The following is a 42,607-nucleotide window of genomic DNA, read 5'->3' as shown; positions in this document are numbered from 1 at the left end:
GCCAACAACATCCTCTGGCCCAAGCGCCACTTCCAGAAGCTCGTCGGCCTCTATCGCAGGCGCTACGCCCACTACGGCCACGGCAGGGCCGAGCAGGCGATCGTCGGGCTCGGCGGCCACGTCTTCATGCGGCCCCGCTCCCAGGACGCCGTACGGGAGTTCCGCCCCTACTTCGACCACTCCCCCCTGATGGGCGGCGGACCGTCACTGGAGCAGTACATGGAGGAGACCCCGCTGAGCGTCGGCAGCCCCCAGCAGGTCATCGACAAGACCCTCACCTTCCGTGAGAGCTTCGGCGACTACCAGCGGCAGCTGTTCAACGTCGACAGTGTCGGCATCCCCCTGAAGACCGTGCTGGAGCAGCTCGACATCCTCGGCGAGGAGGTCCTGCCGACCCTGAGGAGGGAGTTCGCCAGGGACCGGCCGACCGACGTGCCCGACGCCCCCACGCACGCCTCACTTCTCGCCGCCCGTGAGGCGGAGGGCACGGCCCCGCCCGCGAGGGCCTGAGACCGGACGACCGACGCGGGAGTCCGCCCCCCGTTCCGGGCCCGGCAGTCCGCCGCGGCCGCACCCAGGCACCAGGAGAGGAACCACGATGACCACCACGGAGAACCACCCGGACGCCTTCGTGTGCGCCGAGGGGGGCCTCCCCGGCCCCCGGGCCTCTTACGCGGGCGGAGCTCCGGTGGAGATCATCACCGCCCGCTCCGTGCCCCTGGGCGGGCCCCGCTCGATCGACGTGCGTCGCACCCTCCCGCAGAAGCAGCGTTCACTGATCGGCGCGTGGTGCTTCGTCGACCACTTCGGACCCCACGACACGGCGGCCACCGGAGGGATGGACGTGGCTCCGCACCCCCACACGGGCCTCCAGACGGTCACGTGGCTGTTCGACGGCGTGATCGCCCACCACGACTCCGGAGGGAACGCCGCGATCGTCGTTCCCGGACAGATGAACCTGATGACGGCGGGAGCGGGCATCTGCCACTCGGAGACCTCCACCCCGGAGGCGGAACGGCTCCACGGAGTGCAGCTCTGGGTCGCCCTTCCGGACGAGGTCCGGCACAGCCCGGACCGTGGCTTCGAACGCCACACCCCCGAGCGCGTCGAGTTCGCCTCGGGATCGGCGCTCGTGTTCCTCGGTTCCCTGCTCGGATCACGGTCGCCGGTGCGCACGTACACGCCCTTGGTGGGGGCCGAGCTCCGACTCGACCCCGGCGGCGTCCTCGAACTGCCCGTCGATCCCCGCTTCGAGCACGGACTGCTGGTCGACACGGGAGAGGACGTCACGCTCGAATCCGTGCACGTGCCCAGGGACGCGATGGGCTACACGGGTGTGGGTGTCCGGACCCTGCGGGTGGCCAACGACGGCGACCGACCGGCCCGACTCGTGCTCCTGGGCGGTACCCCCTTCGGCGAGGAGGTCCTCATGTGGTGGAACTTCCTGGGCCGCTCGACCGAGGAGATCCGGCGCTACCGCGAGGAATGGCAGAACCACGGGGAGAGGTTCGGTCGCGTCGAGGGGTACGTGGGGCACGGCGGACCGGGCAGGAACCGCGAGGGAATGACGAGGATTCCGGCCCCCGACCTGCCGACGGTGCGGATGCGTCCCAGGAGGAATCCGCCGCCCCACCCCCAGCTCGACGGTCGGACGGCACCGCGTGAGTGACGCCCCAGGGCACGCGGGAACCCTCGGCCACACCACGATCGACCGGGACGAACCGCGTCCCGGCGGAGCAGCAGGAGAGGTATCCGACATGACCGAACAGCGAACGGACCGGACCGGCGCGCCCGTGTCCGTCGACCTCCGCCGGACGGGTGCCGTGGGCGCCTACACGGTGAGCGTGGACGACGGCACCCTCGCCGGACGCGCGGACTTCGTCGACACTCCACGGGCCACCGACGAGCGGGTCTTCTTCCACACCGAGGTGGACGCCGAGTTCGGCGGCCGGGGCCTGGCCGGACTGCTCGTCCGCGAGGCGTTGGCGGACAGCATCCGCAGGAACCTCACCGTCGTGCCCGTGTGCCCGCTCTTCGCCAGGCACCTGGAGAGGCACGGGGACGAGTACAGGGCCGAGGGCGGGAGGTTCCGCCGACCGAGACCCGCCGACCTCGCGCTCGTCGAGGAGACGGTCCGGAACGCGGGTGACGCGTGAACGCGGAGCGCCCCTACATCGACAAGGAGCACCCCAAGGTCTACGGGGCGATGCTCAGGGCCGCCGCGGCCTCCCGGGCCGCGTCCCACGAGGCCGGTCTGGGCGACGACCTCATCGAGTTGGTCAACATCCGGGTCTCCCAGATCAACGGGTGCGCGACCTGTCTGAGCATCCACCTCCCCAGGGCCCGCGAGGCCGGGATCGAGCAGAGCACTCTGGACGTGCTGCCCGCGTGGCGCGAGACGCGCCTGTTCACGGACGCGCAGAGGGCCGCGCTCGAACTGGCGGAGTCCCTCACCGTGATCGACCCCGCCGTCGACCGGCGGGCCGTCAACGCCCGCGCGGCCGCCCACCTGACCACAGCCCAGATCTCCGCCGTGGAGTGGACGGCGACCCTGATCAACGCGTTCAACCGGGTCTCGATCGCCAGCGGGCACCCCGTGCTGCGGTAGGTCGGAGCCCGCCCAACCTGCGGGGAGACGGTCCTCGCGCGTCGCCGCCGTGTCGGCGGTGGTCGGGCGGCGGATCCCTGATAGCTGATTCACCAACAGGCACGCGGCCACGTGCCCCGCGCAGCAACAGCACGGACCCACTTCCGGAAGGACACCCCTTGACCACCTCCGTCACCGAGCGGCCCGACTTCACCGGGCTGCGCGCGACCTACGTCAACTGCACCCTCAACCGTTCTCCGGAGCGCAGCCACACCCAGGGGGTGATCGACCGCAGCGTGGCGATCATGGAGGCGAACGGGGTCAGTGTGGACCAGTTCCGCGCCGTCGACCACGACATCGCCACCGGTGTCCGGCCGGACATGACCGAGCACGGGTGGGAGACCGACGCGTGGCCGGCGCTCCTGGAGCGGATCCTGGCCGCTGACATCCTGGTCATCGCCGGACCGATCTGGCTCGGCGACAACAGCTCCGTGACCCGCCGGGTGATCGAGCGGCTCTACGGCTACTCCGGAGTGCTCAACGACCAGGGTCAGTACGCCTACTACGGACGCGTCGGCGGCACCCTGCTCACCGGCAACGAGGACGGCCTCAAGCACTGTGCGATGAGCATCCTGTTCAGCCTGCAGCACATCGGCTTCACGATCCCGCCCCAGGCCGACGCGGGCTGGGTCGGTGAGGTCGGGCCCGGTCCGTCGTACCTGGACGAGGGCTCCGGCGGTCCGGAGAACGACTTCGCCAACCGCAACATCAGCTTCATGGCCCACAACCTGATGCACACGGCGTCGATGATCCGCCGGGCCGGGGGGTTCCCGGCCTACGGCAACCAGCGCGCGGCGTGGGACGCGGGCTGCCGACCGGAGAACGCCAACCCCGAACACCGCTGACCACCCGGAACGACTCTGGCCCGGTCGGGTGACCGGGCCAGAGGAAGCATGAGAGCCGACGAGGGGACTTGAACCCCTAACCTATCGCTTACAAGGCGATTGCTCTGCCAATTGAGCTACGTCGGCCGACCGCCGGAGCGCCTGGCCCCGGTACGTCCCAGCAGAATGGTACCGGGTCCGGCGCCGCGTGGCCTACTCGGCACCGTGCCGGACTAGCCGGCGTCGGCTCCGCGGCGACGGGCCACCTCGTAGAGGGAGACCCCGGCGGCCACGGAGGCGTTCAGGGACTCGGCGCCGCTGATCGGGATGCTCGCGACCACGTCGCAGACCTCGCGGACCAGGCGGGAGAGGCCCTTGCCCTCGGAACCCACGACGATCACCAGCGGGCCGGTCGCCAGCTCCAGGTCGGGCAGCTGGGTGTCGCCACCCGCGTCCAGACCGGCGACGAACAGCCCCGCCTTCTTGTAGATCTCCAGCGTGCGGGTCAGGTTGGTGGCCTGGGCCACCGGCAGCTTGGCCAGGGTTCCGGCGGAGGTCTTCCACGCGGACATCGTCACGCTGGCGGTACGGCGCTCCGGGATGAGCAGGCCGTGCGCGCCGAAGGCAGCGGCCGAACGCGCGATGGCGCCCAGGTTGTGCGGGTCCGTGACCCCGTCCAGGGCGACGATCAGCGGCGGGGTGTCCGACGCCAGCGCCCTGTCGAGCAGCCCCTCGGCCGCCCAGTACTGATACGGGCGGACCTGGAGGACGATGCCCTGGTGGGTGGCGCCCGGCAGGCCGTTGCTCTCACAGCGACGGTCGAGGTCGGTGCGGTTGACCTCCACCACGTCCACGCCCTGGGCGCCCGCGAGCTTGGCTGCCTCGTTGACGCGGTCGTCCGGGTCCAGGCTGTTGGCCAGGAACAGGCGGGTGGCGGGCATACCCGCGCGCAGGGCCTCCACCACGGGGTTACGGCCGATGAGGAGGTCGGAGTTGTCCGGCCGGTTGGGCGAGCGCTCCTTGCGGGGGCTGTCCGAGGCCGCCGGGCCGCCGGTCTGCGCGGCGCGCTTGTTGGCCTTGTGCCGCTGCTTGCCGTCGTACCAGTGCCGCTGCTCCGCGGGCAGGGTGCCGCTCTTGGCCTCCAGGGAACGCCGACCCTTGCCGCCGCTGCCCTTCGTGGGGCCCTTCTTACTCTTCTTCGCCGGCATGGTCGCCGCCTCCCGTTACGTGTCGCGAGCATGCCGGAAGGACTCTTCCGGCCGATGGGGTAGCCGCGGCGCCGAGGGGCGGCGGCAAACTCCCAGCCTAGTGCCGACCCGGCACCACACGCGTCGGTACCGGGGCCGGTCCCGCACGGCCCCGGTCACGGCGGAGCTCAGCCCTTGCGCAGGTCCCAGCGCGGGCCCTGCGGGGTGTCCTCCACCACCACACCGGCGTCGGCCAGCTGGTCGCGGATGGCGTCGGCGGCCGCGTAGTCCTTGCGCCCGCGCGCGGCCTGGCGCTGTTCGAGGGCGACGGCCACCAAAGCGTCCACGACCTCGGTCAGCCCCTGGTCCCCGCCGCCGCACCACTGCTCGCTCAGCGGGTCCAGGCCCAGCACGGAGAGCATGGTCCGCAGTTCGGCGGCGAGCTCCTGGGCCCGTTCCTTGTCACCGGCGGCGAGCGCGGTGTTGCCCTCGCGCACGTGGCCGTGGACGATCGCCAACCCCTGGGAGACGCCCAGGTCGTCGTTGAGCGCCTCGGTGAACGCGGGCGGGACGTCGGCGGCCGGGGTGATCGCGCCCAGCACCTCGACGGCACGGGTGAGGAAGCCCTCGATCCGCTGGTAGGCGGCGGCGGCCTCCTGGAGCGCGGCGTCGGAGTACTCGATGGTGGACCGGTAGTGGGCCTGGCCGAGGTAGTACCGCAGCTCGACCGGGCGCACCTTGCGCACCACCTGCGGGATGAGCAGCGAGTTCCCGATGGACTTGCTCATCTTCTCGCCGCCGATGGCCAGCATGCCGTTGTGCAGCCAGTACTGGGCGAAGCCGTCGCCCGCGGCGCGCGACTGCGCCTGCTCGTTCTCGTGGTGCGGGAAGATCAGGTCGATCCCGCCGCCGTGGATGTCGAAGCTGGGGCCCATGTACTTGGTGGCCATCGCGGAGCACTCCAGGTGCCAGCCCGGACGGCCGCGCCCCCAGGGGGTCTCCCAGCTGGGCTCGCCCGGCTTGGCGCCCTTCCACAGGGCGAAGTCGCGCGGGTCCCGCTTGTCCCGGTCCGGGTCGGAGTCGGCGGACTCCACGACCTGGTCGAGGCGCTGGTTGGAGAGCTCCCCGTACGCGGGGTGCGAGCGCACGTCGAAGTAGACGTCACCCGAACCGTCGTCGGCGGCGTAGGCGTGCCCGGCGTCGATCAGGCGGCGCATCAGCTCGATCATCTCCGGCACGTGGCCGGTCGCGCGCGGCTCGACGGTGGGCGGCAGGCAGCCCAGGGTGTCGTAGGCCCAGGTGAAGGCGCGCTGGTTGCGCTCGCTCACCTGCCACCACGGGACGCCCTCCTCGGCGGCGACCCGGATGATCTTGTCGTCGATGTCCGTGACGTTGCGGCAGAACGTCACCGCGTACCCGAGGTGGGTCAGCCAGCGGCGCAGGATGTCGAAGTTGACACCGGACCTGATGTGGCCGATGTGCGGGGGTGCCTGCACGGTGGCACCACACAGGTACAGGGAGGCACACCCCTCACGGATGGGGGTGAAGTCTCGGACCTGTCGGGCACTGGTGTCGTAGAAGCGCAGACTCACGTTGTCAAGACTATCCGTTCTCCCCTGACCGGGGCATCACAAACCAGTAAGCACCACGGCTTTGGTACGGGGTTCGCCCCGAGACCCGGTCCGGATCTCTCCGGACAGCCCGGAGAACTCATATGGGGCGAGCCGTATCGGCCTCGGCCGGATGTGAGATGACCCGGTGTTCCGACCCCTCTCCGGAGGGGGATCGCCCGGCACGCTCCGCCGACCGGGGCGGGTCGGCGGAGCCCACCCGTCGGCACCGGCGTCGAGAAGCAGCCGGAATCGGCCGGAATCTCGTGTTCGTGGCACCGCCTGGACTACGCTTCGGTGACGATGGCCCCTTTCAACAACGCCCCCGAGACAGGGACACGGAACGGTCGGACCGCGAATCGCGGCGCGGGAGCCGGTGCTCTCGTCGGTGGCGCCGTGTTCGTCAGTGTCATCGCCCTGTGCGCCCTAGTCATCGCCTACAACGGCATCTACCGGTTCGCCCTGATCGTGCATCACGAGGGCGGCTTCCTCCCGCACGTCTTCCCGCTGACCTTCGCCCTGCTGGTCCTCATGGCCTTCTGGGTGAGCTACGTGCTGCGCGCGGCGCCGCCGAGTGAGCGTCTCTGGGTGGACGTCGTCCTCATCCCCCTGCTGATCCTCGCCGCGGCCGTGCCGATGGTGCTGCACAGCATGGACATGGTGGACCGCATCGCGGCGAACCACGAGGGGATCGTCCAGGTGGTGGTGGCGGTGGCACCGCTGGCCGCCCTGCTGGTGGCGTTCCTGCTGTGGATCACCGTGCGCGCGCACGTCCGCAGGCGCAACAGCCGGGGTCGTCCACGCGCCAACCCGGCCGACGACCGCGCCACAGTGCTGCGCCCGCGTCCGGGGCCCGAAGACGCCCCGCCCCGCGACGAACGCGGGACGGAGACGCTCAAGACCCGGCTGCTGCGCCTGGGCTCGGACGACGAGGACGAGGACCCGGCGAACGGGCCCGAGGACGCGTCCCGGACGGCGCCGCTGCCCGCCCGCGTCTCCACTCTGCGCCGCGACCGTGAGGAGCGGGAGGAGAAGGAGCTCCTCGAACGCGAGGACCGGGAGCGCGAGGACCGGGAGCGCGCTGAACAGGAGGAGCGCGAGCGGGAGGAGCGGGAGCGCGCGGCCCGAGCCGAGCCGGAGCGGGCCGAAGTCGAGGAATGCGAACGGGAGAGCGGAGCGACCGTCGAGGTCGGCTCCGTGGGTCTCTCCGAGGAGGGGGGCGTCCGTTCCGACGCCGACGACGCGGACTCCCCGACGGAACCGATCACCACTGTGGAGGCCGGGCACGAGGATCCCGGCGAGGCCTCCGTGCCCACGCTGCCGCTTCCTCGCCGTGCCCGTGACGGCGACAACCCGATCAGGCGCGCGGCCGCCGAGCCGCCGGTGGTGCCCGCCCCGACCCTCTCCCCCGAGTCCGAGTCCGAGTCCGACGCCAAGGCCGAGTCCGGTCACGACGTCGGGCACGGGGCCGCGAACTCCGCTGACCTGGTCACGGACTCCGACCGCCTCGCTGACGAGGGGTTCGAGCACGACTCCCCGGTGGCCGACCCCAGCACGGACGAGGCGGAGGCACCGGTTCCCGCTCCGGTCGTCCCGGAGCCCGAACGGACACCGCAGCCCGAGCAGCGGCCGGACCCCGAACCGGCCGTCGCTGGGCCCGGCACCGGGGAGGGAACCGGTTCCGAGGCCGGGGGAGCCCGGGAGGACCGTCGGGGAGACGGTCCCGTGGAGCTGTGGCCCGAGGGCGAGACCGGGTCCGGCGCCCTGCCCGAGATCGAGGATCTGCCCACCGTGGCGGAAGAGACGGCGGGAGCGGAGTCCGGGACCGTGGACGACCACGGAGGGCCGCCCCTCTGGGAACCGCCTTCCGAGCACACGGCCCCCTCTCCCCTGGCCGACTACGTGCCCCCGGTGTGGACCCCTCCCGAGGACGACACCCCGGCCGAGGCCGCTCCCCTGGTGGGACGGGCGACCGGTGGGGCCGAGGGGCCGACCCCGGCACTGGACCACGACACCGGCCCCGAGGTGCGGGCCGCCTTCCGGATGGGTTCGGTGCCGCCCGGCGCCGCCCGGCCCGAGCCGGAGCCGCTGCCCGAGCCCGAGCCGCTGCCGGACCACGAACCGGAGCCAGAGGCAGAGCCGGAGCACGACCCCGAGCCCGAGCCCGAGCCGGTGGCTCGGCCGGAGCCCGAGCGCGAACCCCTGACGGAGCGCGCGCCCCGCACCGGTCCTCGCTCGCTCAGGTCCCTGGAGAAGCGGCCGATGGTCCTCAAACCGAAGCGCCCGCCCCTGCCGGACTTCGCCTCGGGTCCGCCCTCACGCCGCGTGCGGAGTGAGCCGCTGCCCCCCGAGGACCACTGAGCCGGACGGTCCGAAGCGAGGCCGCGAACACGGAACGTCGGCCCCGGAGCCCCTGGCTCCGGGGCCGACGTGTGTCCGGGGGCGTGGGAGCGGAGCAAAGGAGCCGGGGCCCGCATGGGTCGGAGCAGGTGAGCCTCAGGGCGCTGAGCCGAGCCGCATGGGTGCGGGGCAAGAGAGTTGGGGACCGCCGGTACGGAGCAAGCAAGCCTGCGGGCACGGCACACGGGCCACACCGGTAGGGAGCGAGCGAGCCCGTGGGCACGGCACGGGCCGCAGGGCAAACGAGCCGGGTCGCGTCGGTGCGGAGCAGGCGAGCCTGAGGGCACCGCACCGGGCCGCGTGGGTGCGGGCAGCATGAGGCGGGCGGGAGCGGAGGATCCCCCAGAATCGACGCTACGCGTGCCGCAGGGGGTTCGCCAGGGCCGGTCCGCGCACCTGTGGACGACCACCGACCGCGCCCCGTGGACAACACCGGAATCGCGCGCAAGGGACTGGGGAGGGCGGGTTTCGGCCCCCTGACCAGGCACTGCGTCACGGACCGGATACCGCCTCCCACGTCGCCGGAGCGAGGGCCCCGCCCACCCCGAGTGGCCGACGGTCAGCGCCCCTGCGCAGGGAACACCGTCAGGCGGTGCGCCACGCCCGACCTCCCCCACGCCACTGGGCGTGGGGGAGGTCGGGTGTCCCGTGGCCACTGCTCAACGCAGGGAGGGCGGTCCCGCGCCCGCGGGACCGCCCTCCGTGCGTGTGTCAGTCCCGGGGAGCGCAGAGGGCCGTGGCGACGGCCGCGATGCCCTCACCCCGGCCGGTGAGGCCCAGACCGTCGGTGGTGGTGGCCGACAGGCTCACCGGCGCACCCACGACCTCGGAGAGGGTCTTCTCCGCCTCGTCGCGCCTGGGAGCGAACTTGGGTCGGTTGCTGATGATCTGGACGGCCACGTTGCCGATCTCGAATCCGGCCGCGTGCACGCGAGCGACGGTCTCGGTGAGCAGGGCCGCGCCCGAGGCGCCCTTCCACCGGGGATCGGCGGTGCCGTAGTTGGAACCGAGATCCCCGAGTCCGCAGGCGGACAGCAGCGCGTCGCACGCCGCGTGGGCGGCGACATCACCGTCGGAATGGCCGCTGACACCCTCTTCACCCGGCCATTCCAAACCGGCGAGAAAAAGTGTTCGTCCAGGAGAAAACGGGTGGACGTCGGTACCGACGCCCACCCGAGGCATTTTCGTCATGAATTACGTGATTCCGCGAGTATCAGTTCGTCAGAACCTCGTCGAGGAGGGCTTCCGCCTTGTCCTCGTTGGTCTTTTCCGCGAGTGCGAGTTCGCTCACGAGAATCTGCCGGGCCTTGGCCAGCATCCTCTTCTCGCCCGCGGACAGGCCACGTTCCTTGTCCCGGCGCCACAGGTCCCGAACGACCTCGGCGACCTTGTTGACGTCGCCGGACGCCAACTTCTCCAGGTTCGCCTTGTAGCGCCTGGACCAGTTGGTGGGCTCTTCGGTGTGAGGTGCGCGCAGCACCTCGAAGACCTTGTCCAGGCCCTCCTGCCCCACCACGTCACGAACGCCGACATCCTCGGCGTTCGCGGCCGGCACACGCACCGTCAGATCGCCTTTGTCAACCCTCAGAACGAGGTAGGTTCTGTCCTCGCCCTTAATGGTGCGAGTCTCGATCGCTTCAATACGAGCAGCCCCATGATGGGGGTAGACAACAGTGTCGCCGACCTTGAAAGCCATGTGACAGGTACCCCTTCCGCTACCACAAGGATACCACGAATCTGTGACTTAACGTACCTATTAGGTTTGCGAACACGCAGGTCAGGCCACACATTTTAGGTCTTGACAAAGTGTACCCGAGGAGTCCCGGCCGCCCGGTCGGAGCGCCTCGGAGAGCCCTCCACCCCTGCTGGCCAGCCGAAGCGCGGCTTGACGCGGACGCGGATCGGGGTAGGGTTCGCCCCCGCCCGACCACCCTCCGCGAGCGTCCACAGCGACAAAGGTCACGATTTCGGATCGGGTTGGCCCACCCGTGACCCGTCCGGATCTCCGAGCCCGGCCAACCCGACCGCACCGCACGTCATGGTTCCGTCATCAGGCCTCGGGCTCGTAGTCCTCACGCTTCTCGCCCGTCACCATGTAGACCAGGTTGTCCGCCACGTGCACCGCGTGGTCACCGAAGCGTTCGTAGAACCGGCCGACCAGCGTCACGTCCATGGTGGCCTCCACCCCGTACTCCCAGCCCGGAGCGAGGATGCGCTGCAGCAGCTTGCGCCGCAGCCGGTCCATCTTGTCGTCGTCCTTGTCCAGCTCCAGAGCGGTGTCGGGGTCCCGCTCCATGATCACCTCACCGGCCTTGATCACCAGGAGCTCCGCCTGGTGCCCCATCTCCAGGACGATGGAGCGGACCGGCTTGGGGATAGCGGAGTCCGGGTGGCGGCGCCGGGCGATCTTCGCGAGGTGAACGGCGTGGTCACCCATCCGTTCGAGGTCCCCGCGCATCGACAGGGCGGTGATGATCGTCCGCAGGTCGGAGGCGACCGGCTGCTGTCGCGCCATCAGGCTGAAGGCGGTGTCCTCGATCTCCTGGTCGAGGCGGTTGAGCTCCTCGTCACCCGAGATCACCTCCTGGGCCGCGTTCAGGTCACTGTCCAGCAAGGCCGTGGTGGCCCGCGCGACGGCGTGCCTGGCGAGCCTCGTCATCTCGACAAGGCGTTCACTCAGGCTGTCTAGGTCCTCATGGTAGGTATCGCGCATGTCCTCAATGCTCCCAGTCTGTGTTTGAAGAATCGGCCAAGAGTTGGTGAACTGTGAAAGAACCTCGGTTGTGTCACATGCTCTGACCGGGTAAAGCCCCAGTCCGCACGTTTACGATCGAATCGTGCAAGGGGAACTTCTCGCCGCGGTCGTCGGCATCATCGGGCTCGTCGTGGGCGTCGCCATCGGCGTCGTCGCCGCCAGCCCTCTCTTCCGTACACGCACCACAGGAGAGGAAGCGCCGTCACCCCGCCACGACGGAAGCACCCTCCCGCAGGGGGTGGCGGAGGTGCTGTCGGCGCTCCCCTCCTCCGCCGTGGTGCTCGACTCCGGCGACCGGGTGCTGCGCGCCTCCTCCGCCGCCAGGGCCTTCGGCCTCGTCCGAGGCGAGGAACTGGTCATAGGCGAACTCCTCACGCTGGCCCGCAAGGTGCGGCGTGACGGGGTGATCCGGGAGACCGACATCGAGGTGGCCGTCCGCAAGTTCGGCCCCGACGCCACGTCCTTCGCCGTGCGGGTCGCCCCGCTGGGCGGCACCGGCCTGGTGCTGGTCCTGGCCGAGGACCAGACCGAACACCGCAGGGTGGAGGCGGTCCGGCGCGACTTCGTGGCCAACATCTCGCACGAGTTGAAGACCCCCGTGGGCGCGCTGTCCCTCCTGGCGGAGACCGTACAGGACGCCAGCGACGACCCCGAGGCGGTGCGCCGCTTCACCGGTCGCATGCAGACCGAGGCGTCCCGGCTCACGGCGGTCATCCAGGACCTGATCACCCTCTCCCGTATCCAGGGCGCCGAGCCCATCGCGGAGCCCGCCCCGGTGGATCTCGGGTCGATCGTCGAGGAGGCGATCGACACCGTGCGCATGCCCGCCGACGCCAAGGGAATCGAGCTGGTCGGCAGCGGTGCCGAGGGGCTCACGGTCCTGGGTGACGAGGCGATGCTGGGGACCGCCCTGCGCAACCTCATCGCCAACGCCGTCGCCTACAGTCCGAAGAACACGAGGGTCGCGGTGTCCGTCGGGACTTCGCGGAGCAGCGTGGACATCAGCGTCGCCGACCAGGGGATCGGCATCCCCCAGCAGGACCTGGAGCGAATCTTCGAGCGGTTCTACCGTGTGGACGCCGCTCGGAGCCGGGCCACCGGTGGTACCGGTCTCGGTCTGGCCATCGTCAAGCACATCATGACCCACCACCGTGGAGAAGTGACCGTGTGGAGCAAGGAGGGGTCGGGTTCGACGTTCACACTGCGTCTGCCCCGACCCGAGAGCCGGGAGCTCGACGCGACCCGGAACGACAACCACCAGGAGACGGCACAGTGACGCGCGTACTCGTAGTAGAGGACGAGGAGTCCTACAGCGACGCCCTGTCGTACATGCTGCGCAAGGAGGGCTTCGAGGTCGCGGTCGCGCCCACAGGGACCGTCGCTCTGGAGACCTTCGACCGGACCGGCGCCGACCTGGTCCTGCTGGACCTCATGCTTCCCGGGCTCTCCGGCACCGAGGTGTGCCGGACCCTGCGGCAGAAGTCCAACGTCCCCGTCATCATGCTCACCGCCAAGGACTCCGAGATCGACAAGGTCGTCGGTCTGGAGCTGGGCGCCGACGACTACGTGACCAAGCCGTTCTCCTCCCGTGAGCTGGTGGCGCGCATCCGCGCGGTGCTGCGCCGCCGGGGTGAGGACGAGATCGTCCTGCCCGCCGCGCTGGAGGCCGGTCCCGTCCGGATGGACGTGGAGCGGCACGTCGTGACGGTGCGCGGAGACAGCGTGCAGCTCCCGCTGAAGGAGTTCGAGCTGTTGGAGGTGCTGCTGCGCAACGCCGGGCGGGTGCTCACCCGGATGCAGCTCATCGACCGCGTGTGGGGCGCCGACTACGTCGGTGACACCAAGACCCTCGACGTGCACGTCAAACGTCTGCGCGCGAAGATCGAGGAGGACCCGAGCAGCCCGCGGTACATCGTCACGGTGCGCGGCCTCGGCTACAAGTTCGAGCCCGTCACCGTCGAGGTCGAGTAGGGCGCGGGAGACCCTCCGGGTCCCTCTCCCCTTCCCTCCCCGATCTCCTTCCCCGTGTCCCGGGTCGCGGTCGCGCCGCGTCCCGGGACCTCCGGGACGACCGGTCACTCTCCGGGCCGGGGCCACCGCGCTCTCCGGCGTGGCGTTCCACGGCGCGGGCCAGGACCTCGCAGGCGCGGCGGAGTTCCGTGCCGCCCGCCGTCCCGTAGCCGATGACCAGGCCGTGCACGCTCGGGTCGCCGTGGCACGTACTGCTGGTGTCCTCCACCAGGACGCCCTCCTCAGCCGCCGCCGCGATCACCGGCGCCACCGCCTCCTCGGGCAGCGGGAGCAGCACGTGCAGCCCGGCGGTGTCCCCGCCGATCCTGGGGCCGAGGTGTTCCACGAGCACGGCGCGGCGGCGGGCGTACTCCAGGCGCATCCGGCGCAGGTGCCGGTCCAGGTCCCCGCGTTCCAGCAGGAGGGCCGTGGCGGCCTGGACGGGGCCGCTGGTGCGGTCGGACAGCTCGGCCCGTACCCGCGCGAGGCGGTGCAGCAGGTCGGGTTCGGCCACGACCCAACCGATGCCGAGGTCGGGGTCGAGGGTCTTGGAGAGGGTGCCGAGCAGGACGACCCGCTCGGGGTCGAGCCCGTACAGGGCGGGCAGGGGCGCCACGTCGTACCGGAACTCGGCGTCGTAGTCGTCCTCGATCACCACGGCGCCGGTTCGTCGGGCCCAGGCCAGGAGGCGTTCGCGACGAGGCAGGGGGAGGCGTCCGCCCAGCGGGTACTGGTGGGCGGGGGTGGTGTAGACGAGCGCGAGGTCGTCGGACAGGTCGTCGGGGCGGATGCCGTCGTGGTCGACGGGGCAGGGAACGATCTCGGCTCCGCGTGCGGCCAGGATGGTCCGCGCCTTCCCGTAACCGGGCTCCTCCACCCCGGCGCGGAAGCGGGCCGTGGGGGCCGTCGCCGCGCCGGGCCAGCCCTCCCGGCTGGCGGTCAGGGCGCCGACCAGGTCGATCCCGTTGCCGGTCCCTCTGGTGACCAGGACGTTCTCGGGCCCCACCCGTACGCCCCGGGTGCGGCGCAGGTGTTCGGCCAGCAGGGCGCGCAGCCCGGGGTGTCCCCGGGGGTCGGGGTCGTCCGAGGGCGGGATCTCGGCGGCGTGCCGCCAGGCCCGGCGGAGCGCGGCGCGGTCGTGGTCGCGGACCCAGGCGGCGCCCGCGCGCAGGTCCACGACCCCGGCGCGGCGGACCTCGTCCCGTGAGGGGCGCCCCCGTACGGGTTCGGCGCCGTGTGCGGGTCGTGGTCGGGCGGGGGCCGACGGTCTCGGCAGGGGCCCGTGCTCGGCCACGAAGGTGCCGGAACCGTGGCGGCCGTCGAGCCAGCCCTCGGCGTAGAGCTGCTGGTAGGCGTCGGTGACCACCGTGCGGCTCACTCCGAGCTGCCCGGCCAGTGCCCGGCTGGAGGGCAGCCGTTCCCCGGCCCTGAGCGCCCCGGTGGCCATGGCCTCCCGCAGGGCGCCGGACAGCTGCGCGGTGAGCGGCGTGGGGTCGGCGCGGTCGAGGCGGACGGGCGGTTCGGTGAGGTGTCGGCGCACAGTGGTCTTTCACTTCCTGCCAGAAGTGGCCATGGTTCGGGTATCCACTTCTGCCTACCGTAGACCCATGCTCTCCACCACCGAACGCACACGGCTCAACCGCGCCAAGCACAAGACCCGGACCGACCGCGCCGAACTGTACGACCTCCTCGACGAGGGGTTGGTGTGCCACATGGGCGTGGTCGTCGACGGTGCGCCCCGGGTCGTTCCCACGGGGTACGGGCGGATCGACGACACCCTGTACCTGCACGGATCGACCGGTGCCCGGTCCCTGCGGACGGAGGGCGAGATGTGTGTGACCGTCACCCTGCTGGACGGGATCGTCCTGGCACGCTCGGGCTTCCACCACTCCGTGAACCACCGCTCCGCGATGGTCTTCGGAACACCGCGCGTGGTCACCGACGAACGGGAGCGCTGGGACGGGCTGCGGGCGATCACCGAGCAACTGGCTCCGGGGCGGTGGGACGCGGCCCGCCAGCCCGACGCCAAGGAGCTGGCCGCCACCAGGGTGCTGGCGCTGTCCCTGGAGGAGGCGTCGGTGAAGGTCCGCACGGGCCCGCCCGGCGACGACGAGGAGGACTACGCCCTGCCGATCTGGGCGGGCGTGCAGCCGGTCCGGACGGTCTTCGACCCGCCGGTCACCGACCCGGCCCTGGTCCACGACCTCCCTGTCCCGGAGCACGTCCTGGCCCGTGTGACGCGGTGACGTGTGACCCGGCGGGCGGCACGCCGCCCCGCCCCGGCCCCGCCCTCAGACCTCCACGATGACCGTGAAGGGACCCTCGTTGGTCAGGCCGACGGACATCTGGGCGCCGAACACCCCGGTGGCGACCTCGGCGCCCTGGTCACGCAGCTCCCGCACGACCGCGTCCACCAGGGGCTCGGCCACCGGTCCGGGCGCGGCCGCCTGCCAGGTGGGGCGGCGGCCCTTGCGCGCGTCGCCGTAGAGGGTGAACTGGCTGACCACCAGCAGCGGCGCCGCGACGTCGGAGCAGGACTTCTCGTCCTCCAGGATCCGCAGGGTCCAGAGCTTCCTGGCGACCTTGCGGGCCTCCTCCTCGGTGTCGGTGTGCGTGACCCCCACCAGGGCCATCAGGCCGGGACGGGTGATCTCTCCGACCACCTCGCCCTCCACCGTCACCGATGCGTGCGACACCCGCTGCACGACAGCGCGCATGGTCCTCCCCCGCCCTCTCCACGTGTTCCCCGCCCTCGGTCGGGCGGTCCTACCTCGATCGTTGCAGCTGGTTGAGCAGCCGCACGCGCCGGGTGTTGGTGATCAGACCGGTGAGGGTGACCACGAACGTGCTGATCGAGTCCGCGAAGTCCTCGATCCGCCACTCGCGCGGCCCGGTGTACCAGTGCAGGCCGTCACCGTCGAGCTCCTCGGGGCTGAGGTCCGCGATCGCCGCCGCGGCGAGGATGTTGGCCCAGCGGTCGACGTCGTCGAAGATGACCGCGTAGGGCAGGTAGCGCGAGTACAGCTCCACCCGTTCTCCGGGCGGGGCGCTCTGGGCGCGCGGGCTGAGCAGGTAGTCGCGGAAGCCCATCGTGTGCGCGTAGACGGAGCTGCCGAGCCTGGTCTTGGCGGGCATGTACTGCGCCCCCGCCGTGACGGCGGCCCCGGCGATGATCACGGCCAGTCCGGTGAAGGCCGCGTTCGTGAACACGGCGAGCACACCGGTCAGGACCACGCCGACGGCGGTGAGCGCCATGCCCACGGTGGTCCAGGTCCCCCGCACTCGGCTGGGTGAGCGGGAGAACCACTTGAGCCGGACCATGTCGCGGTACAGCTCCTCGCGGACCCGGTCCACACGCGCCGGGAAGTCGTCGGAGTGGCGGGGCGACCCGAGTTCGGACAGGCGCACGGAACGGCGCTCCCCGAAGAGGGCGTCCAGCAGGAGCCACTCGGAGGAGAGCAGGGTCTCCTCGGCCGGTCCGTCCAGGCGGACCAGCCTCCAGTCCACCGAGGTGAAGTGCTCGTGGGGCAGCTCCTCGACCCGGAGGTGACCGCGTACGGCCAGGTCGAGGACGGTTCCGGTGAGGTCCGCGATGTCCACGCGCTCGTCGACCAGTGTGCCGATCTGGCCCGGGTGGACGTCGTCCGGCGGGGCGAAGCGCATCTGGCCGTGCTCGCCACGGGCCACGGGTGCGTGGTCGCCCTCCGCCGCCTCGCTGCGCAGTGCGCGTTCGTCGCGTCCCCGGAGGCGGATGAGCGCGATCAGCCCGCCGACCAGGACCAACAGCAGGAGTCCGAACACGCTCGCGGTGGCCGGTGTCACCTGGAATGCGGACGCCAGCGACCATCGCCGGTTCAGGAGGGGTTCGCCCTCGGCGGTGCCGGGCGGGTAGTTCACGACGATGTCCAGCCGGTCGCTGGGGGTCATGTCGGCTTGGAGGAAGTGCGCGACGACCGCGTCCCCGCCCATGTCCGAGGCGGTGCAGTACATGGCGCTGCGGGGTTCGCCCGCCAGGCACGACAGTGCTTCGGGGGGCTGCGGGGCGGTCACGGTGACGTCGGTGGAGCGGACGTCGTGGCTGTAGGCGCCGACGGCGCGCCACTCCAGCTGGACGCCCTGGGCGACCTCGCCCACGGTGCCGCTCACCCGGTAGCTGAGCCGCACTCCGCGCGCGCCCTCGGTGGGGATGCGGACGAGGAGGGCTCCGTCGGTCTCCTCGGTCTCCACCTGGAGGGTGGAGCCGCCGGAGTCGACCGCCGTGACCCCGTTGATCTCGAACCGCCGGTCGTGGTCGGTGTCGTAGAGCATCGTGGCGGTGAGCGCCCGGGTGAAGGTCTCCGGCGCCGGACCTTCGAAGCGCAGGGACTCCTCGCCGTGCAGGATGCCCAGCTGGTCCAGTTCCAGGCGGATATCGTTGGTGATGACCGTGTCCGGGTCGGAATGCCGACCGCTGACCGCCGGTTCGTGCCCCGGTACTGTGGTTGCCGGTGCGGTCGCCGTCACCGCGTGCGCCGCTCCTCCCGGCCACCCCGCGGCGACCACCACGAACAGCGAGGAGAACACGAGAAGGGCCGTCGCCATCGCGACGGCCGGGCGCCAGGAGCCGACCCACCACATGACGCGAGAGCTTATCCGGTCCGCGAGCGGGCCGTATCCATCGGGCGCCCTCCCCGGCGTCGCGAACCGGACCCCCGCTGGTGGCTCCGTCGATCCTTCCTCCGGCGTGGCCGGACCCTCCGCGCGGGACGGGGGCCCGGTCGCGTGCTGACCCGACGACGGAACCGACCCGAGTCCGACCCGTGGGCGGAGCGCCCCGGCTTCCTCCAGCGCATGGGGCTGGGGGTCTCGCTGTCCCTGGGGACGGGGCTCGCCGCCGTGGGGTTCACGGGCTTCCTGGCGTTCTCGGCGCTGCTGCCGACGGCGCAGCCGGCCTGGGGGGAGCCCCTCGGACCGGACGCCACCCAGGTGCTGTCCGCCGAGTCGGCCTCGCCGGACACCGACGCCGTGCCGATCGAGGACCCCCTGGGGCAGAACCCGCTCTACGCCAACGGTGAACTCGGCGAGGTCACGTGTCGTCCGCCGCAGATGGACGCCGAGGACCCGGCTTCGGTGGAGACCTTCGTGCACGCGATCGCGGACTGCCTGGACGCGGCGTGGGGCACCTACTTCCACGAGGCGGGCATCCCGTTCTCCTCCCCCAACCGCGTGTACTGGTACGCGGCGGGCAACAGCCCGTGCGGGCCCTTCCCCAAGGAGGGGACGGCGGCCTTCTACTGCCAGGCCAACCAGGGGCTCTACCTGGGAGTGGAGGACATCGTGGCGGCCTCCGCCGGCAGTGACGAGGCCGAGGCGTACACGTTCCTGCTCAGCCACGAGTACGGGCACCACGTGCAGGGGCAGTCGATGATCCTGGCCGAGTTCCGCTCCCTGCGGGGCAACGCCGACGAGGAGACGGCGGACGAGCTCACCCGGCGCAACGAGCTCCAGGCCAACTGCCTGGGCGGGGTGTTCGTCGGCTCCGCTGAGGAGTCCCTCGGTTACGGGAAGTCGGAGCGAGCCAATATCCTCGACTCCGTCGGGCTCCGCTCCGACCACGCGGGCACGAGCACGCACGGATCGGTGGAGAACGGTCGTCTGTGGACCGCGCACGGTCTGGACCGTCGCGACCCGGCGGCCTGCAACACCTGGGAAGCCCGCGAGGAGCTGGTGCGGTGAGCGGTGACCACGGTCCGGGAGGCTCCGACGAGCCCGGCGGATCCGGACCCGGAGGTTCCGTGGGTTCCGATCCCGCCCTGTCCGCGGCGTTCACCCGGCTGGAGTACTCCCGCAGGGCGCACCGCACCAACCGCAGGGTGTTCAGTGCGGTGTGCGGTCTCCTCGTGGCCCTGCTCGCACTGTCGCTGCTCTCCTGGACCAGCGTCAACGAGGGCGAGTCCGCCATGGACACGGTCTCGGAGCGGGCGGACGGCGGAGGCGACGACAAGCCCGGCCAGCTTCCGAGCCCCACCGCCGAGGCACCCACCGGCCAGCTGGGGCTGCCCGGTCGCACCCTGCCCGACCGCCCCACCGGTCACAGCGCCCTGGTCGCCAACCCCCTCTACGACACCGGACGGCTCAGCCCGCTGCCGTGCCCGGTCCCCGAGCTCGACGTCGACGACCCCGGCTCCATGGAGCGGTTCCTGCACCTGGTCGCGGACTGTCTGGACGACGCGTGGAAGACCCAGTTCGACCGCGCGGGCATCCCGTTCGCCCCGCCGGACCGGGTGTTCTGGGACGAGCCCGGGGTGAGTCCCTGCCGTGCCTACCCGTCCCCGGCGGGCGCCTTCTACTGCCGTGCCAGCGGCGCGATCTACATCGGCACCTCGGACGTGGTGGAGAAGTGGAACGGCGCGGACGACAGCGTGGTGTACGCGTCCCTGCTGGCCCACGAGTACGGGCACCACGTGCAGGGTGAGTCCGGGCTCCTGGAGTACTACCACGAGCAGCGCCAGCTGGAGGAGGACGCCGCGGGCCGCAACTCCTGGACGCGGCGCAGCGAGCTCCAGGCGAACTGCCTGTCGGCGGCGTTCCTGGGGTCGATCCGGGTGAGCTACCCGCTCTCGGAGGGGGACCTGTCCACACTCCTGGACGACGCCTCGGCCACCGCCGACCGTCCCGACGGCCCCGAGGAGGAGCGCACGCACGGTTCCTCGGACAACAGTGTGTGGTGGACACGGACCGGTTGGACCGAGCAGTCGGCGGGTGCCTGCAACACCTGGGACGTGAGTGACGAGGGAATGGTGAAGTAGCGCGCCTGGTCACGGGTTGTCCACAGGCTCCGGCTTTCCGTGTTTCATCGCGACTGTGCGTGGCAGGATGCTGACATGCCGGACACCCCCGAACCCTCCGGCTCGTACGAGCCCGAGCACCCTCGCCCCGCGTCACCCTCCCTCTCCGCCACCCGGGCCCCCGCCGTCAGACGCTCCCCCGTGGACACCGCGGTCACCACCGTCGTGCCCCCGGTCGCGCCCACCGCCGAGCCCCGGTCCGCTCCCGTCCGCAACTGCGTGGAGCTGCGCGTGCACGGGGTCAGCGGCGGCCAGGCCGAGGAGCTCCTGGACGTGGAGCCGGCCATGCGTGTGGGCGGCGACCGGCTCGCGGGCTTCTTCCGCTGGCGGCGTGAGCCGGACACGCAGAGCGTCCCGGGGGTGCGGCGCGAGATCTTCGCCTGGGGCAACCTGACCTCGGGCAGCTCCACGCGGGCGTTCTGGCTCCTGCTGCTGCCGTTCATGATGCTCAACGTGGCGTACTGGATGCGGCCGGGCCGGATGGACCGGGGCCAGACCGGGGTCCGCAGGGCGGCCAGCATCGCCTACGGGGCGGGGGTGCGGCTGCTGGCGCTGTCGCTAACCGTGCTCATCACCCTGGCCTCGGCCGGGATCGGAATGGACCTGGTGGGCTGGCAGTGCGCGGGGCTGGGTGAGACCTGCGTCCAGGCGCGTCCGTGGCTGGCCTTCCTGGCCGCACCCTCCTCCCCGCTGTCCGCGCCGGGGTGGGGCCTGCTGGTGGGGGCGGTGCTGCCCGCGGCGGTGATCGTGGTGCTGTGGCGGCTCTCCCGGAGAACGGCCGCCGACTACGAGGTGGTGACCGGCCCGGTGCCGCCGGACCACTCCGAGGACGCCCCGCTGAGCCACCCGGACTTCTGGCGCAACAGCGAGATCATGGCCCGGCTGAGGTCGGCGCACATCGCGCTGGCGGTGGGCACGGTCGCGGCCCTGCTGCTGGTGCCCGCGTTCCAGTACGACCTCTCGGCCCGGGGCGGGGGGTCGGCCGCCGAGCCGGGTCTCTGGTGGCTTGGGACCCTGCTGGCGCTCCTGCTGGCGACCGTGGCGGCGGCGAGCACCGCGAGCGTCCTCGTGCCCGGGCTGGACCCCCGGTGGAACGCCCGGGCCGACCGGTTCTGCCGGGTGCTGCGGGACACCATGCTCGTCCTGGTGTTCGCCGTCGCGCTCTACACGGTCTGGCCGCGCCCCGGCTGGGTGGCCGAGGGACGGCTCCCGGGCAGCGGCACCATGCTGAACACGCTCTTCGCCATCCAGGGCGCACTGGTGCTGATGCTGCTGGTGGCGGCCCTGGTGCTGTTCGCGGTGGACCGCCCGCACGAGCGCACCGCCATGCGCGGGCTGGCCGGTCCGTCGACGGCGGCGCTCGGGACACTGCTCGGTGGCGGGTTCTCGGCCGCGCTGGTGTACCAGGGTTCCCTGTGGTTGAGCGGCTGCGGCCCCGTGAGCGCGCCCGAGGCCGGATGCCTGGCGCTGTCGCCGCCGACCGCCTACTCGTGGTTGCAGCTGGCGTTCGCCTTCGAGGCGGTGATCGTGCTGGCCGTGGTGGCGGTCCTCGCCCTGCGCCTGCGCGGGGCGGTGCGGGCGCAGCTGCCCGAGGTGACCTCGCTGTACTCGCGGAGTGTGCGGGACCGCCGGACCTGGGACATCGCCAGGGCCAGGGCGGCCGGTCGGATGACCGAGGTGCTGCCCACGGTGCTCGCCGCGCTGCTGCTCCCGGTGGTGCCCCTGGTGGGGCTGGCGCTCTACTCGATCATCAGCGGGAACCTGGTCGCCGGTCCGGTGGACGCGCCCATGGCCGTGGCCGGGGAGTTCCAGGGGGCGGTCCAGAGCGCGTTGGACGCCCTGGTGGGGGTGGGGTCGCTCCTCGGCGGGGTCAGCCTGGTGGCCCTCGTGTGGATCGGCCGGAGCGCCTACCGGGACCGCCCGACCCGGCAGGCGGTGGGCGCGGTGTGGGACGTGGGGACCTTCTGGCCGAGGGTCGCGCACCCGCTGGCCCCGCCCTCCTACGCCGAGCGCGCGGTGCCGCAGCTGACCGCGCGGGTGGCGAGGATGGCCGGGGAGGGCACGGACGTGGTGCTCTCCGGCCACTCGCAGGGGTCGGTGCTGGCCGCCGCGACCGTGTGGCAGCTGCCCCGGAGCTGCCGGTCCCGGGTCCGTCTGATCACCCACGGCTCACCGCTGGACCGGCTGTACGCGCGGTACTTCCCCGCCTACTTCGGACCGGCGTCCTTCGCGGACCTGACCGGGAGGGTGTCGGCCTGGCGCAACCTGTGGCGGGTCACCGACGCCATCGGCGGTCCGGTCAGACGCCGTGGCGCCGGTGCGGACGACGGCGGTGCCGAGGTGTCCCTGGAGGTGGTGGACCAGGCCGAACCGCTGCCCGACCCGCGCTCCTACGACGCCCCGCCCGGGGAGGCCAGACGCCCCGAGATCCTGGGGCACAGCCACTACACGAGCGATCCGGCCTACGCGGAGGCGCTGTCGGAGGTGCTGCCTCCGGTGCCCTCGGCCCGGCACGGCGGATGACCCCGCCCCCGGGAGCCGGGGACGGCGTTCACCCAGGGACGGGTGCCACCGGAGGCCGGAGGGTTCCGCCGCTCCGGGTTACCAGGGCCCGTAGGGGCCGTTGTTCTGGTTGCCGCCCACGCCCTTCACGGCGGGACGGACGTCCAGCAGGAAGATGAGGGTGGCGACCAGACCCAGGATGACGAACATGCCGGTGCCGGTCAGAACGGCGAGCAGCGAGACGCCGGAGGCCACACCGGTGAGGATCACCCACAGCTTCTTGGTCTGCTTGTCCATGACCACGAAGGCCTGCTCGGGTGTCCTCAGGGCCTCGATGAACGCGTACAGGCTGGCCACGAACGTCACGAGGTAGATCAGCTGCCAGATCCAGAAGAACAAGACTCACTCCAGTCGCCACACGCGTCCGAACGGGGTTCCGCCCGCTCTCCACGTTAAACGGACCGGACGCGGGGATCGTGCCCGAGAGAGGGGGAGATCACGGACCGGGTGCGCGCGGGGTGGTTCGGACCACCCGGCGCGGCGTGCGCGACGGTCAGATGGGGATGTGCCAGAGACAGGTCACGGTGGCCAGCAGGAAGGCCGAGGCACCCATGATCACGGCGCCCGCGTGGTACGGGAGCTCGTCGTCGGGACGCAGGAGCCGGTTGACCCGGCGCATGACGGTGGGTTCGGCGGCGTGCACGGCGGCCATCGCTCCGGCGGGCACGGGCGCGGGCCCGGCGGCGCCGAAGCGGAGCAGCGCCATGGCGAGTTCCCGTGAGGAGCTCCGGCGGCGGGCCTGGTCGTCGGCGCACATCTCGATGAGCAGCGCGACGCTCTCGTAGTAGGTCCGCACTAGGCGCACGCGGGGGAAGGCCCGCTTGAGGGAGGAGAACGGGAGCAGGACGAGGTCGTGGCGTTCACGCAGGTGGGCGTGCTCGTGGGCGAGCACCGCGGCGAGCTCGCGGGTGTCGAGCACCTCCAGGGCCCCGGCGCTGATCACCACCTGGGAGCGCAGCACCCCGGGCAGGCAGTAGGCGGCGGCGGCCGGGTGGTCGACCACGCGCGCGCCCGGAACGTCGGGGTGTTCGCTGGCCACCAGTTCGAGCAGGTCGTGGTGGCGTCTGCGGACCCTGACCACCTGGACGAAGGAGGCGACGAGCCCGGAGAAGAGCACGAGGGTGAGCGCGGCCGCGAGCACGACGGCGGCGAGGTGGCTCAGGCCCTCGATCCCCTGCGAGAACTCGGAGACGATGAACTGGCCGGTGAGGAGGTCGGTGGCGGCGGCCAACAGGCCGCCGGCGGCGCCGAGCTCGTAGGAGGACAGGCCGTAGGCCAGCAACGCGCCGATGGTGGACACGCCCCAGGCAAGGCCGAGCGCCTGCCAGGCGATGACCGCCGTGTAGGGACCGCGGGAGGGCCACTTCGCCCGGTGGAGTGCTTCCATGGCGACGAGGCAGCTGACCGCGACGAGTGTGAGGAGGGCGGCACTGACCATAGGGGCTAGTTCCTTGGCTGCTCGATTTCCGCGAGTGCGCGACGAAGCGCTTCAGCCTCCCCACCGTCCATGGACTGGACGAAGGCGGCCAGGGCCGCGTCGCGGTCAACCGTCTGACCGAGCGCGTCGAACATCAGCTCCGACACGTAGTTCTCACGGCTGGCCGCTGGACGGTACCGCCACGCACGACCTTCGCGTGCCCGGTCGACGACCTTCTTCTTGGCCAGTCGGTCGAGCACCGTCATGACGGTCGTGTGGGCCAGGTCCCGATCAGCGAGAGCCTTTCCGACCTCACGAACCGTCATTGGTTCGTTGCGTGCCCACAGTACATCCATCACCGCGCGTTCAAGTTCGCCAAGCCGATTCATGTTCACAAGTCTACGACCAGTAGTACTACTCGTCGTGGCACCCCCACGTTAATTCGGGATGGCTTTCGGGGAAGGGGATCGGGACCCCGGGGAAGGCCCCGTCTACCGCGCCCCCGGGCGTCCGACGTACGCTCCGTTCCATGGGACACCGGCATCCGAGCAAGCTCAAGAACCCTGAGGTGAGTCACGCGCGTGCCCGCTGGCTGCTGCGCGCGGAACTCGCCGGGTGTGACGCCTGCCGCGCCGAGGGCGACGAGGACGCCCTGTCCGACCTCGCGTCGGGCGGTGTCTTCGACTCCCTGATCACGGGTTTCGTCCTGTCCCGCGTCCAACAGTGGCACTCCCCGAGCCGCCCGTCCCAGTACCCCGCCACGGTGTACCGCATCGCCCCCATCGACGAACGCGACTTCTGGCGGCCCCCGACCCAGCACTGCATGCGCGTGTGCACGGTGACGGGGGCCGGGGGCGACGGCGTGGACACCCTCCCCGCACTGCGGGAACTGCGTCTGATGTCGGCCCGGGACCGCTCCCTGGTCCTGGACGACGTCATCGACGGTCTGGCCGAAACGGAAGGTTGACCTTGAATCCCGTGCTCCGGCTCCCCCTGCTGCCCGATCCCGGCACCCGCATGTCCCCCAAGCACGACAAGCCCATCGTCGGTCAGTGCGAGAGGTGCGGTGAGTACCTCAACGCGGGGGTGCGCACCTGCCCCAACTGCGGGCACTACAACGGCTGAGCCGTCCGCCCGGGGGTGTGCGCCCCCGGGCCCTCCCCCGGGCCGTTCCGGCTCGGGTCACCGGCCGGGGTCCGCGATCGGCGCCGGGTAGCCCTCGACGCCCTCCCCGTCCCCCTCCGTCCAGGGGCGGTGCGCGCCCGCCCCCGACAGTTCGGCGAGCTCGGGGACGTACCGGCGCACGTAGACGCCCTCCGGGTCGAAGCGCCGCGCCTGACGGGAGGGGTTGAAGGCCCGGTTCGGCCGGGTGTCGTTGCCGGTCCCCGCCGTCCACTGCCAGTTCCCGTACTCGTTCGCGACGTCCCCGTCGGTGAGGTGCGCGTCGAAGTGCGCGGCCCCCTCGCGCCAGTGCACCGACAGTGTCCTGGTGAGGAAGGCGGCGGTGATCATGCGGGTGCGGTTGTGCATGAACCCCTCGCGGAGCAGCTGCCGCATGCCCGCGTCCACGATCGGCACGCCGGTCCGGCCCTCCTTCCAGGCGGCCAGCGCCTCCGGGTCACGTCGCCACTCGCGGTCCCGCGCCCGGTAGTCGCGGGTGTTGATCCACGGGAAGGCCGCCGTCACCTGGTGGTGGAAGTCACGCCAGGCGAGCTGGCGCACGTACGCGTCGCCCCCGGGCAGGTCCCGGGCGGCGGTGGCGACCTCCAGCGCGGAGAGGCAGCCGAACCTGAGGTCGGCGGAGAGACGGGAGGTGGCGGCGCCGGGGAGGTCGTCGTTCCGGTCCCCGTAGTCGGCCAGGCCGCCGTCCGTCCAGGAGCGCAGGCGTGCGCGTGCCCGGGTCCAGCCGCCCGCCTGCCGTTCCGGGGCCAGGGAGCCCACCCCCGCGGAGTCGTCCGGGGTGAACGGGGCGCCCGGGTCGAGCCCCTCGGGCAGTTCCAGGCTCTCGGGCGCGGGCAGCACCGCGCGCCACGGTTCCGCCTCCCAGGCCCGCCAGTAGGGGGTGAAGACCTTGTAGTGGTCACCGCTGGCGGGGGTCACGTCGCCGGGTGGGACCACCGTCAGCCCGGGGTGGGTGCACACCTCCAGCCCGGTGGCGCGCAGGTCGTCCAGGCGCCGGGTCGCGAACCGGCTCACGCCCGCGCTGAGGTGGACGGCTCGGGCGCCGGTCTCCCGGGCCAGCTTCCCGACCTCGGTGGCGGTGTCTCCCCGGCGCAGGAGGAGGTCGCCCCCTCTCTCCCGCAGGCCCGAGCGCAGGTCCGCGAGGGCCTCGCCCAGGTAGGCGCGGCGGTTGCGGGCGGCGCGCGCCAGGAGCCCGGGTTCGAGGACGAAGAGGGGGACGACCGGCCCGGGGGTGCGCAGGGCGGCGCTGAGCGCGGGGTGGTCGTGCGGGCGCAGATCCTGTGTGAACAGGACGATGACGGGGGTGCCCACGAAGGACTCCTTCACTTTGCGAGACCATCACACTACCGGGCGTGTTCCTTGGTGGTTACACGGCGTCGGAGGGGGTAGGGCCCCACCATGAACCCGCCTCCCCGACCGGTCGTCGGCGTCTCCAGCTGCCTCATCGGGGCACCCGTGCGCTACAACGGCGGGCACTCGCGCTTCCGCTTCCTCACCGACGAGCTGGATCGGCACGTGGACTGGCTGCCGATCTGCCCGGAGGCGGAGATCGGGCTCGGTGTGCCGCGCCCCACCCTGCGGCTCCAGGAGCGGGCGGACTCACCCGGCGAGAACCGGGTGATCTCCAGCAAGGACGGCGCCGACCACACGGAGGACCTCGCCCGGGTGGCCGACCGACACCTGCGGGAACTGCGCCGTCTGGACGGCTACGTGCTCAAGAACAAGTCACCGAGCTGCGGCCTGTACGCCCTTCCGGTCTTCGACGACCACGGTGACCGGCAGCGCGGGACCGGCCGGGGCGCCTTCGCCGCCCGACTCACCGCGCTCCTGCCCCACCTGCCCGTCGAGGAGCAGGGCCGCCTCTCCGATCCCGTCCTTCGGGAGCACTTCGTGGAGCGGGTGTTCGCGCACGCACGGCTGCGGACCCTGTTGGAGGGCGCGTGGCGTCCGCGCGACCTGGTGGCGTTCCACACCCGGCACAAGCTCCAGTTGATGGCGCACTCACCGGACGGCTACCGCGAGACCGGCCGGATCGTGGCCCGGGCGGGAGGCGGCGACCCCGAGGAGGTCGCGTCCGCCTACGCGGAGGCCTTCCACCGGACCCTGGCCGTCAAGGGCAGCCGGGGCAGGCACGCCAACGTGCTCCACCACCTCTTCGGGATGATCAGCCCGATGCTGGACGACTCCCGCCGACACGACCTGCTGGCCGGGATCGAGGAGTACCGGGAGGGGCAGGCGCCGCTCAGCCTGCCGGTGGCGCTCCTCCGCCACCACTGCGCCGCCGAGGCCGTGACCTGGGCCAACGAGCAGACCTACCTGCGCCCCTACCCCGAGGCCCTGCGGCTGCGACACCCGGTGGCCGTCTGACAGCCGGAGCCGGACCGGGAGACGGTCCCGGGGGAAGGGGACGGATGGGGGGTTCGGGGGCGGCCCCGACAGTACGCCGCGAATTCCGAGCACAGTGAACACATTCGACTACAGTGGGTCACAGTTCTCGGCCGCGTGGTGCGCGGTTCCCGGTTGCCCCCGACCCCCAAGGTCCTCGACGTGTTCGTCACCATGCCCCGACGCGCCGCAGTGCTCGTCTCCTCCTGCGCCGTCGTGCTGCTCGCCACGTCGCTGGCCACCGCGCCCCCGGAACACCTGGTCGAGAGGATCGGCCACCACCTGTCCGCGCCCGAACCCGAACTGACCCACGGCCACGCGATCCTGCCCCAGGAACTCGCGCCCCCTCCCGCGCCCATCCCCCACCCCGGTCAGGTCGCCGTCTGCGAGGAACCCGGCCGCGACCAGGTCGTCCACCTGCCCGACACCGGAACTCCCGACGGCGAGGGGCGGCCCCTGTGGATCCGCCGCCCTCCCGGCCCCGACAGCACCGACCTGCCCGTCCTCTACCTGTTGCACGGGTCCGCCTCCTCCCACCGCACCCTGATGGACGCCGACCTGGGCGCCCATCTGGACCGGCAGATGTGCCGCTCGGGGGTCGAGTTCGTCGTCGCGGCCCCGTACGGCCAGGAGAGCGGGGGCTCCACCACCGAGTGGGGCGACGCCCACGACGGCCGCTTCGCACTGGAGAGCTTCGTCACGCGGGACACCGTAGACGCGGTCGAGGGAGAGCACCCGCGCCCCCGATCGCTGCGGGCGATCGGCGGCTTCTCCATGGGCGGCTACGGCGCGGCCGCCCTGGCGCTGCGCCACCCCGACCTCTACTCCCAGGCGGTCGGCTGGGCGGGCTACTACCGCGTGGACGACCCGCACGGGACCTTCGGGAAGGACACCGCCCCGCACTCCCCCGACCTCCTCCTCGATGCGGAGGAGGTGCGCGACCTCCGGTTCATGCTGGTGGAGGGGCGCGCGGACCACACCCCGCTCCAGGAGGGGAGCATCCAGGGGGAGGCCGCACGCTTCTCGGCACTCCTCACCGAACACGGTATGACGGTCGACACCCTTCGTCCCCGTGGCGGCCACGACCTGGAGACCTGGCGGAGCACCTTCCCCGAGACAGTGGACTTCCTGGTGTCCGGGTGGACGGCTACACCGTGATTCCCGCCGGGTCAACCCCGGCCCCCTCGGACGGTGCGGTGGGGAACAGTGTGTACCTTCGTCGCTGTTGACGACTACGGCTCGCACACTCGTTGCTGACACGACTCGGAGGAACCACCGGTGTCCGGACCCCTGCCGCTGGGACAGAAGACGGCGGTTCCCTCAAGGATCGCGACCGTCAGTCTGCACACCTCCCCGCTCGACCAGCCCGGCACCGGTGACGCGGGAGGCCTCAACGTGTACGTGGTCGAGGTGGCCCGGCGGATGGCCGAACGCGACGTGGCCGTGGACGTGTTCACCCGCGCGACCAGCGCCGACCTCCCCCCGGTCGTCGAGCTCGCACCGGGGGTGAACGTCCGGCACGTGCCCGCCGGACCGTACGGCCGCCTCGACAAGAACACCCTCGCGGACCACCTCTGCCCGTTCGTCTTCGGCATGCTGCGCGCCGAGGCCCAGGGCGACCCGGGCCACTACGACCTCGTCCACGGCCACTACTGGCTCTCCGGCAAGGCCGGGGTCATGGCCGCCCGCCGGTGGGGTGTGCCCATGGTGCAGTCCATGCACACCATGGCCCGCGTGAAGAACGCCGCGCTGGCCGAGGGCGACTCCCCCGAGCCGGAGGCGCGGGTGCGGGGCGAGGACCAGCTGGTCCGCCAGGCCGACCGGCTCATCGCCAACACCGACGACGAGGCGCGTCAGCTCACCGGCTTCTACGGCGCCCGCAACGAGCAGATCAGCACGATCCCGCCGGGGGTCGACCTGGAGACCTTCACCCCCGGTGCGCGCACGGAGGCGTTGGAACGCATCGGATTGCCGCGCGACGCCGAACTCCTCCTGTTCGTGGGCCGCGTCCAGCGGCTCAAGGCCCCGGACGTCCTCATCCGCGCCGCCGCCGACCTGCTCGAACGCGACCCCTCCCTGCGCTCCCGCCTGGTGGTCGGCGTGGTCGGCGGGCTGTCCGGGGGCGGCCGGAACGAACCCGGGCTGCTCACGGACCTCGCGCGTTCCCTGGGGGTCGCGGACGTGGTGCGGCTGGAGCCGCCGCAGGACCGGGCTCGCCTGGCCGACTACTACCGGGCCGCGACGGTGACCGTGGTCCCCTCCTACTCCGAGTCCTTCGGGCTGGTGGCCGTGGAGTCGCAGGCCTGCGGCACCCCCGTGCTGGCCGCCCGTGTCGGCGGCCTGACCACGGCGGTGGCCGACGGTGTCTCCGGGGTTCTCGTGGACGGGCACGACCCCCGGCACTACGCCGCCGAACTGCACCGGATGATCACCGAACCGGCCTGGCGTGCCAAGCTGGCCGGAGCGGGGCCGCGGCACGCCGCGACACTGGGGTGGTCGCGGACGGTGGACGAACTCCTGGACGTGTACCGGGACACCCTCAACCCGCGCGACCTCCGCCTGGCCGAGGCCCGTTGACGGGGGCGGAAGCGAAGCGACGAGAGGCGAGGACGTGGCAGCGGAAACAGAGCGCGAGAGCGCCGTCAGGGCGATCACCGAGGCCGTCACGGAGGCCGGACTGGAGGTCGAACGCCCCCGCGAGGGGTCCTTCCTGGTGACGATTCCCGGAACGGCCAAGCTCAGGACCATGGTGTGGCTGGAGGCCGGTCCGCACAGCCTCACCCTCACCTCGTTCTTCTGCCGCCAGCCCGACGAGAACCACGCGGCGTTCTACCAGTGGCTGACCCGGCGCAGCTCGGACATGTACGGGATGGCGTTCGTCTCGGACGACGTCGGGGACGTGTACGTCCGGGGACGCCTGCCGCTGGGCGGGGTGACCCCCGCCGAGGTGGACCGGCTGCTGGGCTGCGTGCTCACCTACTCCGACGAGAACTTCAACACCGCGCTGGAGCTGGGCTTCGCGACGGCGATCCGCAAGGAGTGGAAGTGGCGCCTCGCGCGCGGCCACGACACCCGCAACCTGAGCGCGTTCGCGCACCTGGCCGAGCCGGCCCCCGAACAGTAGGCCCCGCCGTGGGCGGCCACCCGGGCGGGATCGCTAGGCTGGCTCCCATGGGAACTCTGGTACTGCTTCGACACGGCGAGAGTGTCTGGAACGCGAAGGGGCTGTTCACCGGCTGGGTGGACGTGGACCTCTCCGCGCAGGGCGAGGAGGAGGCCCGCCGCGGCGGCGAGCTCCTCAAGGCCGCCGGGGTGACCCCGGACATCCTGCACACCTCTCTGCTCAAGCGCGCGATCCGCACCGCGAACCTCGCGCTGGAGACCGCCGACCTGCACTGGCTGCCGGTCGAGCGCTCCTGGCGCCTCAACGAGCGCCACTACGGTGCCCTCCAGGGCAAGGACAAGGCGCAGACCCGTGAGGAGTACGGCGACGACCAGTTCATGGTCTGGCGCCGCTCCTACGACACGCCCCCGCCGCCCATCGCCGACGACGACCCCTACTCGCAGGCCGGGGACGCGCGTTACGGGCTGCTCCCGCCGGAGCTGCTGCCGCGCACCGAGTGCCTGAAGGACGTCCTGGACCGCGCCCTGCCGTACTGGTACGACAGCATCGTCCCGGACCTGGCCGCGGGCCGGACCGTCCTGGTCACCGCGCACGGCAACTCGCTGCGCGCGCTGGTCAAGCACCTGGACGGCATCAGCGACGCCGACATCGCGGGGCTGAACATCCCCACCGGCATCCCGCTGGTCTACGAGCTGGACGACCAGTTCCAGCCGACCAACCCGGGTGGTACCTACCTCGACCCCGAGGCCGCCAAGTCCGCAATCGAGGCCGTGGCCAACCAGGGCAAGAAGTAGTCCGGACACCGACCCCCGTGCCCGCACCGCCGACCGGTGGTGCGGGCACCGTCGTGTCCGTGGTCAGTAGACCAGGGCCTGGGCGCCGTCCCGGAGGGTCTCCTCCACGAAGGTGGCCGCGCCCGCGATGCGCACGCCCTCCAGCAGGTCCTGCTGGGTGAGTTCCCTGCGGGCCGCGCACTGGGTGCACACCGTGACGGCACCGCCCGCGAGCACCCCCGCGAGCAGGTCCCGGAGCGGGGCGGCGTGGGGAAGGGCGAACTCCTCGGCCCGCCCGGGCACCGCGAACCACGAGGCCTCGCCGGTCAGCCAGAGCGACACGTCCACGCCGCTCGCGACCGCCGTCGCCGCGACGGTGAAGGCCTGGTTGCAGCGCTCCGGGGAGTCCTCACCGGCCGTGACCTTGATCACCAGGGAACGAGTCATGCGGTCAGCCTACTCAGAACGCGGCGGCGGTCACGACGGCGCCCGAGATCGCGCAGAGGGCGAAGGCGACCAGGAGCAGGATCGCCTCGCGGCGACGGGGTGAGACGCGGGCCGGCCCCTCCTCCACGCCGTGCTCGACGCTGAGCGGGGCGCCCTCGGAGGCGACCAGCACCACCCGGCCGTCGCGCACGTCGACCTCACCGGTGACGCGCACGCGCGCGCCCTGGCGGATGATCCACTCGCGGTACTCGAACTCGATGGTCTCGCCCCGGAAGACGCCGGAGATGCGGCCGCGCACGCGCGGCAGGAGGTCGTCGGCGGCGGCGGCGACCCCGGGCTGGGGGCGGCCGACCAGGCGCTTGAGGCAGAGCTCGGGGTCGCGCGGCTCCACGCCCGCGGGGTCGACGTAGACGCGCTCGACCACCCCCGTGCGGTCCTCGGCCACCAGCCCGAAGAGCTCGTCGGAACCGTAGTCCGCGATCGAGTCGCAGGCCCGCTCGGTGACCGCGCCCTCGGCGCGGTCGCGGACCAGCGGACGGTAGTGGCGGAGCACCTCGTGGCCGTGCCACACGCACTCGGCGCCCGCCAGCCCGGACTCGATGGGACCGGAGGGCCCGCCGGCGGCCACACCCGTGAGCGTCACCCTCTGGCCCCTGAGGGGCACCAGGGCGCTGGGCAGGAGCTGGGCCAGCCCGCGCTGCCGCAGCCAGCGGCGCAGCCCGACGACGGTCAACGGCAGGAGGACCACCGCGACGGCGAGCAGCGCCACACCGATCACCATGAACACAGGCAGCCCCTTAGTAAGCGCGTCGGAGGTCAAGGACGACTGCGGGCGCCGAGCCCCAAGGACACACCGCGTCTGCTGACAATCTTTACCAGTTCTCCGGGAAAGCGGGGCCAATTGGGCATGTCCAGTCCAAGGCTCCTCGATGCCGCGGATCGCACACGGCCGGGGCGTCACCGGAGGGGTCCGGGCGCCGCCGAGCAGGGCGTGTGTCCGCCGAGCATGCCCTAGGCTCGTTGGCTATGGATGCTGAGGTACACCCCGATCTGGAGAAGCTGTCGTTCCTGTTCGGACGCTGGGAGGGCGTCGGCGTCGCCGGTTACGCCGACGAGGAGGAACTCCAGTTCGGTCAGGAGGTCGAGTTCGTCGTCAGGGACGGAGCTCCGTACCTGGACTACCGGAGCCGGGCCTGGCGGATGAAGGCCGACGGGACGCTCGGAGAGCTCATCACCGAGGAGTCCGGCTACTGGCGTGCCCTGTCCGAGGAGGACACGGCGCGCTACGCCAAGGACGACGAGAAGAACATCATCCACCTGGAAGTGCTGATCGCCCACAACGAGGGCTTCATCGAGTCCTACCTGGGCAACGTGTTCGCGAACCGGGTGGAGATGGCCACCAACGCGGTGGTGCACACCATCACCGGTCTGGAGGTGCAGGCCTCGCACCGCCTCTACGGGCTCTTCGGTGAGGACCGGGACACCCTCGGCTACGCCTGGGACCTGGCCGCGCGCGGGCACGACCTGCGCTCGTACATGTCGGCTCAGCTGAAGAAGGCCGGAAGCAAGTAGCCGTACGCGGCCTTCGCGGTCGCGCTCCGACCCGTGGTCGGGGCATGGGCGAACCCCGGGCTCTGTCCCGCGTGTGCGGGGCCGGTCGGACCAGGTCCGGCAGCCCGGGGTTCGGGTGTCCGTCAGGTATTCGCGCGAACGACGTCGAGCGAACGCTCGGCGTCGCCCTAGCGGACGGCCACCTCGCCAGTCCTTGAATGAATCATCTCTCGGACCACCTCCTTTCCTGCGTGCTCCGAAGGTACGTCCCGTGGCCGGGGTGGGGCAAGTGATTTTCGGAGCTCCGTCCTCCCTGTTCAGAAGGGGTGCCGCGGGGCGTTTGGCGGGCCGGATAACCTCGGTTCCATGACTTCGCCGCTGCTGACCACACCGGGTGCCGTGAGCGCCGACAGCCCCGACTCCGACGTCGCCGCGCACTACGGCGACCCCTCCCACGAGGCCCGCGCGATGGAACGCTCCAGTGCCTGGGTCGACCGGAGCAACCGTGGCGTGGTGCGCGTGACCGGACCGGACCGCCTGAGCTGGCTCAACGACATCACCAGCCAGCTGACGCGGGACCTCGCCCCCGGTGTCGCCACCGAGGCCCTGGTCCTGGACACCCGGGGCCACCTGCGCCACCACCTGTCCCTGGTGGACGACGGTGCGGCGACGTGGATCCACACCGAACCCGGCGGCGGCCCGGCGCTCGCGGAGTTCCTGGACTCGATGGTGTTCACGCTGCGCGTGGAGGTCGAGGACCTCTCCGACGCGTTCTCCGTGCTGACCGTGCTGGGCCCGGAGCGCTCCCGGGTGGCGGCCGTGGCCGAGGGCGTGCTGAACCGCGCCGCCGAGGACCAGATCGACCTCCTCGTGCCCTCCGGCGACCTCGTGGCCGTCGCGGAGGGGCTCACCGCCGCCGGGGCCCGACCGGCGGGCATGTGGCCCTACGAGGCGCACCGGATCGCCGCGCACCGCGCCCGTCCGGGGCTGGACTCGGACGAGCGGTCCATCCCGCACGAGATGGACTGGATCGGCTCCGCCGTGCACCTGGAGAAGGGGTGCTACCCGGGCCAGGAGACGGTGGCGCGCGTGCACAACCTGGGCCGCCCGCCGCGCCGCCTGGTCATGCTGCACCTGGACGGCACCGTCGAGCGGCTGCCGAAGCTGGGGAGCGACATCGAGCTGGACGGGCGCAGGGTGGGCCGGGTCGGGACCTCCTCGCGCCACCACGAGCTGGGCCCGATCGCCCTGGGCCTGGTCAAGCGCACCGTCCCCGTCGACGCCGACCTGGTCGTGGACGGGATCGCCGCGGGCCAGGAGGTCGTCGTGGACCCGGACACCGGCGCCAACGCCGACCTGAGTGACTTCCGGGGCAGGCCCAGGTAGTCGGACGGAGGGGCCGCTGACCGGTACCGGTCCGCGGCCCCTCCGGAGTCCGCGCGGTCCTCAGACCGTGAGGACGATCTTGCCCCGCGTGCGGCCGGTCTGGTTCAGGCGCCAGGCCTCGGCCGCCTCCGCCAGCGGGAACTCACGGTCGACGTGCACCTTGAGCGCGCCCCCGTCCGCCAGGGCGGAGAGTTCCACCAGGTCGTCGTGGTCGGGCCGGACCCACACGTACTGCCCGCCGTCGGCGAGGACCCCGGGGTCGGCGATCGAGACCACTCGGTCCCGGTGGTCCGTGACCGGCAGGGCTGCCACCCCGCCGCCGACGAAGTCCAGGACCGCGTCCACGCCCTCGGGCGCGAGCGCCCGCACGCGTTCGGTGAGTCCGTCCCCGTAGGTCACCGGTTCCGCGCCCAGCGCTCGGAGGTGGTCGTGGTTGCGCTCGCTCGCCGTACCGATGACCCTGGCGCCCCGGGCGACCGCGATCTGCACCCCGAACGCCCCCACGCCGCCAGCGGCGGCGTGCACCAGCACCGTGTCACCGGAGCCCACCGAGACGCGCTTGAGGGACTGGAGGGCGGTCAGCCCGGCCAGGGGTACCCCGGCCGCCTCCTGCCAGTTCAGCGAGGCGGGCTTGGGAGCGATGAGGCGCACGCTCGCGGAGACCAGTTCGGCGTAGGTGCCGTTCTTCGCCCAGTCCTTGCGGAGGTACCCGTAGACCTCGTCCCCTACGGCGTACTCCCCCGCGTCGAACCCGACGGCCTCGACCACACCGGACACGTCCCACCCCGGTACGAGCGGGAAGCCCGCCTCCATGACGGGGTCCAGGCCGCCCGCCGCGAGCTTCCAGTCCACCGGGTTCACCCCGGCCGCGCGCACGCGGATCAGGACCTCCCCAGGGGCGACCTTGGGATCGGGCAGGTCCACCAGGGCGAGGTCGTCGGCGGATCCGTACTGCTGTAGTGCTATTGCCTTCATGTCGGGTGACAAGGCGGTGACCGGAGGATTCATTCCGTCCGCACGCGACCGGGCCCGGTGGGGATTCCCACCGGGCCCGGTCGTGTGCGGCGCCGTGCTCCCGGGTACTGGCGCGCCAGGTTACTAGCGGAGCGCGGCGGCCAGGCGCTCGTCGTGCAGGCGCTCGCCCCAGGCGGGGGGGAGCGGGTTCAGCTGACCCACGCGCCAGCGCAGCAGGAGGTCGGCCAGCTGCGGGTTGCGCGGCAGTGCCGGGCCGTGCAGGTAGGTGCCCAGGATCTGGCCCTGGAAGGCGCCCTCGGTGTGGTCGTCGTTGCCGATCCCCTTCACCGTCGTGGACAACGGGCGGGCCTGCGGGCCGATCGCGGTGCGCCCCTGGTGGTTCTCGAAACCGGTGATCCGGCCGACGCCCAGTGCCGGGTCGACGTCGGCGACGATCTCCCCCACCGCGCGGGTCTGGCCCCGGGTGCTGCGGATGTCGAGGATGCCCACGCCCGGAAGCGGGTTGGCCTCGTCGTCGCCGTAGCTCTCACCGATGATCTGGTAGCCGGCGCAGACCGCGAACACGCAGGCGCCGCGCGCGGCGGCCCTGGCCAGCCCGCCGTCGGCGCGGAGCCGGTCGGCGGCCAGGATCTGCGGGCGGTCCTCGCCGCCGCCGAGCAGGTAGATGTCGCCCTGCTCGGGCACCGCGTCACTGGAGTGGACGTGCACGATCTCGGTGGGGATGCCGCGCAGTTCCGCGCGGCGCTTGAGGATCAGGACGTTGCCCTGGTCCCCGTAGGTGCTGAGCAGGTCGGGGTAGATCCACACGATCCGCAGGGCGCTGCTGGTGTTCGACATGGGTGTCTGTCTCCTACTGGACGCGGCCGTACGCCGTGCGGATCTGCTGGAAGGCTGTGTAGTTGGCGATGACGTCGACCTTGGTGATGTCGGGGCGCTCGGCCTTGAGCTTGGCCAGCACCTCGTCCACGCGGTCGGCGACCTCGAAGGGCACCTCGTCGGTCTCCAGGCGCAGCGCGAGGTCCGTCCGGCGCTCGCCCATGACGAACACCCTGCGGTCGCGCAGCACCGTGTAGTCGACGTCCCAGAGCCAGGAGGTGTCCTTGCCGTCGGGGATCTGGGCGTTCACGGCGAGGATCACGGGGACGCGGGGCGGGTCCAGGACCGCGAAGGACTCCAGCCAACCGGCCGGGTTCTTGGAGAGCAGCAGGCGGACCTCGACACCCATGGTGACCACGGAGGTGTAGCGCCCGGCCACCGAGGTGACCTCGCGCAGCCGTTCGATGGTGCGCTCGGGGTGCATGCCGTAGCCGGCGGCCGTGGCGGCGGCGATCGCGGCGTTGGCGCGGTTCGCGTCACCGGGCAGGTTCATCCGGAGCTTGATCTGCTGACCGTCGGGGGCGACCAGCACGTCGTTGTCGTTGTCCACCGCCCAGGTGGCCCGGGGGCGCGACAGTCCGCACTCGGGGCACTCCCAGTGCGGGTCGACGTCGCGCTTGAGGTGACCGCCGCACTCGGGGCAGCACCAGGAGTCCTCCTTCCAGCGCTGCCCGGCCGACACCCAGGTGGCGTTCGGGGCGCCGAGCCCGGCCCAGGCCACGAGCGGGTCGTCGGCGTTGGCGATGACGTGGGTGTTGGTCTGCGCGAGGGCGGTCCGCCACTTCTTCGCGAGCAGGTTGATCTCGGAGGCGCGGTCCATCTGGTCGCGGCTCAGGTTCATCAGGACCACGAAGGAGGGGTTGGTGGCCTTGAGCACCTGCGGGAGGTACTTCTCGTCGACCTCCAGCACACCGTTGACCGCCGACTTGTTGTCGGACAGGGCGGTGATGTGCCCGGTGGGCATGTTCGCGCCGTACTCGTTGGTGGCGACGTCCCCGAACTCGCGCAGGGCCTGCGCGATGAGCCGGGTGGTGGTCGTCTTGCCGTTGGTGGCGCTGACCAGGGCCAGGCGACGTCCCTGGGCGAGCTTGGCGAGCAGGTCCGGCTCGACCTTGAGGGCGACGCGCCCACCGATGACGGAGCCGTCTCCGCGTCCGGTGGCCCTGGACAGGCTGGCTGCGCTCCTGCCCAGTACCGAGGCCAGTTGGGCGCGCAAGGGAAGCTCGCTCATCAATTCTCCACGATCGGTAGATCACCCGCACGAACGCGCTTCGGCGGCGGGCGATGTGTCGGGCCAAGCTTATTGTCCACCGAACCTCAGACCCGCCAGTCCAGACGCTCGGGCGGCGGCCCGAGGTTGGGCGGGACCTTCTCGGGGTCGGTGCCGCCCACGGTCCCGGCCGCCCCGACGGCGTCGTGGACGACGGATCCGCTGGTCGCCCCGGGGGTGTCGTCCGGAACGGCGCGGTCCGGTCGGAGGGCGCCCTTCGGCGCCGCGGTGGCTCCGGACGGCGCGGCGCCGCCCGTTGGCGACTCCCGGAGATGGCCGTCCCCTGTGCCGCGTCGGGACACCGGCGCTCCCGTGGTGGCCCCGTCGCCACCACTCGGCTCAACGTTCCCGCTGGTCCCGGTGTTCCGGTTGTCGTCCACCGTGGCGAGGGTGGCCGTGGACAGGGTGAGGATACCCGGGTTGGTGTCGGCGAGGATCGGTCCGCCCGGCGTCAGGACGAGGGCCGCGGTGGACGGCAGCCCACGCAGGGACCGCGCGTCCAGTGCGAGGGGGCGCGATCCCGGCCCCTCGTCCTCGTCGGGCCGCACCGGGGTGTCGATCTCGGCGGCCTGGCTGGTGACCCGACCCCACACCGTGGTCGATCTCACATGGCGGACCAGGTCGAGGGGGGCGATCGCGGCCGTGGCGTTGCGGATCAGCGCCCCGGACTCGGTGTGCGGGGAGGGGAAGAGGAGGTCGTCGTCCTCCTCGTCCTCGGCCGGTTCCACCACCGTGCCGCCCACGGCCGCGCCGATCACCTCGGTGAGCCGGTGCACCTCCAGGTCCCGGGGGTCGGAGGCCGCGGCGGCCGCCGCCACCGCTCTCCCGACCTTCTCCGCGTCGCCGTCCAGGCCCATCACCACCGGAAGGCAGGCGGGGTCGGTGAAGCGCTCCAGGGCGGCGGGGACGGCGGTGCGGAAGAGCAGGACCACCTCCACCCCGCCCTCCGAGGCGGCGGCCAGGACCTGGTCCACCTCCTCGGCCGGGAGGGTCTCCGCTCCGCAGACGACCACGCTGCGGGTCCGTGACGGCCGGGCCCTCGGGCGGAGTCCGGTGACGGCGGGTTCCGGCGAGCGCGCCTCCAGGAGTTCGCTGAGCGCCGCCACGGCGTAGGTGCCGTAGACCCGGGCCGCGCCCTCCCCCGAGGCCCGGTCCGTGGAGATGATCTTGACCTGGGCGTAGGCCCCGTCGTCGGCCCGGGTGCCCACGGCCTCGAAGGGGCTGAGCCGGTTCTCCAGCGTCCAGGCACGTTCGCGTACCCCCGGATCGTCGGCGCACCGCTCGCGCACCCGGGCCCGCTCCTCCTCGGAGAGCAGGGCCAGGGCGGCGTCGTCCTCGGCCGTGTCGTCCTCGGGGGTGACCAGGGCACGCAGTCCGCCGATGAGCCGGGCGACGCCCACGTCCGGGCCGAGCACCTCCAGCAGGCGCAGCAGCAGGGTCTCGTCCGCGTCGGCGTCCTCCAGCCGCCCGGAGGCGGCGGCCGCCGCCGAGAGCACCCGGGCCCGCTGCCCGGCGTCCAGGTTGGTGCCCAGGGTCATCCTGGGCAGGTCGGCCGGGAGGACCCAGTGCCGGGGCCCCACCGCGCAGCGGCGGGCCAGCCGGACCAGTTCGCTGGTGACCGAACGCCCGGTGAGGTCCACGACGGTGAGGTCGCCGCCCTCGCGGAGCCGGGAGATCCCGACCGTGGTGAGCAGTGCCGACCATCCGGCGTCACCGCCGCCGACCACGAGGACCGACGACACGCCCGGGGGCACGGTCACGCCGTACCAGCGCGGTTGGGCCTCGTAGGCGCGTGCGGCGGCCTGCCACTCGGTGTACCGGCGCGCGTGGGCGCGCTGCTGGTCGTGCAGGGCCCGCTCCCGTGCGGCCCGTTCCTCCGCCAGGCGCGCCTGCGCGCGTTCGAGCCGGGTGGCCATCACCTGCCTGCTCTGGAGCAGCGCGAAGACCAGCGGCGCCGCGATCGCCGCGCAGGCGCACACCCCGCCCAGGGCCAGGCTTCCGGGAAGGATCCTCAGGGTCCACAGCAGCGGGCAGAGCAGGGCGAACAGCCCGAGCCCGGCCAGGGCGTAGTGGAGCGGCCGGTTGGTCTGGGCCTCGCTGTCGAACTGTCCGGCGACCCACTCCTGGCTCAGGGTCTCCGCGTCCCCGGGCGCGGGGCGGCGCGGGGCCGGTCCCGGCGGCGGCAGCACGACCCTGTGCCGCCAGCCGAGGTAGGTGCGTCCCGCCGCATCTCGGGGCGTGCTGGCCGCGGCCGCCGACGACCGTGGTGTGGGCACCGTCCGAACACCTCCTCACCGGCGGGGGGAGTACCGCCGGGATTCCTTCACGCGGGGGTTCCGGCCAGGGGTCGGAGGTCGGGGCTGGGGGCCCGCGCCCGGCGTGCTTGCCACGGGCCGTGCGCCTTCGCGGGGGGACGTCGGGGGCGTCCGGACCCTCCGGAGAACACGAACCGTGACCTTCAGTGAATCAGGGCTGCCCACCGCTTTCCAGTCCCCGTCCCCACCTGTGGACAACCGCCACCGCCCCACCGGGAGGAACCCGCTCGAAGCGTCGCCCTACGCGAGGGGCGGATGTTTCCGACGCCAGGACGGGGCAGGGAACAGGGGGACCGAGGAACCAGCGATCGGTTCCGCACCAAGGAGGTGGCCCCCGTTCCGGAACAGCTCGCGGCTCCGCTTCCCCTGGCGTTCACGACGGCGACCGGCCTGCTGCTCGCCTCTCTGGTCGCGTGCCTGGTCATGGCCCGCAGGTGGAGGCGGCGGCACCAACCGCCGTCCGAACGGGCATCCACCGACCGGGCCCTGACCTGCGAGGAGCGCCGTTCCGTCGCACCGTACCTCCGTTCCGGCCGGTCCGCACCCGACCCCGAACGGGCCCGGCGGACGGTCGCCGCCGCGCGGGAGCTCCGGAGGGGGTGGGAGAACCCGTGGAACCAGTGCGGATTCCTCCTGTACCTCACCTGGTTGGCCCTGACCGTCGGGCACATGGTGTGGAGCGGGACCGCGTCCTCGGGAGCCCTGGGCGTCTTCCTTCCCGTGCTGGCGCTGCTGGCCGTGGTCTTCGTGGTGAGACGGCGCCGGGTCCTCGGTCGGACCCGCCAGTCGGAGCGGGCCAACACGGCCCTCGCCGCCCTCGCGAAGGCCCCGGAGCGCCCACCCGGCGGGGACGGGCTCCGCAAGCCCTACTGACGAAGGTGGTCGAACGTGCCGGACACGCTGCTGAGGGCGTTACCCCTGGTCCTCGTCGTCGTCTTCCTGTCAGCGCTCCTGTACACCCTGGCGCGCTCACGTCGATGGCGACGCGAGCACGGGGCGTCGAAGCCGCCGCTCGTGGACCCCGAGCTGACCCGGTTCGGGACGCCCTTCTCCCCGACGCGGGTCCGGGCGGCCCGCCTGGTGCGGGAGGGGTGCGTCGCCGACGACCCCGCCACGGCGTACGTCGTCGTCCTGCTCGCGGAGCGGGAGCTCGGAACACCCGAGGACCCGTGGCGGTCACGCTCCCTGGCGCTGTTGCTCCTGGTTCAGCTCCAGCTGGTCCTCTCACAACTGATCAACCGGGGAGCCGGAACGCTCTTCATCCTTCTGGCCCTGGCCCTGCTCGTGGGGTGCACGGTGGCCTTGGGCTGGCTGGGCGAACGGAGCGCGCGGAGACGGCGGGAACGGGTCGAACGCGCGCTGCGCCTCAACCGCGCCCCGGCCGCCGGGTTCCACGGGGCCCGGAGGGCTCAGGGGGAGGAACCGACATAATGGTGGTGGCCTCGCGCCCGGGGTTCCGGGAGGGGCCGCCTGGGCCGCCCTCCCCCACCCCCGTCACGCGCGCCCCGCCCAGGTGCTTCCGGGCGTGGCGGTCGACGAGGAGTCCCCATGGTCGGCCAGGCACTCGTCGTGCAGGTGATCGCGCTGGTGTTCCAGAGCGCCGGAGCGGTCTCACTGATCCTCGCCCTGCTCTGGAACCGCCGACGGGGACGGTTCGGCTGGAGCGAACGCGCCCGCGCCCGCCTGGCGCCCGGGTCGGCGGAGCGGCGCCGGGTCCGCCCCTTCCTTCGCGACGGGACGGCTGCCCCCGACCCCGAGCTGGCCCGTCTCACCGTGAGAGTGGCCGAACACCGTGTGCGCTCGCTGGAGAACCCGTGGCACGTCCCGGGCACGAGCCTGTTCGCGATGGGGGCCGGACTCTTCGCGTTCGCCCAGTTCCATTCCGCCTACGGATTCGGCCCCCTCGCCTGGTGGGGGCTGGCCCTGTGCGCGCTCGCGGTCAACGGTCCCCTGGTCCGGCGCATCGCGCTCGACCGGGCGCGACGGGCCCTGGCGGCCAACCGGGAGCTGGCGGAGCCGCACGCGGACTCCGAGGAGCCCCCGGAGCACACCGGGGCCCGGGAGCGCTGAGGCGGGCGCGACGG

At 72.1% G+C, this 42,607-nt stretch carries 42 protein-coding genes and 1 tRNA gene; 24 read left to right on the top strand and 19 right to left on the bottom strand.

Features of this window, described 5'->3' with window-relative positions; genetic code table 11:
- The 5 genes from ACRWK8_RS23780 to ACRWK8_RS23760 all read left to right on the top strand — a co-directional run.
- The coding region (locus ACRWK8_RS23780; protein WP_488186466.1) for an LLM class oxidoreductase at positions 1-510 on the top strand (510 nt) is incomplete at its 5' end.
- Positions 511-598: 88 nt separating this feature from the next.
- On the top strand, positions 599-1,669 hold the full coding sequence (locus ACRWK8_RS23775; protein WP_431872913.1) for a pirin family protein: 1,071 nt from the start codon (positions 599-601) through the stop codon (positions 1,667-1,669).
- 88 nt (positions 1,670-1,757) lie between these two features.
- Entirely contained in the window at positions 1,758-2,156 is a 399-nt protein-coding gene (locus ACRWK8_RS23770; protein WP_378737904.1) for a GNAT family N-acetyltransferase, read from the top strand.
- A complete protein-coding gene (locus ACRWK8_RS23765) occupies positions 2,153-2,608 on the top strand; it encodes a carboxymuconolactone decarboxylase family protein (protein ID WP_431872912.1) in 456 nt (151 codons plus the stop codon). The genes ACRWK8_RS23770 and ACRWK8_RS23765 overlap by 4 nt, the downstream gene beginning before the upstream one ends.
- 158 nt (positions 2,609-2,766) lie before the next feature.
- A complete protein-coding gene (locus ACRWK8_RS23760) occupies positions 2,767-3,492 on the top strand; it encodes a flavodoxin family protein (RefSeq protein WP_431872911.1) in 726 nt (241 codons plus the stop codon).
- 53 nt (positions 3,493-3,545) lie between these two features.
- On the opposite strand, the gene ACRWK8_RS23755 is transcribed toward ACRWK8_RS23760, so the two are convergent.
- The 3 genes from ACRWK8_RS23755 to cysS all read right to left on the bottom strand — a co-directional run bounded on the left by ACRWK8_RS23755 (position 3,546) and on the right by cysS (position 6,250).
- Positions 3,546-3,618 (bottom strand) — tRNA-Thr (locus ACRWK8_RS23755).
- Positions 3,619-3,704: 86 nt separating this feature from the next.
- Positions 3,705-4,679, bottom strand: a complete 975-nt coding sequence (gene rlmB / locus ACRWK8_RS23750) for a 23S rRNA (guanosine(2251)-2'-O)-methyltransferase RlmB (RefSeq protein ID WP_378737910.1) — start codon at positions 4,677-4,679, stop codon at positions 3,705-3,707.
- Between the two features lie 167 nt (positions 4,680-4,846).
- Complete coding sequence (cysS, locus tag ACRWK8_RS23745; RefSeq protein ID WP_378737912.1) at positions 4,847-6,250, bottom strand: cysteine--tRNA ligase; 1,404 nt, start codon at positions 6,248-6,250, stop codon at positions 4,847-4,849.
- A gap of 414 nt (positions 6,251-6,664) precedes the next feature.
- Here cysS and ACRWK8_RS23740 point away from each other — a divergent pair, with 414 nt between their 5' ends.
- On the top strand, positions 6,665-8,629 hold the full coding sequence (locus tag ACRWK8_RS23740; protein WP_431872910.1) for a DUF2637 domain-containing protein: 1,965 nt from the start codon (positions 6,665-6,667) through the stop codon (positions 8,627-8,629).
- A 750-nt stretch (positions 8,630-9,379) separates the two neighbouring features.
- Here ACRWK8_RS23740 and ispF read toward each other — a convergent pair.
- From ispF to phoU, 3 genes are all read right to left on the bottom strand, one after another.
- On the bottom strand, positions 9,380-9,850 hold the full coding sequence (gene ispF / locus ACRWK8_RS23735) for a 2-C-methyl-D-erythritol 2,4-cyclodiphosphate synthase (protein WP_378738308.1): 471 nt from the start codon (positions 9,848-9,850) through the stop codon (positions 9,380-9,382).
- Between the two features lie 31 nt (positions 9,851-9,881).
- Positions 9,882-10,364 (bottom strand): CarD family transcriptional regulator, encoded by a 483-nt coding sequence (locus ACRWK8_RS23730; protein WP_026129182.1) that lies wholly within the window; start codon positions 10,362-10,364, stop codon positions 9,882-9,884.
- A gap of 354 nt (positions 10,365-10,718) precedes the next feature.
- Complete coding sequence (gene phoU, locus ACRWK8_RS23725; RefSeq protein WP_378737916.1) at positions 10,719-11,381, bottom strand: phosphate signaling complex protein PhoU; 663 nt, start codon at positions 11,379-11,381, stop codon at positions 10,719-10,721.
- Positions 11,382-11,505: 124 nt separating this feature from the next.
- On the opposite strand from phoU, the gene ACRWK8_RS23720 reads away from it, so the two are divergent.
- Positions 11,506-12,699, top strand: a complete 1,194-nt coding sequence (locus ACRWK8_RS23720; RefSeq protein ID WP_378737919.1) for a sensor histidine kinase — start codon at positions 11,506-11,508, stop codon at positions 12,697-12,699.
- On the top strand, positions 12,696-13,394 hold the full coding sequence (locus tag ACRWK8_RS23715; protein WP_378737921.1) for a response regulator transcription factor: 699 nt from the start codon (positions 12,696-12,698) through the stop codon (positions 13,392-13,394). Before ACRWK8_RS23720 ends, ACRWK8_RS23715 begins: the two co-directional genes overlap by 4 nt.
- On the opposite strand, the gene pdxR is transcribed toward ACRWK8_RS23715, so the two are convergent.
- Complete coding sequence (gene pdxR, locus ACRWK8_RS23710; protein WP_431872909.1) at positions 13,375-14,973, bottom strand: MocR-like pyridoxine biosynthesis transcription factor PdxR; 1,599 nt, start codon at positions 14,971-14,973, stop codon at positions 13,375-13,377. The genes ACRWK8_RS23715 and pdxR overlap by 20 nt on opposite strands.
- A gap of 67 nt (positions 14,974-15,040) precedes the next feature.
- On the opposite strand from pdxR, the gene ACRWK8_RS23705 reads away from it, so the two are divergent.
- Positions 15,041-15,679, top strand: a complete 639-nt coding sequence (locus ACRWK8_RS23705; RefSeq protein ID WP_378737925.1) for a pyridoxamine 5'-phosphate oxidase family protein — start codon at positions 15,041-15,043, stop codon at positions 15,677-15,679.
- Between the two features lie 45 nt (positions 15,680-15,724).
- Here the strand turns inward: ACRWK8_RS23705 and dtd are convergent, their stop codons facing one another.
- Together dtd and ACRWK8_RS23695 are read right to left on the bottom strand one after the other, a co-directional pair.
- Positions 15,725-16,150 carry a D-aminoacyl-tRNA deacylase gene (gene dtd / locus ACRWK8_RS23700; RefSeq protein ID WP_378737927.1) on the bottom strand — a complete coding sequence of 142 codons (426 nt, stop codon included), beginning with the start codon at positions 16,148-16,150 and terminating at the stop codon, positions 15,725-15,727.
- A gap of 49 nt (positions 16,151-16,199) precedes the next feature.
- Complete coding sequence (locus ACRWK8_RS23695; RefSeq protein ID WP_378737929.1) at positions 16,200-18,050, bottom strand: DUF2207 domain-containing protein; 1,851 nt, start codon at positions 18,048-18,050, stop codon at positions 16,200-16,202.
- A 213-nt stretch (positions 18,051-18,263) separates the two neighbouring features.
- Here ACRWK8_RS23695 and ACRWK8_RS23690 point away from each other — a divergent pair, with 213 nt between their 5' ends.
- The 3 genes from ACRWK8_RS23690 to ACRWK8_RS23680 all read left to right on the top strand — a co-directional run bounded on the left by ACRWK8_RS23690 (position 18,264) and on the right by ACRWK8_RS23680 (position 22,783).
- The gene (locus tag ACRWK8_RS23690; protein ID WP_378738311.1) at positions 18,264-19,148 is read left to right on the top strand and encodes a neutral zinc metallopeptidase; all 885 of its coding nucleotides are present in this window, start codon (positions 18,264-18,266) and stop codon (positions 19,146-19,148) included.
- On the top strand, positions 19,145-20,221 hold the full coding sequence (locus ACRWK8_RS23685; protein ID WP_431872908.1) for a neutral zinc metallopeptidase: 1,077 nt from the start codon (positions 19,145-19,147) through the stop codon (positions 20,219-20,221). The genes ACRWK8_RS23690 and ACRWK8_RS23685 overlap by 4 nt, the downstream gene beginning before the upstream one ends.
- A 75-nt stretch (positions 20,222-20,296) precedes the next feature.
- Positions 20,297-22,783 (top strand): hypothetical protein, encoded by a 2,487-nt coding sequence (locus ACRWK8_RS23680; RefSeq protein WP_431872907.1) that lies wholly within the window; start codon positions 20,297-20,299, stop codon positions 22,781-22,783.
- A 78-nt stretch (positions 22,784-22,861) separates the two neighbouring features.
- On the opposite strand, the gene ACRWK8_RS23675 is transcribed toward ACRWK8_RS23680, so the two are convergent.
- The 3 genes from ACRWK8_RS23675 to ACRWK8_RS23665 form a co-directional block, all read right to left on the bottom strand.
- Positions 22,862-23,161: a DUF2516 family protein gene (locus ACRWK8_RS23675; protein ID WP_017544166.1), complete on the bottom strand. Its 300-nt coding sequence runs from the start codon at positions 23,159-23,161 to the stop codon at positions 22,862-22,864.
- Positions 23,162-23,315: 154 nt separating this feature from the next.
- Positions 23,316-24,260 (bottom strand): M56 family metallopeptidase, encoded by a 945-nt coding sequence (locus ACRWK8_RS23670; protein ID WP_378737936.1) that lies wholly within the window; start codon positions 24,258-24,260, stop codon positions 23,316-23,318.
- 5 nt (positions 24,261-24,265) lie between these two features.
- On the bottom strand, positions 24,266-24,628 hold the full coding sequence (locus ACRWK8_RS23665; protein ID WP_352387983.1) for a BlaI/MecI/CopY family transcriptional regulator: 363 nt from the start codon (positions 24,626-24,628) through the stop codon (positions 24,266-24,268).
- 140 nt (positions 24,629-24,768) lie between these two features.
- On the opposite strand from ACRWK8_RS23665, the gene ACRWK8_RS23660 reads away from it, so the two are divergent.
- Positions 24,769-25,206: a hypothetical protein gene (locus ACRWK8_RS23660; protein ID WP_352387985.1), complete on the top strand. Its 438-nt coding sequence runs from the start codon at positions 24,769-24,771 to the stop codon at positions 25,204-25,206.
- Between the two features lie 2 nt (positions 25,207-25,208).
- Positions 25,209-25,364, top strand: a complete 156-nt coding sequence (locus tag ACRWK8_RS23655; RefSeq protein WP_352387987.1) for a hypothetical protein — start codon at positions 25,209-25,211, stop codon at positions 25,362-25,364.
- Positions 25,365-25,421: 57 nt separating this feature from the next.
- Here ACRWK8_RS23655 and ACRWK8_RS23650 read toward each other — a convergent pair whose 3' ends face one another.
- On the bottom strand, positions 25,422-26,732 hold the full coding sequence (locus ACRWK8_RS23650) for a cryptochrome/photolyase family protein (RefSeq protein ID WP_431872906.1): 1,311 nt from the start codon (positions 26,730-26,732) through the stop codon (positions 25,422-25,424).
- Between the two features lie 87 nt (positions 26,733-26,819).
- Here ACRWK8_RS23650 and ACRWK8_RS23645 point away from each other — a divergent pair, with 87 nt between their 5' ends.
- The 5 genes from ACRWK8_RS23645 to ACRWK8_RS23625 all read left to right on the top strand — a co-directional run bounded on the left by ACRWK8_RS23645 (position 26,820) and on the right by ACRWK8_RS23625 (position 31,724).
- Entirely contained in the window at positions 26,820-27,788 is a 969-nt protein-coding gene (locus ACRWK8_RS23645) for a YbgA family protein (protein WP_431872905.1), read from the top strand.
- Positions 27,789-27,968: 180 nt separating this feature from the next.
- Positions 27,969-28,964 carry an alpha/beta hydrolase gene (locus tag ACRWK8_RS23640; protein ID WP_431872915.1) on the top strand — a complete coding sequence of 332 codons (996 nt, stop codon included), beginning with the start codon at positions 27,969-27,971 and terminating at the stop codon, positions 28,962-28,964.
- Positions 28,965-29,084: 120 nt separating this feature from the next.
- Entirely contained in the window at positions 29,085-30,383 is a 1,299-nt protein-coding gene (gene mshA / locus ACRWK8_RS23635; protein WP_431872904.1) for a D-inositol-3-phosphate glycosyltransferase, read from the top strand.
- Between the two features lie 34 nt (positions 30,384-30,417).
- Entirely contained in the window at positions 30,418-30,930 is a 513-nt protein-coding gene (locus ACRWK8_RS23630) for a type III secretion system chaperone family protein (protein ID WP_378737945.1), read from the top strand.
- A 47-nt stretch (positions 30,931-30,977) separates the two neighbouring features.
- Positions 30,978-31,724 (top strand): phosphoglyceromutase, encoded by a 747-nt coding sequence (locus ACRWK8_RS23625; protein ID WP_378737947.1) that lies wholly within the window; start codon positions 30,978-30,980, stop codon positions 31,722-31,724.
- Positions 31,725-31,787: 63 nt separating this feature from the next.
- Here ACRWK8_RS23625 and ACRWK8_RS23620 read toward each other — a convergent pair whose 3' ends face one another.
- Together ACRWK8_RS23620 and ACRWK8_RS23615 are read right to left on the bottom strand one after the other, a co-directional pair.
- Complete coding sequence (locus tag ACRWK8_RS23620; protein ID WP_431872903.1) at positions 31,788-32,150, bottom strand: DsrE family protein; 363 nt, start codon at positions 32,148-32,150, stop codon at positions 31,788-31,790.
- Positions 32,151-32,163: 13 nt separating this feature from the next.
- Complete coding sequence (locus ACRWK8_RS23615) at positions 32,164-32,931, bottom strand: hypothetical protein (RefSeq protein WP_378738316.1); 768 nt, start codon at positions 32,929-32,931, stop codon at positions 32,164-32,166.
- Positions 32,932-33,176: 245 nt separating this feature from the next.
- Between ACRWK8_RS23615 and ACRWK8_RS23610 the strand changes: the two genes are divergently transcribed.
- Entirely contained in the window at positions 33,177-33,722 is a 546-nt protein-coding gene (locus tag ACRWK8_RS23610; RefSeq protein ID WP_378737951.1) for a nitrobindin family protein, read from the top strand.
- A gap of 345 nt (positions 33,723-34,067) precedes the next feature.
- Complete coding sequence (ygfZ, locus tag ACRWK8_RS23605; RefSeq protein WP_378737953.1) at positions 34,068-35,087, top strand: CAF17-like 4Fe-4S cluster assembly/insertion protein YgfZ; 1,020 nt, start codon at positions 34,068-34,070, stop codon at positions 35,085-35,087.
- Between the two features lie 60 nt (positions 35,088-35,147).
- Here ygfZ and ACRWK8_RS23600 read toward each other — a convergent pair whose 3' ends face one another.
- From ACRWK8_RS23600 to ACRWK8_RS23585, 4 genes are all read right to left on the bottom strand, one after another.
- Positions 35,148-36,062, bottom strand: a complete 915-nt coding sequence (locus ACRWK8_RS23600; RefSeq protein WP_431872914.1) for an NADP-dependent oxidoreductase — start codon at positions 36,060-36,062, stop codon at positions 35,148-35,150.
- A 123-nt stretch (positions 36,063-36,185) separates the two neighbouring features.
- Positions 36,186-36,899 (bottom strand): type 1 glutamine amidotransferase, encoded by a 714-nt coding sequence (locus tag ACRWK8_RS23595; protein WP_352388091.1) that lies wholly within the window; start codon positions 36,897-36,899, stop codon positions 36,186-36,188.
- A gap of 13 nt (positions 36,900-36,912) precedes the next feature.
- Positions 36,913-38,169 carry a Mur ligase family protein gene (locus ACRWK8_RS23590; RefSeq protein WP_378737957.1) on the bottom strand — a complete coding sequence of 419 codons (1,257 nt, stop codon included), beginning with the start codon at positions 38,167-38,169 and terminating at the stop codon, positions 36,913-36,915.
- 86 nt (positions 38,170-38,255) lie between these two features.
- Positions 38,256-40,484: a hypothetical protein gene (locus tag ACRWK8_RS23585; protein ID WP_431872902.1), complete on the bottom strand. Its 2,229-nt coding sequence runs from the start codon at positions 40,482-40,484 to the stop codon at positions 38,256-38,258.
- A gap of 366 nt (positions 40,485-40,850) precedes the next feature.
- Between ACRWK8_RS23585 and ACRWK8_RS23580 the strand changes: the two genes are divergently transcribed.
- From ACRWK8_RS23580 to ACRWK8_RS23570, 3 genes are all read left to right on the top strand, one after another.
- Entirely contained in the window at positions 40,851-41,396 is a 546-nt protein-coding gene (locus tag ACRWK8_RS23580; protein ID WP_431872901.1) for a hypothetical protein, read from the top strand.
- A 15-nt stretch (positions 41,397-41,411) separates the two neighbouring features.
- Positions 41,412-41,954, top strand: a complete 543-nt coding sequence (locus tag ACRWK8_RS23575; RefSeq protein WP_378737963.1) for a hypothetical protein — start codon at positions 41,412-41,414, stop codon at positions 41,952-41,954.
- Between the two features lie 117 nt (positions 41,955-42,071).
- Positions 42,072-42,593, top strand: a complete 522-nt coding sequence (locus tag ACRWK8_RS23570; RefSeq protein WP_431872900.1) for a hypothetical protein — start codon at positions 42,072-42,074, stop codon at positions 42,591-42,593.
- Positions 42,594-42,607 lie beyond the last annotated feature (14 nt).

The organism is Nocardiopsis eucommiae, assembly GCF_965344335.1.
GTDB lineage: Bacteria > Actinomycetota > Actinomycetes > Streptosporangiales > Streptosporangiaceae > Nocardiopsis > Nocardiopsis eucommiae.
This window is presented reverse-complemented; position numbering and strand designations above follow the sequence as displayed.

What these genes read in the sequence shown, in the direction of transcription:
- ispF (WP_378738308.1), bottom strand. Translation starts at nt 9,850, where the DNA reads ATGCCTCGGGTGGGCGTCGGTACCGACGTCCACCCGTTTTCTCCTGGA.
- ACRWK8_RS23600 (WP_431872914.1), bottom strand. Translation starts at nt 36,062, where the DNA reads ATGAAGGCAATAGCACTACAGCAGTACGGATCCGCCGACGACCTCGCC.
- ACRWK8_RS23690 (WP_378738311.1), top strand. Translation starts at nt 18,264, where the DNA reads ATGGGGCTGGGGGTCTCGCTGTCCCTGGGGACGGGGCTCGCCGCCGTG.
- dtd (WP_378737927.1), bottom strand. Translation starts at nt 16,150, where the DNA reads ATGCGCGCTGTCGTGCAGCGGGTGTCGCACGCATCGGTGACGGTGGAG.
- ACRWK8_RS23625 (WP_378737947.1), top strand. Translation starts at nt 30,978, where the DNA reads ATGGGAACTCTGGTACTGCTTCGACACGGCGAGAGTGTCTGGAACGCG.
- ygfZ (WP_378737953.1), top strand. Translation starts at nt 34,068, where the DNA reads ATGACTTCGCCGCTGCTGACCACACCGGGTGCCGTGAGCGCCGACAGC.
- ACRWK8_RS23730 (WP_026129182.1), bottom strand. Translation starts at nt 10,364, where the DNA reads ATGGCTTTCAAGGTCGGCGACACTGTTGTCTACCCCCATCATGGGGCT.
- ACRWK8_RS23695 (WP_378737929.1), bottom strand. Translation starts at nt 18,050, where the DNA reads ATGTGGTGGGTCGGCTCCTGGCGCCCGGCCGTCGCGATGGCGACGGCC.
- ACRWK8_RS23590 (WP_378737957.1), bottom strand. Translation starts at nt 38,169, where the DNA reads ATGAGCGAGCTTCCCTTGCGCGCCCAACTGGCCTCGGTACTGGGCAGG.
- rlmB (WP_378737910.1), bottom strand. Translation starts at nt 4,679, where the DNA reads ATGCCGGCGAAGAAGAGTAAGAAGGGCCCCACGAAGGGCAGCGGCGGC.
- ACRWK8_RS23705 (WP_378737925.1), top strand. Translation starts at nt 15,041, where the DNA reads ATGCTCTCCACCACCGAACGCACACGGCTCAACCGCGCCAAGCACAAG.
- ACRWK8_RS23645 (WP_431872905.1), top strand. Translation starts at nt 26,820, where the DNA reads ATGAACCCGCCTCCCCGACCGGTCGTCGGCGTCTCCAGCTGCCTCATC.
- ACRWK8_RS23610 (WP_378737951.1), top strand. Translation starts at nt 33,177, where the DNA reads ATGGATGCTGAGGTACACCCCGATCTGGAGAAGCTGTCGTTCCTGTTC.
- phoU (WP_378737916.1), bottom strand. Translation starts at nt 11,381, where the DNA reads ATGCGCGATACCTACCATGAGGACCTAGACAGCCTGAGTGAACGCCTT.
- ACRWK8_RS23595 (WP_352388091.1), bottom strand. Translation starts at nt 36,899, where the DNA reads ATGTCGAACACCAGCAGCGCCCTGCGGATCGTGTGGATCTACCCCGAC.
- ACRWK8_RS23665 (WP_352387983.1), bottom strand. Translation starts at nt 24,628, where the DNA reads ATGAATCGGCTTGGCGAACTTGAACGCGCGGTGATGGATGTACTGTGG.
- ACRWK8_RS23680 (WP_431872907.1), top strand. Translation starts at nt 20,297, where the DNA reads ATGCCGGACACCCCCGAACCCTCCGGCTCGTACGAGCCCGAGCACCCT.
- ACRWK8_RS23570 (WP_431872900.1), top strand. Translation starts at nt 42,072, where the DNA reads ATGGTCGGCCAGGCACTCGTCGTGCAGGTGATCGCGCTGGTGTTCCAG.
- ACRWK8_RS23670 (WP_378737936.1), bottom strand. Translation starts at nt 24,260, where the DNA reads ATGGTCAGTGCCGCCCTCCTCACACTCGTCGCGGTCAGCTGCCTCGTC.
- ACRWK8_RS23775 (WP_431872913.1), top strand. Translation starts at nt 599, where the DNA reads ATGACCACCACGGAGAACCACCCGGACGCCTTCGTGTGCGCCGAGGGG.
- ACRWK8_RS23660 (WP_352387985.1), top strand. Translation starts at nt 24,769, where the DNA reads ATGGGACACCGGCATCCGAGCAAGCTCAAGAACCCTGAGGTGAGTCAC.
- ACRWK8_RS23770 (WP_378737904.1), top strand. Translation starts at nt 1,758, where the DNA reads ATGACCGAACAGCGAACGGACCGGACCGGCGCGCCCGTGTCCGTCGAC.
- ACRWK8_RS23615 (WP_378738316.1), bottom strand. Translation starts at nt 32,931, where the DNA reads ATGGTGATCGGTGTGGCGCTGCTCGCCGTCGCGGTGGTCCTCCTGCCG.
- ACRWK8_RS23620 (WP_431872903.1), bottom strand. Translation starts at nt 32,150, where the DNA reads ATGACTCGTTCCCTGGTGATCAAGGTCACGGCCGGTGAGGACTCCCCG.